Annotated in this window: 50 protein-coding genes and 4 tRNA genes (1 of these 54 running past the window's edge); 32 read left to right on the top strand and 22 right to left on the bottom strand. The window is 51.1% G+C overall.

The window, feature by feature from the left end:
* From htpG to ATY27_RS01095, 5 genes are all read left to right on the top strand, one after another.
* Window positions 1-1,656, top strand: partial view of a molecular chaperone HtpG gene (gene htpG, locus ATY27_RS01115; protein WP_208932302.1) — the 3' portion only. It extends 267 nt beyond the left edge of the window; 1,656 of the gene's 1,923 nt are visible here — the last part of the coding sequence; its start codon lies beyond the left edge, outside the window; it ends in the stop codon at window positions 1,654-1,656.
* 259 nt (window positions 1,657-1,915) lie between these two features.
* On the top strand, window positions 1,916-2,560 hold the full coding sequence (adk, locus tag ATY27_RS01110; RefSeq protein ID WP_208932301.1) for an adenylate kinase: 645 nt from the start codon (window positions 1,916-1,918) through the stop codon (window positions 2,558-2,560).
* A 199-nt stretch (window positions 2,561-2,759) separates the two neighbouring features.
* Complete coding sequence (gene hemH / locus ATY27_RS01105; protein WP_208932300.1) at window positions 2,760-3,752, top strand: ferrochelatase; 993 nt, start codon at window positions 2,760-2,762, stop codon at window positions 3,750-3,752.
* The gene (locus tag ATY27_RS01100) at window positions 3,752-4,129 is read left to right on the top strand and encodes an MAPEG family protein (protein WP_208932299.1); all 378 of its coding nucleotides are present in this window, start codon (window positions 3,752-3,754) and stop codon (window positions 4,127-4,129) included. The genes hemH and ATY27_RS01100 overlap by 1 nt, the downstream gene beginning before the upstream one ends.
* On the top strand, window positions 4,123-4,890 hold the full coding sequence (locus ATY27_RS01095) for an alpha/beta hydrolase (RefSeq protein ID WP_208932298.1): 768 nt from the start codon (window positions 4,123-4,125) through the stop codon (window positions 4,888-4,890). Before ATY27_RS01100 ends, ATY27_RS01095 begins: the two co-directional genes overlap by 7 nt.
* Before the next feature lie 56 nt (window positions 4,891-4,946).
* On the opposite strand, the gene ATY27_RS01090 is transcribed toward ATY27_RS01095, so the two are convergent.
* Window positions 4,947-5,453: an Hsp20 family protein gene (locus ATY27_RS01090; protein WP_208932297.1), complete on the bottom strand. Its 507-nt coding sequence runs from the start codon at window positions 5,451-5,453 to the stop codon at window positions 4,947-4,949.
* Window positions 5,454-5,599: 146 nt separating this feature from the next.
* On the bottom strand, window positions 5,600-6,202 hold the full coding sequence (tpx, locus tag ATY27_RS01085; protein WP_208932296.1) for a thiol peroxidase: 603 nt from the start codon (window positions 6,200-6,202) through the stop codon (window positions 5,600-5,602).
* A gap of 136 nt (window positions 6,203-6,338) precedes the next feature.
* Between tpx and ATY27_RS01080 the strand changes: the two genes are divergently transcribed.
* On the top strand, window positions 6,339-7,373 hold the full coding sequence (locus ATY27_RS01080) for a response regulator (protein ID WP_208932295.1): 1,035 nt from the start codon (window positions 6,339-6,341) through the stop codon (window positions 7,371-7,373).
* A gap of 2 nt (window positions 7,374-7,375) precedes the next feature.
* Window positions 7,376-8,335, top strand: coding sequence for a diguanylate cyclase (locus tag ATY27_RS01075; protein ID WP_208932294.1), 960 nt, complete (start codon window positions 7,376-7,378; stop codon window positions 8,333-8,335).
* A 58-nt stretch (window positions 8,336-8,393) separates the two neighbouring features.
* Here ATY27_RS01075 and ATY27_RS01070 read toward each other — a convergent pair whose 3' ends face one another.
* From ATY27_RS01070 to ATY27_RS01055, 4 genes are all read right to left on the bottom strand, one after another.
* Entirely contained in the window at window positions 8,394-9,899 is a 1,506-nt protein-coding gene (locus tag ATY27_RS01070) for a SpoVR family protein (RefSeq protein ID WP_208932293.1), read from the bottom strand.
* A gap of 16 nt (window positions 9,900-9,915) precedes the next feature.
* Window positions 9,916-11,184, bottom strand: a complete 1,269-nt coding sequence (locus ATY27_RS01065; RefSeq protein WP_208932292.1) for a YeaH/YhbH family protein — start codon at window positions 11,182-11,184, stop codon at window positions 9,916-9,918.
* 24 nt (window positions 11,185-11,208) lie between these two features.
* Entirely contained in the window at window positions 11,209-13,131 is a 1,923-nt protein-coding gene (locus ATY27_RS01060; protein WP_208932291.1) for a PrkA family serine protein kinase, read from the bottom strand.
* 232 nt (window positions 13,132-13,363) lie between these two features.
* Window positions 13,364-13,948 (bottom strand): Fe-Mn family superoxide dismutase, encoded by a 585-nt coding sequence (locus tag ATY27_RS01055; protein ID WP_208932290.1) that lies wholly within the window; start codon window positions 13,946-13,948, stop codon window positions 13,364-13,366.
* A 238-nt stretch (window positions 13,949-14,186) separates the two neighbouring features.
* Between ATY27_RS01055 and ATY27_RS01050 the strand changes: the two genes are divergently transcribed.
* Window positions 14,187-14,528 (top strand): Grx4 family monothiol glutaredoxin, encoded by a 342-nt coding sequence (locus ATY27_RS01050; protein WP_208932289.1) that lies wholly within the window; start codon window positions 14,187-14,189, stop codon window positions 14,526-14,528.
* Between the two features lie 47 nt (window positions 14,529-14,575).
* On the opposite strand, the gene rnt is transcribed toward ATY27_RS01050, so the two are convergent.
* Complete coding sequence (gene rnt, locus ATY27_RS01045; protein WP_208932288.1) at window positions 14,576-15,250, bottom strand: ribonuclease T; 675 nt, start codon at window positions 15,248-15,250, stop codon at window positions 14,576-14,578.
* Window positions 15,251-15,458: 208 nt separating this feature from the next.
* On the opposite strand from rnt, the gene ATY27_RS01040 reads away from it, so the two are divergent.
* Window positions 15,459-16,364, top strand: a complete 906-nt coding sequence (locus ATY27_RS01040) for an OmpA family protein (RefSeq protein ID WP_244151381.1) — start codon at window positions 15,459-15,461, stop codon at window positions 16,362-16,364.
* Between the two features lie 51 nt (window positions 16,365-16,415).
* On the opposite strand, the gene mnmC is transcribed toward ATY27_RS01040, so the two are convergent.
* Entirely contained in the window at window positions 16,416-18,299 is a 1,884-nt protein-coding gene (gene mnmC, locus ATY27_RS01035; RefSeq protein WP_208932287.1) for a bifunctional tRNA (5-methylaminomethyl-2-thiouridine)(34)-methyltransferase MnmD/FAD-dependent 5-carboxymethylaminomethyl-2-thiouridine(34) oxidoreductase MnmC, read from the bottom strand.
* 175 nt (window positions 18,300-18,474) lie between these two features.
* Between mnmC and fabB the strand changes: the two genes are divergently transcribed.
* The 10 genes from fabB to purF all read left to right on the top strand — a co-directional run bounded on the left by fabB (window position 18,475) and on the right by purF (window position 31,603).
* Window positions 18,475-19,689, top strand: a complete 1,215-nt coding sequence (gene fabB, locus ATY27_RS01030; RefSeq protein WP_208932286.1) for a beta-ketoacyl-ACP synthase I — start codon at window positions 18,475-18,477, stop codon at window positions 19,687-19,689.
* 147 nt (window positions 19,690-19,836) lie between these two features.
* Window positions 19,837-20,946: a 4-phosphoerythronate dehydrogenase gene (locus ATY27_RS01025; RefSeq protein ID WP_208932285.1), complete on the top strand. Its 1,110-nt coding sequence runs from the start codon at window positions 19,837-19,839 to the stop codon at window positions 20,944-20,946.
* Between the two features lie 15 nt (window positions 20,947-20,961).
* A complete protein-coding gene (locus ATY27_RS01020; RefSeq protein ID WP_208932284.1) occupies window positions 20,962-21,981 on the top strand; it encodes an aspartate-semialdehyde dehydrogenase in 1,020 nt (339 codons plus the stop codon).
* Window positions 21,982-22,296: 315 nt separating this feature from the next.
* Window positions 22,297-25,362: a FimV/HubP family polar landmark protein gene (locus ATY27_RS01015; RefSeq protein WP_208932283.1), complete on the top strand. Its 3,066-nt coding sequence runs from the start codon at window positions 22,297-22,299 to the stop codon at window positions 25,360-25,362.
* A 260-nt stretch (window positions 25,363-25,622) separates the two neighbouring features.
* Entirely contained in the window at window positions 25,623-26,396 is a 774-nt protein-coding gene (gene truA, locus ATY27_RS01010; RefSeq protein WP_208933377.1) for a tRNA pseudouridine(38-40) synthase TruA, read from the top strand.
* A gap of 200 nt (window positions 26,397-26,596) precedes the next feature.
* Window positions 26,597-27,469: an acetyl-CoA carboxylase, carboxyltransferase subunit beta gene (accD, locus tag ATY27_RS01005; protein WP_208932282.1), complete on the top strand. Its 873-nt coding sequence runs from the start codon at window positions 26,597-26,599 to the stop codon at window positions 27,467-27,469.
* 6 nt (window positions 27,470-27,475) lie between these two features.
* Window positions 27,476-28,753, top strand: coding sequence for a bifunctional tetrahydrofolate synthase/dihydrofolate synthase (folC, locus tag ATY27_RS01000; RefSeq protein WP_208932281.1), 1,278 nt, complete (start codon window positions 27,476-27,478; stop codon window positions 28,751-28,753).
* Window positions 28,750-29,520, top strand: a complete 771-nt coding sequence (locus ATY27_RS00995; RefSeq protein ID WP_208932280.1) for an SPOR domain-containing protein — start codon at window positions 28,750-28,752, stop codon at window positions 29,518-29,520. The genes folC and ATY27_RS00995 overlap by 4 nt, the downstream gene beginning before the upstream one ends.
* Window positions 29,521-29,581: 61 nt before the next feature.
* Window positions 29,582-30,085 (top strand): CvpA family protein, encoded by a 504-nt coding sequence (locus ATY27_RS00990; RefSeq protein WP_208932279.1) that lies wholly within the window; start codon window positions 29,582-29,584, stop codon window positions 30,083-30,085.
* A gap of 6 nt (window positions 30,086-30,091) precedes the next feature.
* Complete coding sequence (gene purF / locus ATY27_RS00985; RefSeq protein ID WP_208932278.1) at window positions 30,092-31,603, top strand: amidophosphoribosyltransferase; 1,512 nt, start codon at window positions 30,092-30,094, stop codon at window positions 31,601-31,603.
* 56 nt (window positions 31,604-31,659) lie between these two features.
* Here the strand turns inward: purF and ATY27_RS00980 are convergent, their stop codons facing one another.
* The 4 genes from ATY27_RS00980 to ATY27_RS00965 all read right to left on the bottom strand — a co-directional run bounded on the left by ATY27_RS00980 (window position 31,660) and on the right by ATY27_RS00965 (window position 34,420).
* Window positions 31,660-32,259 (bottom strand): Yip1 family protein, encoded by a 600-nt coding sequence (locus ATY27_RS00980; protein ID WP_208932277.1) that lies wholly within the window; start codon window positions 32,257-32,259, stop codon window positions 31,660-31,662.
* Between the two features lie 132 nt (window positions 32,260-32,391).
* Window positions 32,392-33,150, bottom strand: a complete 759-nt coding sequence (gene miaE / locus ATY27_RS00975; protein ID WP_208932276.1) for a tRNA isopentenyl-2-thiomethyl-A-37 hydroxylase MiaE — start codon at window positions 33,148-33,150, stop codon at window positions 32,392-32,394.
* Between the two features lie 27 nt (window positions 33,151-33,177).
* Window positions 33,178-33,933: a UDP-2,3-diacylglucosamine diphosphatase gene (locus ATY27_RS00970; RefSeq protein ID WP_208932275.1), complete on the bottom strand. Its 756-nt coding sequence runs from the start codon at window positions 33,931-33,933 to the stop codon at window positions 33,178-33,180.
* Entirely contained in the window at window positions 33,926-34,420 is a 495-nt protein-coding gene (locus tag ATY27_RS00965) for a peptidylprolyl isomerase (RefSeq protein ID WP_208932274.1), read from the bottom strand. Before ATY27_RS00965 ends, ATY27_RS00970 begins: the two co-directional genes overlap by 8 nt.
* 149 nt (window positions 34,421-34,569) lie before the next feature.
* Between ATY27_RS00965 and cysS the strand changes: the two genes are divergently transcribed.
* Window positions 34,570-35,949, top strand: a complete 1,380-nt coding sequence (cysS, locus tag ATY27_RS00960; protein ID WP_208932273.1) for a cysteine--tRNA ligase — start codon at window positions 34,570-34,572, stop codon at window positions 35,947-35,949.
* 117 nt (window positions 35,950-36,066) lie between these two features.
* Window positions 36,067-37,416: an IS1182 family transposase gene (locus ATY27_RS00955; protein ID WP_208932133.1), complete on the top strand. Its 1,350-nt coding sequence runs from the start codon at window positions 36,067-36,069 to the stop codon at window positions 37,414-37,416.
* A gap of 259 nt (window positions 37,417-37,675) precedes the next feature.
* Here the strand turns inward: ATY27_RS00955 and folD are convergent, their stop codons facing one another.
* Entirely contained in the window at window positions 37,676-38,533 is an 858-nt protein-coding gene (folD, locus tag ATY27_RS00950) for a bifunctional methylenetetrahydrofolate dehydrogenase/methenyltetrahydrofolate cyclohydrolase FolD (RefSeq protein WP_208932272.1), read from the bottom strand.
* 244 nt (window positions 38,534-38,777) lie between these two features.
* Here folD and ATY27_RS00945 point away from each other — a divergent pair.
* The 4 genes from ATY27_RS00945 (at window position 38,778) to ATY27_RS00930 (ending at window position 39,184) form a co-directional block, all read left to right on the top strand.
* Window positions 38,778-38,854, top strand: a tRNA-Pro gene (locus ATY27_RS00945).
* Between the two features lie 35 nt (window positions 38,855-38,889).
* Window positions 38,890-38,966, top strand: a tRNA-Arg gene (locus tag ATY27_RS00940).
* Window positions 38,967-38,995: 29 nt separating this feature from the next.
* Window positions 38,996-39,071 (top strand) — tRNA-His (locus ATY27_RS00935).
* 36 nt (window positions 39,072-39,107) lie between these two features.
* Window positions 39,108-39,184, top strand: a tRNA-Pro gene (locus tag ATY27_RS00930).
* Between the two features lie 242 nt (window positions 39,185-39,426).
* On the opposite strand, the gene fadE is transcribed toward ATY27_RS00930, so the two are convergent.
* Complete coding sequence (gene fadE, locus ATY27_RS00925; protein ID WP_208932271.1) at window positions 39,427-41,889, bottom strand: acyl-CoA dehydrogenase FadE; 2,463 nt, start codon at window positions 41,887-41,889, stop codon at window positions 39,427-39,429.
* Window positions 41,890-42,114: 225 nt separating this feature from the next.
* Here fadE and ATY27_RS00920 point away from each other — a divergent pair, with 225 nt between their 5' ends.
* The gene (locus tag ATY27_RS00920; RefSeq protein WP_208932270.1) at window positions 42,115-42,888 is read left to right on the top strand and encodes a class II glutamine amidotransferase; all 774 of its coding nucleotides are present in this window, start codon (window positions 42,115-42,117) and stop codon (window positions 42,886-42,888) included.
* 21 nt (window positions 42,889-42,909) lie between these two features.
* Here ATY27_RS00920 and ATY27_RS00915 read toward each other — a convergent pair whose 3' ends face one another.
* The 8 genes from ATY27_RS00915 to ATY27_RS00880 all read right to left on the bottom strand — a co-directional run bounded on the left by ATY27_RS00915 (window position 42,910) and on the right by ATY27_RS00880 (window position 49,504).
* Window positions 42,910-43,680, bottom strand: coding sequence for a DUF3108 domain-containing protein (locus ATY27_RS00915; protein WP_244151380.1), 771 nt, complete (start codon window positions 43,678-43,680; stop codon window positions 42,910-42,912).
* Window positions 43,667-44,311, bottom strand: a complete 645-nt coding sequence (gene purN / locus ATY27_RS00910) for a phosphoribosylglycinamide formyltransferase (protein ID WP_208932269.1) — start codon at window positions 44,309-44,311, stop codon at window positions 43,667-43,669. The genes ATY27_RS00915 and purN overlap by 14 nt, the downstream gene beginning before the upstream one ends.
* Window positions 44,312-44,313: 2 nt before the next feature.
* A complete protein-coding gene (gene purM / locus ATY27_RS00905) occupies window positions 44,314-45,366 on the bottom strand; it encodes a phosphoribosylformylglycinamidine cyclo-ligase (RefSeq protein ID WP_208932268.1) in 1,053 nt (350 codons plus the stop codon).
* Between the two features lie 127 nt (window positions 45,367-45,493).
* Window positions 45,494-45,901, bottom strand: coding sequence for a hypothetical protein (locus ATY27_RS00900; RefSeq protein WP_208932267.1), 408 nt, complete (start codon window positions 45,899-45,901; stop codon window positions 45,494-45,496).
* Between the two features lie 2 nt (window positions 45,902-45,903).
* A complete protein-coding gene (locus ATY27_RS00895) occupies window positions 45,904-46,806 on the bottom strand; it encodes a LysR family transcriptional regulator (protein WP_208932266.1) in 903 nt (300 codons plus the stop codon).
* Between the two features lie 17 nt (window positions 46,807-46,823).
* Window positions 46,824-47,789, bottom strand: coding sequence for a tRNA 5-methoxyuridine(34)/uridine 5-oxyacetic acid(34) synthase CmoB (cmoB, locus tag ATY27_RS00890; protein WP_208932265.1), 966 nt, complete (start codon window positions 47,787-47,789; stop codon window positions 46,824-46,826).
* On the bottom strand, window positions 47,776-48,564 hold the full coding sequence (gene cmoA, locus ATY27_RS00885; protein WP_244151379.1) for a carboxy-S-adenosyl-L-methionine synthase CmoA: 789 nt from the start codon (window positions 48,562-48,564) through the stop codon (window positions 47,776-47,778). The genes cmoB and cmoA overlap by 14 nt, the downstream gene beginning before the upstream one ends.
* A gap of 79 nt (window positions 48,565-48,643) precedes the next feature.
* Complete coding sequence (locus tag ATY27_RS00880) at window positions 48,644-49,504, bottom strand: DUF72 domain-containing protein (protein WP_208932264.1); 861 nt, start codon at window positions 49,502-49,504, stop codon at window positions 48,644-48,646.
* 77 nt (window positions 49,505-49,581) lie between these two features.
* On the opposite strand from ATY27_RS00880, the gene ATY27_RS00875 reads away from it, so the two are divergent.
* From ATY27_RS00875 to ruvB, 6 genes are all read left to right on the top strand, one after another.
* The gene (locus ATY27_RS00875) at window positions 49,582-52,371 is read left to right on the top strand and encodes a transporter substrate-binding domain-containing protein (protein ID WP_208932263.1); all 2,790 of its coding nucleotides are present in this window, start codon (window positions 49,582-49,584) and stop codon (window positions 52,369-52,371) included.
* A gap of 133 nt (window positions 52,372-52,504) precedes the next feature.
* Window positions 52,505-54,286, top strand: a complete 1,782-nt coding sequence (gene aspS, locus ATY27_RS00870; protein ID WP_208932262.1) for an aspartate--tRNA ligase — start codon at window positions 52,505-52,507, stop codon at window positions 54,284-54,286.
* Between the two features lie 114 nt (window positions 54,287-54,400).
* Entirely contained in the window at window positions 54,401-55,144 is a 744-nt protein-coding gene (locus tag ATY27_RS00865) for a YebC/PmpR family DNA-binding transcriptional regulator (RefSeq protein ID WP_208933374.1), read from the top strand.
* Window positions 55,144-55,665, top strand: coding sequence for a crossover junction endodeoxyribonuclease RuvC (gene ruvC / locus ATY27_RS00860; RefSeq protein WP_208932261.1), 522 nt, complete (start codon window positions 55,144-55,146; stop codon window positions 55,663-55,665). Before ATY27_RS00865 ends, ruvC begins: the two co-directional genes overlap by 1 nt.
* A gap of 47 nt (window positions 55,666-55,712) precedes the next feature.
* On the top strand, window positions 55,713-56,336 hold the full coding sequence (gene ruvA / locus ATY27_RS00855; RefSeq protein WP_208932260.1) for a Holliday junction branch migration protein RuvA: 624 nt from the start codon (window positions 55,713-55,715) through the stop codon (window positions 56,334-56,336).
* 15 nt (window positions 56,337-56,351) lie between these two features.
* A complete protein-coding gene (gene ruvB, locus ATY27_RS00850; protein WP_208933373.1) occupies window positions 56,352-57,365 on the top strand; it encodes a Holliday junction branch migration DNA helicase RuvB in 1,014 nt (337 codons plus the stop codon).
* Window positions 57,366-57,671: the final 306 nt, after the last annotated feature.

Raw genomic sequence — 57,671 nt, 5'->3', positions numbered from 1 at the left:
CGTGACGAGGTGATTAGTCACTTAGGCACTATCGCAAAATCTGGTACTAAAGAATTTTTCTCGCAATTGAGCGGCGACCAAAGCAAAGATTCCAAGTTAATTGGTCAGTTTGGTGTTGGTTTTTACTCTGCATTTATCGTGGCCGACAAAGTTACAGTACGTACGTTAAAAGCTGGTGCGGCGCCAGATAGCGCTGTCGAGTGGGAATCAGCCGGTGAAGGTGATTACACGCTGGCAAGTGCTGATAAGACCAGCCGCGGTACTGAGATTGTGCTGCACCTGCGTGACGGCGAAGGCGAATTCCTCAGCAAGTGGAAAGTCGAAAGCATTATCACCAAGTACTCAGATCACATCTCTATCCCGGTAGAAATGTGGGAAGAGGGCACCGCAGAGCGTGAAGAAGACGGTGAGAAAATCCCGGCTACCGAAGGTCACTGGAAAGCCGTTAACAAAGCGACTGCATTGTGGATGCGTGATAAATCTGAAATCAGTGATGACGAGTATCAGGAATTCTACAAACACATTTCACACGACTGGACTGAGCCGCTGAGCTGGAGCCACAACAAAGTTGAAGGCAATACCAACTACACCAGTCTGTTGTATGTGCCGAAAAAAGCGCCGTTTGATTTGTGGAACCGCGACGCCCGCCACGGCCTGAAGCTGTATGTGCAACGCGTCTTTATCATGGATGACGCTGAGCAGTTTATGCCAAGTTACCTGCGCTTTATCAAAGGCGTTTTGGATTCCAGCGACTTGCCACTGAACGTGTCGCGCGAAATCCTGCAGGACACCAAAGTGACGCAAAGTCTGCGTAAAGGCTGTACCTCACGTGTACTGAAAATGCTGGAAAAGATGGCGAAGGCCGAAGATCAGGCCGAATATCAGTCGTTCTGGGATGAATTTGGTCAGGTTTTAAAAGAAGGCCCGGCTGAAGATCACGCCAACAAAGAAAGCATCGCCAAACTGTTGCGGTTCAGCTCAACGCATGTTGATACTGCGGTGCAAAGTGTTGGTTTAGAAGCCTATGTCAGCCGGATGAAAGAAGGTCAGGACGAGATTTATTTCCTGGTGGGCGATAGTTTTGAAGCCGCTAAACACAGCCCGCATCTGGAAGTCTTCCGCAAAAAAGGCCTGGAAGTGCTGCTGTTATCCGATCGCATCGACGAATGGCTGATGCAGCATCTGACTGAATTTGATGGTAAAAAATTGCGTTCAGTGGCTAAAGGTGGTTTGGACCTGTCGAAACTTGACGATGAAGACACCAAAAAAGCGCAGGAAGAGTCGGAAAAACAATTTGCTGGCGTGGCAGAACGCTTTAAAACGGCGCTCGGCGATCAGGTTAAAGATGTCAAAGTCAGTCATCGCCTGACCGACAGCCCTGCTTGTGTAGTGACTGACGAGTTCGATATGAGCACGCAGATGATCAAACTGATGGAATCGGTCGGCCAGAAAGTGCCGGAAGTGAAGCCAATTTTCGAGTTGAACCCGGAGCATCAGCTGGTGCGCCATATTGCTGACGTGCAGGACGAAGCCCAATTTAAACAATGGGCCGAAGTGTTGTTTGAACAGGCGTTATTGGCAGAACGCGGCAGCCTGAAAAATCCGGCGACATTTGTCAGCCGCTTAAACAGTCTGTTGATGTCTCTGGCGAAATAATCTACAGCATTGATCAGACAAAACCCGGCTTTAGCCGGGTTTTGTTTTTATGCAGTGCAACTATCGTCGAATAGTGTTTTGCCACATTCTTTGGGCATACTGCGGCTTGACCGGATCTACCGGGCCATTAGTACTAAAGTCGGCTTGTCAGTGGCTGCTCTGAGCAGCCGACAAATACCTTGTCTGCTGACTGACATTATGTAAAGATCCAGCGCTTATGACATTTGGAACCGTTTCTGAAAAAACCGAGGTTTTTGGTATGCGAATTATTCTGTTGGGTGCACCGGGTGCCGGTAAAGGAACACAGGCACAGTTTTTGATGAACAAGTACGGTATTCCGCAAATCTCCACCGGAGATATGCTCCGTGCAGCCATCAAAGAGGGCACTGCAATGGGCCTGGCTGCCAAGCAGGTGATGGATGCCGGTCAGCTGGTGTCTGATGAAATCATCATTGGTCTGGTGAAAGAACGTATTGCCAAACCAGATTGCGCCAAAGGCTTTTTGTTAGACGGTTTCCCACGCACTATTCCACAAGCGGATGCGATGAAGGATAACGGTGTACTGGTTGACCACGTCATCGAGTTCGACGTGCCGGACGATGTCATTGTTGAGCGCATGAGCGGTCGTCGTGTGCATCCGGCGTCAGGCCGTGTGTACCATGTCACGTACAATCCGCCAAAAGTGGCCGGTAAAGACGATCAAAGCGGTGAAGATCTGGTGATCCGTGATGACGATAAAGAAGAGACAGTGCGTAAACGTTTAGGCGTTTATCATGAACAGACTGAACCACTGGTCGGTTATTACCGTAACCAGGCAGAACAGGGCCTGACGCATTATCACCACTTAGATGGTACTCAGCCGGTCGAAGCCGTCAGTACTTTCCTGAGTAACTTGCTGGGCTAAGCCTTGGCGGTGATGAAAACCAAAGCCCACTGCTGTGGGCTTTGTTGTTTTTGCGCGCAAGACCCGGCTACCAGCTTGCCGGGCTTTCAGTGAAATGGCTGCCAGGCGGCTGCAAAAACAAACACCAAACATCAACAGCCCCTTATGCCGAGATGGTAGACTTCAGGCCAGATCCGCATAATTTCCAAGAGTTTATGCCATGTTAGAACGTGCAGTTTCAGAATACGCTGTGGTACTGGTTAATCTGGGCACGCCGGATGCGCCCACAGTTCCGGCGATCCAGCGTTACCTGAAGCAATTTTTATCCGACCAGCGCGTCGTCGATTATCCGGCGATTTTATGGCAATGCATCCTGCGTGGCATCATTCTGCCGTTTCGCGGGCGGCGGGTAGCTAAGTTGTATCAATCGATTTGGTGGGAAGACGGCTCGCCGCTGCGGGTCATCACAATGCGGCAAACCGAAGCGCTGGCTAAACGACTTGAGTTGAGTGAGACTCCGGTACAGGTGCGATACGCCATGACTTACGGCTCACCATCGATAGCCGCCGTACTGGATGAACTGAGCGCCCAAGGCGTCAGCCGTTTTGTGGTGTTGCCGTTGTATCCGCAATATTCCGCCACGACCACCGCCGCCATTTCCGACCAGTTAGCGTTGTATCAGCAACAACGCCGGGATATTGCCGAGATCCGGCTGGTGAAACACTATCACCATACCGCGATTTACCGCAAAGCACTGGCCGGCTCAGTGCAAATGTACTGGCAACAACATGGTCAGGCCGACAAACTGCTGTTGTCCTTCCACGGTATTCCGGAGCGTTTTGTCCGTCTGGGCGACCCATATGAGCGGCATTGCCGCGAAACTGCGGCCAATCTGGCACAGGATTTGGGTTTAACACCGGAACAGGTGCTGGTCAGCTTCCAATCCAGGGTCGGCAAAGAAAAATGGCTGCAACCTTATACCGACCAATTATTGGAGCAACTACCGGGGCAGGGCGTGAAACGGCTGCAGGTGTTATGTCCGGCATTTGCAGCGGATTGTCTGGAAACGCTGGAAGAAATTGCCGTGGAGAACAAAGAAATATTTCTGCACGCCGGCGGCAGCGATTATCAATATATTCCGGCGCTTAATGCCGCGCCATGTCATATCCGGGTGTTTCAACAGCTGGTACAACAACAATTATCGGGGTGGTAATGATCACAGCAATTTATGCTGCTATTTTGGCGGTGATGTATGTCGTGCTGGCTTTAGCCGTGGTGCGGCAGCGTTTTAAATTACGTGTGGGTTTAGGCGATGGACAACAACCAGAGCTGATTAAAGCGATCCGCATTCATGGCAATTTTGCTGAATATGTACCGCTGTTGCTGGTGATCATGTTGGTCGCTGAACAACAGCAAGTGCCGGCCTGGCAGTTACATTTGTTGGGGGCTCTGACGCTGGGCGGCCGGCTGCTGCATTTAACCGGATTAAGCCGGTCCAGCGGCACCTCAATCCCACGGTTTTTAGGCATGATTTCGACTTTCACTGCGCTGCTGTGTGGTGCGGCATTTCTGCTGCTCAAAGCATGGTAAAACAACTTGGTAGTGGCAGGCCGGCCTTATTGCTGCATAGTTCCATGTCCAGCCACCGCCAGTGGCTGGCATTAACGTCTACGTTATCTGCAACACACAGCTGTTTTCTGCCCGATCTTTCCGGTTACGGTGCTGAGCCGTTACCAGCAAAGCAGCCTTGGTCGTTGGCGGCCGAAGCGGATCTGCTGCTGGCGGCTCTGCCGGACACACTGAAAACGCAGCCGCTTGATTTGATTGGTCATTCTTATGGTGGTGCACTGGCATTGCATTTGGCCCGTACGCAAAAACTGCAAGTCCGGAAACTGGTATTATTTGAACCGGTGGCTTTTCATCTGTTGCCCCAGCTACCGGACGCCAGCGCGCTGTGGCAGGAGGTTCGAGCCCTGGCTGATGCTTTGCCGATGCTTAATGCTACAGAAGCCGCAGCCCGTTTTATTGATTATTGGCAACACCAGGGCTTTTTTGCCGGCTTGCCGGTGCGGATGCAACAGCAGCTGGCGCTGCAGGTCGCAAAGGTCACGCTGGATTTTCAGGCGTTAAGCCAGGAACCGGCCAGTCTGGCTGATTATGCGGACGCAGTGCACAGCCCGGTGTTATTGCTCAGCGGCAGCCATAGTCGCCAATCCGCCCAGCGGATCAGCGCCGCGCTGCGAGGCGTGTTGCCGGATGTCCGCTTACAACGGCTGGAGTGCGGTCATATGGGCCCGGTGACGCATCCCGACCTGGTGAATAAACCTATCGCAGAGTTTCTCTGCAACTGAAAACAACAAAGCCGCATCATGCGGCTTTGCTTTGTAGCGGCTGCGTTTACAGCGGCTTATACGGTACCGGTTGGCAATGGCGTGGCGTCTTGTACCAGCTCGGTATTGGCTGCGGCTTGCTGTGTCAGCACTGCTGTGGGCTGACCACTGTGAATGGCGATTTTACGCGGCTTCAGTGCGTCCGGAATTTCACGCAATAGTTCAATGTGCAATAAGCCATGATGCACAGTTGCGCCGGTCACACGGACATAATCTGATAACTGGAATTTGCGCTCAAAATTGCGCTCGGCAATGCCCTGGTGCAGGAAACGACGGTCTTCCGTTTTATCGGCTTTCTGGCCACGGACAAATAAGGTATTGCGCTCGGTGTCGATACTCAGTTCATGCGGTTCAAACCCGGCCACGGCCATCGTGATGCGGTACTGATCTTCACCGGTTACTTCAATATTGTACGGCGGATATGCCGGCTGTTTTTCATTACGGGCTGCGGCGTCCATTAAAGTCGCCAGATGATCAAAACCGATAAATGAACGATAAAAAGGGCTGAAATCAAAAGCGTGCATAGTCAAACCTCACTAATTTCTTTGTTAAGCAAATCAGATATTTAATGGCCTCTCCCCAGGGAGCAGACCGGAATACAGGAACCCGGCTATGCGGCGTTCCCATATCCCATAGATAAGGCCTGGCAGCTTTTTTTCAAGCGACGGAATTAGGATTTTTTTTGTGCGAACTGTTTCAGTGTGGTTAAAGCCGCGGTGTAATCTGGTTCCTGCGATAACAACGGCACTAGCTGCTGATACACCAGTTTACCGTTACGATCGACGATCAGCACAGCCCGGGTTAGCAAGCCCATGTCTTTAATCCGCAAGCCATAGCTGGAGCCAAAGTCGCCCCAGACTGCATCCGACAATACCAGCAACTTATCGACCTGTTCTTTCTGACAAAAGCGTTTTTGCGCAAATGGCAAATCATTGGAGATAGTCAGGATCACCACATCAGCCGGCAGGCTGCTGACTTCTTCATTGAATTTTTTCGTCTGGATTGAACAGACGCCGGTGTCGAGGCTGGGCACTGTACTGATCAGTACGGTTTTCCCGGCAAAGTCACTGAGTTTGACTGGTTTAAAACCAGCGTCAGCCACTTTAAAATCTGGTGCCAGTGTTTGCAGGCTGACCGGTGTCCCCTGCAATTCCAGCGGCCGCTCACCAGCTTTCACTTCGGATAAGCGCACGGGCAAACTTGCCGTTAAATCAGCTGCCTGCAGCCATGGTGTAGCGAGTAAGAATATCGTGGCGAGCATGGGCTTAAACATAGAGTTTTCCTTTTAAAAAAGTATGGAATACAGAGACTAACAGCGAAAAAATCATCCGGCAAAAGTGTTGTCCGGTTCGCATATTACGGACGCAGACGCTACACTGGTTCATATCCCTCTGTGTTGTGAGTCGTGAATGGTAGCAGCTGTCTTAATCTGTGATGATTCGAATTTAGCACGAAAGCAAATGGCGCGTAGTCTGCCGGCAGATTGGCAGGACAAAGTCAGTTTTGCCGGCCATGGTCAGGAAGCGATGGAAGTGCTGAAACGTCAGCCCATCGATTTATTATTCCTTGACCTGAACATGCCGATCCTCGACGGTTATGGTGTGTTGCAGGCGATCCAGGCCCAACAAATCCCCGTCAAAGTAGTAGTGGTATCCGGCGATATTCAACCTGAAGCCCGGGAACGGGTATTGTCTTTTGGTGCACTCGATTTTATCAAAAAACCTGTTTCCGCTGAAAAACTGCAGGAAGTATTGCAACAGTTTACGTCAGTCCACACAGCACAAGATAGCCAGAAAGTGCTGGATCGTGCTTTTGCTGCTAACCATCACAGCAGTATGAACTTCGCATTGGATCCGGTGTTACGCGATGTGTTTCAGGAGCTGACGAATGTCGCGATGGGGCAGGCTGGTGATTTACTGGCGCGCTTACTAAAAGTCTTTGTCAAACTACCCATCCCCAACGTCAATGTGATTGAAGTCAGCGAGTTGCATATGGCGATTGCATCGGTCGAACAAAAGCAGACCACATCGGCCGTATGTCAGGGCTTTATTGGCGGTGGTGTGTCTGGCGAAGCTTTGCTGATTTTAAATGACTCAAGCTTTGCGGACATTGCCAAGCTTTTGAATTATGAAGGCAAATTAACCGCAAAAACTGAACTCGAGTTGCTGATGGACATCGGTAACATCCTGATAGGTGCTGTACTGAAAGGTCTGGCTGAACAAATTGATATGTCATTCAGTCAGGGGCATCCGGTGGTGCTGGGTCAACATGCGCCGGTCAGCGAGATGATTAAAGCCAATGCCCGGCGCTGGAAACGAATGCTGGCGATCGAAATCAGTTATGGCATTGAGAATTACAATATCAATTGTGATTTGCTGCTGCTGTTTACTGAAGACAGCATTAAAACACTGAATTACAAAGTCGAATTTTTGTTAGAAGAGTAACTATGCAAAATATCAGTCCCGAAGTTTCCGAAGTGCATTGGCTGCTCGACATGTTTCAGACGGTTGATGTGGGCCTGGTGGTTTTGACTGCCGATTATAAAATTCAGGTCTGGAACGGCTTTATGGAAAACCATAGTGGCCTGACACCTCGTCAGGTCCGCGATCGGTATCTATTTGATTTATTCTCAGAAATCGATGAAGACTGGCTGCGGCGGAAGTGCGATCCAGTGATCTTGCTGAAGAACCGCGCTTTTACCATCTGGGAACAACGTCCGTTTATTTTTAAATTCCGCAATTATCGGCCTATTACCGGTGTCGCGGATTATATGTATCAGAACAGCACTATTTTCCCCATCACGGACCTGCGTGGCGTGGTGACACACCTGTGTATGATTATTTATGACGTCACCGACGTAGCGACCAGCCGGCTGGAGCTGGAGTCAATGAACGGCCAGTTACGCCAGCTGTCGAAAACCGATTTCCTGACTGAGCTGAATAATCGCGGTACCTGGGAAGATGCGCTGCAAACTGAGTTTAAGCGACTCAAACGCAGTGGCCATCAGGGCACTTTGCTGATGTGTGACATCGACCACTTTAAACGGATTAACGACGGATACGGCCATGCCGCCGGTGACGTGGTGATCCGTCAGGTGGCGCAGGCCGTGAAAAAGAACCTGCGTGAAACCGATGTAGCGGGTCGTTATGGCGGCGAAGAGTTTGCGGTATTACTGGTGGATACGACGGCGGATCAGGCGTTGTATTTTGCTGAGCGTCTGCGTAAAACAGTGGAGGCGCTATCGATGGAATTTAATCAGCAGTTGCTTAAAGCCACGGTCAGCGTTGGGATAGCGGAATATACGCCGGATATGCTTGAACACCGGCAATGGATCGAGGTTGCCGATAAAGCGCTGTATACATCCAAAGCGGATGGCCGGAATAAAGTCACAGTGGCCGGCAAGTAATGCGATTTTAGTTCTGCCCCAAGTCTGAGAAAATGATGCCGGCATTTGCCGGCATCTGCTATTCCGGTGGCATCATGCCTAACAATTTTACGTTGTTATCTTCGTTGAGTTGTTCCAGTTTCACCGTGAAACCCCAGAGTCGGTGCAGGTGCTTCAATACCAAGGCAAAGTTATCTGCCAACGGTACCCGTTGGTTTGGCACAAACCGTAAAGTCAGCGAGCGGTCACCGGTAACATCGACATTAAACACCTGAATATTGGGTTCGATGTTACTCAGATTGTATTGTGCCGACAGCATCTGCCGCACTTTCTGATAACCCGGGCCGTTATGAATAGCGGCCACTTCCAGCTGTTGTTCTTTATCATCATCAACAATGCCAAATAAATGAAAATCCCGGATGATTTTCGGCGATAGATACTGGCTGATAAAACTCTCATCTTTAAAATTCTGCATGGCAAAATGTAGGGTTTCGACCCAATCAGAGCCGGCAATATCGGGAAACCATTCTTTGTCTTCGGCGGTCGGTGTTTCACAGATGCGGCGCAGATCGGTAAACATGGCAAAGCCGAGCGCGTAAGGGTTAATACCGGAGTAATACTTCGAGTTGTAGGCCGGTTGGTATACCACATTGGTGTGGTTATGCAGCACTTCCAGCATAAACTTATCTGTCACCAGCCCTTCTTCATACAAATGCTGCAAGATGGTGTAGTGCCAGAACGTTGCCCAACCTTCATTCATCACTTGGGTCTGCTTTTGCGGATAAAAATACTGTGAGATCTTGCGTACGATCCGCACAATTTCGCGTTGCCAGGGTTTGAGCAACGGGGCATTTTTTTCGATAAAATACAGGATGTTTTCCTGTGGTTCTTTTGGATAATGTTGCTCTACCGGTTTGTTAAACTGCTCTTTGTTCGGAATAGTGCGCCAAAGCTGATTGACCTGAGACTGCAAATATTTTTCCCGGTCCTGCTGACGACGTTGCTCTTCATCCATCGAGATTTTCTGTGGTCTTTTGTAGCGGTCTACCCCGTAGTTCATCAGGGCATGGCAGGAATCCAGAATATCCTCGACCTCGCTCAGGCCATATTTTTCCTCGCAGTCACTGATGTATTTTTTTGCAAACACCAGATAATCGATAATGGAAGACGCATCCGTCCAGGTTTTAAATAAATAGTTGTTTTTAAAGAATGAATTGTGGCCATAACAGGCGTGCGCCATCACCAGAGCCTGCATCGTAATGGTGTTTTCTTCCATCAGATATGCAATGCAGGGGTTTGAGTTAATAACAATTTCGTAGGCCAGCCCCATGTTGCCGCGTTTGTAGTTTTGCTCCGTCTGAATGAATTTTTTGCCGTAAGACCAATGGTTATAGCCAATCGGCATCCCAACGCTGGAATAAGCATCCATCATCTGTTCAGCGGTGATGATTTCAATCTGATTTGGGTAGTAATCCAGTTTGTAAAATCGGGCGACACGCTCGATTTCGGCCTGATATTGCGTTAGCAGCTCAAAGCTCCAATCGGGCCCGTCGGATAAAGGCTGTACTTTCTTTTTTGCCGACATAAAAGACTCCTTGTTTTCAGGCCGCCTGTTTTTTAAACAGCTCGCGAAATACCGGATAAATATCGCTGACCTGACGGATCGGTTGAATGGCAAAATTATCAAACTGGCTCAGCAGTTTTTCGTATTCGACCCACAAACTCTGGTGTGGGCGTTGAGTGATTTCGATGTAGGCGTAGTAGCGCACCCACGGCAATAATTTCTCACTGAGTAACTGGGAACATTGTGGGCTGTCGTCGGCCCAGTTATCACCATCTGAGGCTTGGGCGGCATAGATGTTCCATTCTGCCGGGTCATAACGTTCTTTCACCACGTCGGCCATCAGTTTTAGAGCACTGGACACAATAGTGCCGCCAGTTTCCTGCGAGTAAAAAAACTCTTGTTCATCGACTTCTTTGGCTTGGGTATGGTGGCGGATATAGACCACGTCAACATTTTTATAGCTACGGCTTAAAAACATGTACAGCAGGATATAAAAGCGTTTCGCCATGTCTTTGGTGGCCTGATCCATCGAGCCGGATACATCCATCAGACAAAACATCACCGCTTTGCTGGTCGGTTCCGGCCGCTTGGCAAAGTTACGAAAACGCAGATCAAAGCTGTCAATAAAAGGTACGGCATCGATGCGGCGGCGCAATTCTTCGGCCTGCGCTTTTAATGCCAATAGCTGGTGCATATCCGGGATAGGTGCAGTTTCCAGTAGCGCGATTTGCGTTTCAATGTCCTGCAATTGTTTCTTTTTACCTGCGGTCATTGCGACCCGGCGCGCCAGCGAGCCCTGCAGGGACCGGACTATATCAATATTGCTCGGCACACCTTCTGAGCGATAACCGGCGCGGACATTTTTATACTGCACCAGTTTATCGAGCTGATTTTTCCGTAAATTCGGCAGCTCTAAATCTTCGAACAATAAATCAAGGTATTCGTCTTTGGAGATCGAAAAGACAAATTCGTCTTCGCCTTCACCGTCCGCACTGGCGTCGCCCTGACCGGAACCGCCGCCCTGACCACCTAAAGGTCGTTTGATGCGGTCGCCTTCGCTGAACTGATCATTGCCCGGATGTACGCGTTCACGATGACCGCCGCTGCCCTGATGAAAAAATGGCTCGCTGATATCCCGTCCCGGAATGGAAACGCTTTCGCCTTTGTCGATATCGGTGACGCTGCGTTTGCTGATCGCATCGGACACCGCTTGTTTGATTTGTTGTTTATAGCGGCGGATGAACCGTTGCCGGTTCACCGCACTTTTATTTTTGCCGTTCAGGCGTCGATCGATAAAATGCGCCATAGTACCTCCGGCTTAACAGCAGCCTCATTGCGACTTCCGGACCCGCAGGTACCATTCAGACAGCAAACGGACCTGTTTGCGCGTGTAGCCTTTTTCCATCATCCGATCGACAAAATCGTCGTGTTTTTTCTGATCATCGGTGGAGGTTTTGGCGTTAAACGAAATGACCGGCAGCAACTCTTCAGTACTGGAGAACATTTTCTTCTCAATCACAGTGCGCAGTTTTTCATAGCTGGTCCAGGTCGGATTTTTGCCGTTGTTTTTCGCTTTGGCGCGCAGCACAAAGTTGACGATTTCATTGCGAAAATCTTTTGGATTGCTGATGCCGGCCGGTTTTTCAATTTTCTCCAGTTCGGCATTGAGGGCGGCCCGGTCAAATAGCTGGCCGGTTTCCGGGTCGCGGTATTCCTGATCCTGGATCCAGAAATCAGCATAGATCACATAACGATCAAAGATATTCTGCCCGTATTCTGAATAACTCTCTAAGTAAGCAGTCTGGATTTCTTTACCGATAAATTCGACATATTTCGGGATCAGATAGCCTTTTAAATGTTCCAGATAGCGTTCCGCCACATCAGCCGGGAACTGCTCACGTTCAATCTGCTGTTCGAGCACATAAAACAGATGCACCGGATTGGCGGCAACTTCTGTGCTATCGAAGTTAAACACCCGCGATAAAATCTTAAAGGCAAAGCGCGTTGACAAGCCCGTCATGCCTTCATCGACGCCGGCATAATCGCGGTACTCCTGATAGGACTTGGCTTTGGGATCTGTGTCTTTCAGACTCTCGCCGTCATAGACCCGCATCTTCGAGTACATGCTGGAGTTTTCTGGATTTTTCAGCCGTGATAACACCGCAAACTGCGCCAGCGAAGTCAGGGTGCCAGGTGCGCAGGGCGCTGTTTTCAGTTCGCTGTGTTCGAGTAGTTTTTCATAAATCTTCACTTCCTCGGACATGCGCAGACAATACGGCACTTTGACGATATAGACCCTATCGAGAAAAGCTTCGTTGTTTTTGTTGTTGCGGAAGGTCTGCCATTCCGATTCATTGCTGTGCGCCAGAATGATGCCTTCAAACGGCAGTGCAGCCAGCCCTTCAGTGCCGTTGTAATTGCCTTCCTGTGTCGCGGTCAGCAGGGGATGCAGCACTTTAATCGGCGCTTTGAACATCTCGACAAATTCCATCAGCCCCTGATTGGCGCGGCACAATGCACCGGAGTAGCTGTAGGCGTCCGGGTCGTTTTGGGCGAAATGTTCCAGCATGCGGATATCCACTTTCCCCACCAGTGACGCAATATCCTGATTGTTTTCATCACCGGGTTCGGTTTTAGCGATGGCGACCTGATCCAATATGGACGGATACTTTTTCACCACGCGGAACTGGCTGATATCGCCATTAAATTCGTGTAGTCGTTTACTGGCCCACGGCGACATAATGGTTTTCAGATAACGCTTTGGAATACCGTATTCCTGCAGCAGGATATTGCCGTCCTCGCCGAGGTCAAACAGACATAGCGGATGGTCATATACTGGCGAACCTTTCAGGTAATAAATCGGCACCTGTTGCATCAGCGATTTCAGTTTTTCTGCCAAAGATGATTTACCACCGCCGACCGGGCCGAGTAAATATAGAATTTGTTTGCGCTCTTCCAGACCTTGTGCCGAATGCTTCAGGTAGGACACGATTTGTTCAATCGCATCTTCCATGCCGTAAAACTCGGAAAAAGCCGGATAACGCGCGATGACCCGGTTGGAAAACAACCGGCTCATTTTGGGGTCCTGCGCCGTATCGGTAAATTCCGGCTGGCCGATAGCCATCAGCAGGCGCTCGGAGGCGCTGGCGTAACAACTTTTGTCGTTTTTACACAGCGTCAGATACTCCGAAATACTGTACTCTTCTTCGCGTGCTGCTTCGTAACGAGACTTGTAGTGCTCAAAAATGCCCATAATGCACCTCCACAAACAAAACTCTGAAAAACAGATAGCATTTAAAGGTTAGACAGGAAAAATTGAACTCGCCGCTCTAATTACTAGAAATATCTGCAATTTTCGACGAGCTGCTGCTGACCCAAAGCGTTGCTGCGCTAAGCGTAGTTCAGGGATACGGGAAGACGTGGCCGTGGATCGGAAAAGAAAAAACCCGGCATAGGCCGGGTTTTTTGTAACTGGCAAGGATTCGTTACTTGGCGAAGTTCGCGCTGGCGAATTCCCAGTTTACCAGAGCCCAGAAAGCGTTCAGGTAAGTTGGGCGGGCATTACGGAAGTCGATGTAATAAGCGTGTTCCCACAGGTCAACAGTCAGCAGGGCAGTGACGCTGCTGTCGGTCAGTGGTGTCCCGGCGTTAGATGTGTTGACCAGATCAACTGTACCGTCCGCTTTTTTCACCAGCCAGGTCCAGCTTGAACCGAAGTTGTTCACTGCTTTGTCATTAAATGCTGTCTGGAATGCTGCGAACGAACCCCATTTGGCATTGATTGCATCAGCCAATGCGCCTGTTGGTTCACCGCCACCTTGTGGTGACAGGCAGTGCCAGTAAAAAGTGTGGTTCCAGATTTGCGCGGCATTGTTAAATACCGGACCTTCTGAAGTTTTGATGATGTCTTCCAGTGATTGACCGGCGAATGCAGTGCCTTCAATCAGAGAATTCAGTTTAACCACGTAAGCGTTGTGGTGCTTGCCATGGTGGAATTCCAGAGTTTCAGCGGAAATGTGTGGTGCTAAAGCGTCTTTAGCATATGGTAATGCTGGTAATTCAAAAGCCATTCTATTTCTCCATCGGCGTTGTTTAGTGGTTCTGCATCGCGTAGACTACAAAACCCGAGTAAATTACTCAAGTTTTACCAGCTGATTGTCTTCACAATCATTCGATTGCCAGCCTCGCGTTGACGTTCTGTTCTGCAGCCTTAGTTTTTGGGGCAAATCAGCAGATCTCAAGTGGCGACAGACAATTCCTTTGGTAAAATGCCGTAAAATTTTTCATATCGTCGCTGCAGAGGTCCTGATGGAAACTATCGACAAAATCAAACAACAACTGGCGGATAACCCAATCATTCTGTACATGAAAGGTTCGCCAAAACTGCCAAGCTGTGGTTTTTCGGCGCAGGCCTCACAAGCACTGATCGCTTGTGGTGAACCGTTCGCCTTTGTAGATATTCTGCAAAACCCGGATATTCGTGCGGAATTACCTGCTTATGCCAACTGGCCAACATTCCCGCAATTGTGGGTTGAAGGCGAGCTGATCGGTGGTTGTGACATTATGCTGGAAATGTTTCAGCGCGGTGAATTACAACCGTTGGTCAAAGAAACGGCAGCGAAATACAAAACAGAAGACAGCGCAGAATAAGCCTGTCCTCGAGATAAAACAAAACCGCCGCGGCGGTTTTGTTGTTTTCAGGCTTGTTCGGTTTCAGCATCATCAGCTTCGGCGTCGGAACCGAAAAACGGTGGCGGCCAGCCCCCCAGTGCCTGCCAGCGATTAACGATATGGCAAAACAACTCAGCCGTGCGCTCCGTATCATATAAAGCACTATGCGCTTCGTTGCCGTCAAAAGGGATGCCGGCGGCCTGACAGGCTTTGGCCAGCACGGTTTGGCCTAAAGCCAGTGCTGCCAGTGTCGTGGTATCAAATGACACAAAGGCATGAAATGGCGAACGCTTAATGTTATTACGCTCAACGGCCGCATTTAAGAAACCCTGATCAAAGGCCGCATTATGCGCCACCAGCACGGCGCGTTGGCAACCGGCATCTTTTTGACCTTTGCGGATCACTTTAAACATTTCCGTCAGCGCTTCGCGTTCATGTACAGCGCCACGCAGTGGATTAAAAGGATCGATACCGTTGAACGCCAGCGAGCTTGGGTTTAACACTGAGCCTTCAAAAGGTTCGACATGAAAATGCACGGTCTGGTCTATGCTCAAAAAGCCTTGGTCGTCCATTTTCAGTGTGCTGGCGGCGATTTCCAGCAGCGCGTCGGTTTGGGCGTTAAAACCAGCGGTTTCGACGTCAATCACCACCGGGTAATAGCCGCGGAAGCGTTGGGCAAAAAGTGTCGTGGTCTGGCTCATCGGCAGGATCCAGTCAAAAAAAGAGCCGCAGTATGCCAAAAAAATCGCGCTTCGTCTTGTTGTCGGCACAGGCTTTGCTAATTGTTTTGACAGCAACGGTGACGTGGGCGCCGGTTCAGGCTGAAACAGGGCGAAACAAACCACTGTAGTATTCGCAGGAATGCCGGCGAAGTGTCTGGATCTTCACCAGTTTATTGGTAACTGACTTATGAATGCAGCAAAAAAACTTTGTGGTGTGCTATGTGCGCTGACGATGGTCAGCGGCACTGAAGCGGCAATCAACCGGCAAAATGTGCGGCAATATGCTGCCACATTGGATAACTCCGCCTGGTCGGTGAAAACTGCGACGGCGCTGCGCTGTGAACTGGTGCATGCCATTCCGCAATTTGGTGAGGCGCGTTTTGTCAGTACTGCTAATAAAGAATCAAACCTGTTATTTCAGTTAAAAATGCAGCGTCAGCCGGATGGCTACAGTCTGGCGGAAGTTTTATCGGTACCGCCGAGTTGGCGTGCCGGCGAGCAGGCAAAAGCGCTGGCTGATCTGAAACTGTTAAAGCAGTTTGATGGCGATTTACCCAAACAGCAGGCCTGGACCATGCTGACTGAGCTAGAGCAAGGCTTCAGCCCGACTTTTTATTTTGATGACTGGCATAGTCCGTTTGATAAAATTGCCGCCCAGCTCAATCCGATCCATTTTGGCATGCCATATCAGCAATTCAGCACTTGTATGGCAGGGCTGTTGCGCTTTAATTTTGATGATATTGCGCTGACCGTGCTGAATTATCAGAGCAACAGTGATGCGCTGACCCGTGAATCTGAAGCGCGGCTTTATCAGATAGCTGAATATCTGAAACATGACAAAGCCATTGCGTCTGTCGATATTGACACATACACCGATAGCTATGGTGGCCGCTGGATTAACGACGAATTATCCCGCAAAAGAGCCAAGGCGTTAAAAGCATTTTTGGTAACTGCCGGTATTGATGAAAAAGTGATCCGTACCGAAGGATTTGGTGAAAAACGGCATGTCGCGCCGAATGACACGTCCCGTGGCCGGGCTACCAACCGCCGTGCCGTGGTGCAACTGATGCGTTCTGAAGCACCCAGATTGTAATGGCCTAAGCCTGAATAGATAAAAAAGCCCTGAAGTCACAGGGCTTTTTGTTTATGGTGCTAGCCGCAGCTTATCAAAACGCGCGGCACTGACCAGCTGATGCAGCTCGTCCGGCAGTGGTAACGGCTGCTGACACAAACCGGCTGCTAAGTGTTCGGCCAAAAGCGGTGCAAACAACAGTCCACGCGCGCCAAGTCCGCCCAGCACATACAAGCCTTTGTCCACTTCACCGGCGATCGGCAAATGATCCGGTACCGTCGCGCGAAGCCCGGTTTTTGCCGACTTTACAGTGGCATCGGCGAACCAGGTCGGTTGTTGCAGGACCGTATTCACCAGCGCCAGGTTGGACTCATCGTCGGTTGCGGTGGTGACGGTATCTCGGCTTGTCCGGTCAAAAGTCGCGCCGACACAGTGCTCGCCGGCAAAATCCGCGGTATCTGCCGGTGTGATATAGCCCTGATGACAAATCACAGTGCGCAGCGTGGCCATCTGTGGTGCACCGACATGCGATACCTGACCACGCACCTGATTTACCGGCAAATGGCGGGTAGAGGCGAATTGCGTCAGGTCGACGCCATTACAAAGCACCAGCTGACGGCTGTTGATTTGACCTGTGCTTGTCGACAGCATCCAGCCTTCGGCACCTTGTTGCAGCGTCTTTACTTCGGTATTCGCGTAAAAACTAAACTGTGGTTGCTGCATCAGCCAGGCAAGTGCGGCCTGACAAAAGCGTTGTGGTGCGATCCAGCCGCCATCGGGGTAAAACAATCCCCCATAAGGCAGACTGAGCCCGGCGATATCGCTACAGGCTTGTGCGTCTAACGCTTGAAAAAAACCAACCGGCCAGGCGCTTTCCCGCTGAATTTTAGTCTGGCGCTGCGCCAGGGCTTCAGTACAGGCCAGCGTCAGGACGCCACAAAATTGTTGCGGAAAATCAAAGCTACGCAATAACTCCCGATAGCGCCGGCAACCAAAGCTATAAGCACTGGCGTGGAAACGCGAAACCGGGCTAAAGCTGGTTTGTAACTGCGGGTACAAGGCACCTTGCCGGTTATGAGAAGCGCCTTGGGCAACAGTACCGTCTTTACAAAGCAAACGCACCGGACGGCCGCGCTGGACCAAAGCTAATGCCGTTAAAATGGCTGAGATCCCGCCACCAACCAGCGTGATGACGTCTTCGCCGTCGGGATGTGTTGTTTGTGGTGCCCCTGCTGCGATAACACCGACGGCCATCTCGCGTTTGCGGCCAAATCCTTTGACTTTTTTCACCTGAAAACCGGCACTTTGCAGGCCACGCCGCACAATCCCCGCACTGGTGAAGGTCGCTACTGTCGTACCTGGGCCGCTTAACCGTGCCATGCCGCTGAACAGGCTGTCCTGCCACATATCCGGGTTTTTGCTTGGGGCAAAACCATCCAGAAACCAGGCGTCTGCGCGGTTCGCCAGCGGCAGCGCCGGCAGGTTGTCTTTGATATCGCCGAGCCATAAGTCCAGCGTCACCGCGCCTTGATCAAACTGCAGCCGATGACAGCCGGCAAAAGGCCGTGGATATTGTGCTAGCAGTTCAGCTACTAATTCCCGCAAAGTCGGCCAGGCAGTCAATGCCTGCGTCAGGTCATCGAGAGTTAGCGGGAATTTCTCAAAGGTCGAAAAATGCAGTTGCTGGCAGCGTGCCTCGGGATGCGCAGCGCGAAACTGCCGGAAAGCCTGCCAGCAAACCAGAAAATTCAAACCGGTACCAAAACCGGTTTCGATCACATGAAAACAGCGTTTAGGCAGTTGCTGCCAGCGCTCTGGCAACTGATTATTGTGCAAAAACACAAACTGGGTCTCGTCGAGCCCGCTTTCATTGGAGAAGTAAACGTCGTCAAACACGTTGGAAACCGGCGTGCCTTGTTCGTTGTAACGTAACGTGGCGGATTGGATCTGACTCATCAACAAGTCCGTATCAGAAAAAAATTGCACAAAGTGGCGCATTTTAACTTGTTTGTCATGCTGGCGGCTAATAGTGTGATCAGGTGAGTGTACAACTGTGCGCTGAAATTGGACCAGTTGGCGGAAAAAAGCCCGTACAATGGCCGAGAAAACTATTTTTTACGCTGGAGTCAGAATGAAAAGAGCGGTAATCACCGGATTGGGCATAGTTTCAAGTATCGGTAACAACAAAGCAGAAGTATTGGCCTCATTACAGGAAGGCCGTTCCGGCATCAGCTTTGCGCAGGAATTTGCCGATTTTGGGCTGCGTTCTCAGGTCTGGGGTCAAATCAATATTGACACTGCTGCTCTGATTGACCGCAAAGCATTGCGCTTTATGGGCGATGCTGCTGCATATGCATATATCTCGATGGCACAGGCCATTGCAGATTCAGGTTTAACGCCAGAGCAAGTCTCCAATCCACGTACCGGCTTGGTCGTGGGCTCTGGCGGTGCTTCGTCTAAAACGCAAATTGAAGCGGCAGATACTCTGCGCGAAAAAGGCGTGAAGCGGGTTGGTCCTTATGCTGTGCCAAAAACGATGTCGTCAACTTGTTCTGCCTGTCTGGCTACACCATTTGAAATCAAAGGCGTGAACTATTCGATTAGCTCTGCCTGTGCCACCAGCGCGCACTGTATTGGTCATGCGGTTGAACTGATCCAGCTTGGCAAGCAAGACGTTATTTTCGCCGGCGGCGGTGAAGAAGTGCACTGGACGCTTGCGATGGAATTTGATGCCATGGGCGCCTTGTCGAGCAAATATAACGAAACACCAACCCAAGCGTCGCGTACTTATGATGCGAACCGCGATGGTTTTGTCATCTCTGGTGGTGGCGGTATTCTGGTGATTGAAGAGCTGGAACACGCCTTAGCCCGTGGCGCCAAAATCTATGCTGAAGTGGTTGGTTATGGTGCAACCTCAGATGGTTATGACATGGTGGCACCAAGCGGCGAAGGCGCTGTGCGTTGTATGCAAATGGCGCTGGCTGATGTCAAAGCGCCAATTGATTACCTGAACACGCACGGTACCAGTACGCCGGTCGGCGATGTGAAAGAACTGGGTGCTATCCAGCAGGTATTCGGCGGCAAGAGTCCGGCCATCAGCGCGACCAAAGCGATGACGGGGCATGCACTCGGTGCTGCTGGTGTGCATGAAGCGATTTATTCCTTACTGATGATGGAACATAGCTTTATCGCTCCTTCGATCAACATCGGTGAGCTGGACGCTGCGGCAGAGGGCCTGAACATCATCACGAAACCAACAGCAGCGACGTTAAATACCGTGATGTCGAACAGCTTTGGTTTTGGCGGCACCAACGCCACACTGGTGATGCAGAAATTTAACGGCTAAGCCGCGATAAGTTGTTGCAATAAAGCCACCTGCGGGTGGCTTTGTCTTTTCTGGCCGGATGAAATCTGCTGACTGCATGGCGTAGTAGTTGTGTTCTGACATAGAATGCGGCCCAGTTCGCTGTCCCTGACATTTGTGGAGTTGCCGATGAAGATTTATGCCGATGACAATATGCCTTTGGCCCGGGAGTTTTTCGCAGATTTGGGGGATGTCACCTTGTTCTCGGGCCGCAATGTCCAAGCGTCTGAGCTTGCAGATGCGGATATTCTGCTGGTGCGCTCAGTCACAAAAGTGAATGCCGCATTGCTCGATGTCAATCCAAACATTCGTTTTGTTGGCACCGCCACTATAGGCACTGATCATCTGGATGTGGCTTATCTGCAAGCGCGCAGTATTGTCCATACCAATGCACCGGGTTGTAATGCTCAGTCCGTGGTGGAATATGTATTGAGTTGCCTGTTTATGTTGGCGGAACAACAGGATAAACCGATGACTGACTTCACCGTCGGTGTGGTTGGCGTTGGCCAAATCGGTAAACGTCTGGTTGTAGCGCTGCAAGCGCTAGGTCTCACAGTGCTGCAAAATGACCCGCTGCGCGCCACTGAGCCAGACTTCCCTCATCTTGACCTCGATACCTTGTTAGCCCGCGCCGATGTGGTCAGTCTGCATGTGCCACTGGTGCGTGGCGGCGCCCATCCGACTTTTCATTTATTAGATGCGAACAGGCTGGCGGCATTGCCGGCGACAACAGCGCTGATTAATGCTTGCCGCGGTGAGGTGGTAGATAATCAGGCGTTGTTGGCGCAAGCGCGTGCTGGTGTACGCCGGCCATTGTTTCTTGATGTGTGGGAAAACGAGCCAGCGATTGAACAGGCGCTGCTGCCATATTGCGATATTGCCACCGCGCATATCGCCGGACACAGTGTCGAAGGCAAAGCCCGCGGTACCGAAATGTTGTATCAGGCGGTTTGCCAATTGCTGGGCGTGACGCCGAACAGAACTTTGGCCCGGTTTTTACCCGCCGGAGCGATAGAAAAGCTGCAAATTTCGCCAAATTTTAGACTTTTAGATGTCCAAAATCTGTGCCGTATGTTATATGATGTCCGGCGTGACGATGCGCTGTTTCGGCGGCATCTGGTCACGCACGGGTTTGACTGGCTCAGAAAGACCTACCCGCCACGGCGGGAATTCAGCTCAGTGTGCCTGCAGGGGCAGGTACCCGATTATTTAATTCGTTTAGGTTTTAGCCAGAAATAAAGGGGAACAAACCACATGGCTCAGCAATTTGACGTCGCAGTATTAGGCGCTACAGGTTTGGTCGGTCAGCATTTGATCGAAATTCTGCAGCAGCGCGATTTTCCGGTACGCAATCTTTACCCATTGGCCAGTAAACGCTCTGCCGGTGGCACAGTGAATTTTCATGGTAAACAGGTAGAAGTACTGGATGCTGAGACGTTTGACTGGACCAAGGTACAAATTGGTTTGTTCTCAGCCGGCGGCAGTGTGTCGGCGGTCTATGCACCAAAAGCGGCCGATGCTGGTTGTATTGTCATCGACAATACCTCGCATTACCGTTATGACGCCGATATTCCGTTAGTGGTGCCTGAAGTGAACGCCCATGCGATTGCCGATTACCGTAACCGCAATATAATCGCCAACCCGAACTGTTCCACTATCCAGATGCTGGTGGCGTTAAAGCCAATCCATGATGCTGTGGGTATAACCCGGATTAACGTGGCAACTTATCAGTCAGTGAGTGGTGCAGGACAGCAGGGCATTGAAGCCTTAGCCTCTGAAACTGCGCAGTTGCTGAATGGCCGGCCGATTGAAGCGACCGGCAAATTTTCGCGCCAGATCGCCTTTAACGTCATTCCGCAAATCGACGTCTTTATGGACAATGGTTACACCAAAGAAGAAATGAAAATGCATTGGGAAACCCAGAAGATCATGGGGGATGACAGCATTTCTGTGAATGCGACAGCGGTGCGCGTGCCGGCGTTTTATGGCCATGCGGAAGCTGTGCATATCGAAACCCGGTCGCCAATCAGCGTTGAAGAAGTCAAAGCGCTGCTGGCGCAGGCGCCTGGTGTCGTGCTGCTGGAAGACAACGCTGAATTCCCGACTCAGGTCAGCCATGCCCAAGGTCAGGACGATGTGTTTGTTGGCCGGATCCGTAAAGATCTGTCACACGATCACGGGTTAAACCTGTGGGTCGTCGCAGATAACGTCCGTAAAGGCGCGGCGACCAACAGTATTCAAATTGCTGAACACCTGATCCGCGATTATCTGTAAGTTCGGTTCATTGCGAAAAGGCCCTGCGGGGCCTTTTTTATTGGTGTCCGTTTGTCCTTTTTGTTGACTCACTCTGTTAGCAAAATGACTGATGGCCGATAGGGTTTTGTTGGCTGGATGGGGCCTGTGGCAGCAGGAACCCGGCACTTTGCCTGCATCTTTTTGCCAATCTGGTTTAGAATCTGTCTGTAAACACTTAAAATGTGGAACACTGTTTGCACAGTGGCTATATCCAATGGCGGATACAGCACTCAGGCGTTCAGTCCGGATGCAGTGGGCATTTGGCTGGATCCAATGGTTGTTAGGGAATATTGCATGCTTCTGATGCGAATTTTGCTCATTCTGTTCACCGTCAATTTTATGACGGCGGCCTGGGCTGAATCGACGGCGCGCTTACGCGGTCCAAAAGAATTTGATACACCGGCGGTGACCCGGCTTGGACCTTTGTCTGCGCAGGATACTTTGTGGCGGCTGGCGGAACAGGCGCGGCCGGACAAACGCGTCAACATGTATCAGATGATGTTTGCGCTGTATCAGAACAACCCGGACGCTTTCCTCGACGACAACTTTAATCATCTAAAACCAGGCGCTTTCCTTGAAGTGCCCGGCATCCGAGCCATTCTGGCGATTGACCCGGCCATGGCGCAGCGTAAATCTGAAAACGATGACCGCATTTGGGCGGAAAAGATCCGCAAAGCTGCACAACTTAAACCAGAAGATCATTCCGCCAAACAAGTCGATATTGCCAAAGCCCAACAAGAAATCACCGATGAACTGAACCGGGTGGAAGCGCAACAGACCGAACAGATGTCCGATTTACGTGATCGGCTTGGTTCGTCGATGGCCAATGTGGAAACCATAGTGCAGGAAAATACAGCACTGAAGAAACAGCTTGATACCGTCGTCACTCAGCTATCCGGTGTGAAGCAACAGCTGGATAAAGACAGCGAGATCCAAACACAATTACAACAGTTGCTGGCGCAACAAAGTGAAATGCTCGAACAGCAACGTGAGCAAATCCGCAAACAGCAGGAAGGGTTTAACTTTGCCGAAACATGGCAAAATCTTGCCAACAGTCCGGCTGGATGGATCCTTGCTGCAGCGCTCCCTGCCGCTTTAATTCTGCTTGGCGTAGTGTTTTTGATCCGACGTAAGAGCCAGAAAGCCGCCGCAGTGGTGTCAGCTGCCACGGCAACGCCAGCGTTGGACCCGAACTATCGATCACCATTGCCGCCACTGGATGACAGTCTGGACTTTGACGAAAGTAGTCTGATTAATCTGGATGATTCGTTGTTAAACGATAATCTGAGCAGCGGGATCCGGCTGGATGATGATTTCGACCGGCCAGTGCGCAAACCAGCAGTCAGCAGCTTTGATGCTGACGACTTACTGGATGACCACCTCGATCTTGGCAACGATACCGGGAAAACTGCCGGCGCATTTGATCTGGACGATTTACTCGATGATCCGTTGGATATCAGTAGTCCTGCACCGGCGAAAGCCGAACCATTTGACCCGGACAATATACTGGCTGGCGATGCGCTGAGTAATCTGCTGGATGCTGACGAACCAGAATTCGAAGCGAAGCAAAGCTTTGATCCGAATAATATATTGTCGGGCAATGAGCTGAGTTCATTGTTTGATAATCTGGTGGATGATGACGAAGATCCGGATGCCATATTTAATCAGGCGATGGCAGCGCAACAAGCAGCACCAACTGCTACCGAAGAGCCGGACGATATTTTGCCAGATCCTGCCGTATCCGCTGCAGCATTGGCCTACGCTGCTGCTGAAGCGGCTGAATCCGACGAGCTGCTCGAAGAGATTGAGCTGGATTTACCAGGCGATGAACCTTCGCCGGTCAGCGCATTGGCACTTGATAGCGATGACTTTGATATTGATGCGCTGGTTGCTCAGACTCAGGCCGCAGCTCCGGCGCCCGTTGCTGCTCCGGCGCCGCAGCCCGTCAGCAATGACGATGATTTTGATATCGACTCTTTGCTGGCCATGACTCAGGCCGAGGCTGCCCCCCGCGCCGCGGAGCCATCGGCCGAACCGGAATTGTTACCGGATACTCAGCCAGATCCAGCGGTTGAAGGCGCGCAATATGACAGTTCGGAGTTAGAAGCCTTTGCCGAGTCATTAGCCGATGAACAACTAGCTGAACATGATTTTGCAGACAGTGCACTGGTGGCTGTGACGAGTCATCACGAAACGTCTGATGAAGAGCAAGCTGGTGGACTCACCGATGAGTTTGACGCTGACGATTTGATGACAGCTGATGACGAAGCCGGTCTGATTGATGAGCTTGATGAGATTCTGAACGAAGTCGCAGAGATCCGGGCGCAGTCGCAGCAAACGAAAGCACAACTGGCCGAACTGGAGCTGCCCGATGAGGCGATGGCGCTGGCGAGTGCAGATTTTGCCGAAGCAGAGATCAGTGTGGCTGATGTCAGCGCGATGTTGAATGACGAAGATGCAGATCCGGCAGGATCGGCAGAAATAAGTGCCGTTGCGCCGGCAGATTTGCCTGTAGCTGATGTCTTTACGGCAGATGATGCCGATAGCCAAGATTTTATTGATATCGAAGAGCTGTTGCTCGACGACAGTCCATCCAGCGTGCAAGAAGCTGAACTGGCGGCTGAATCTGCCGCTGAAACTGAATACTTGTCTGAGTTTGCTGATTTGGAAGATGATCAAACCGGCATGCCGGATTTACAACAAACTGATGATAATTCGGTTGCGCGGGTGTTTGAAGGGATCTCCTCGGTAGAACGGCCGAGTAAAGTGCTGGACGAGTATCCAGATCTGCAGCTGGATGACAACGATCTGCAACAAATATTTGCCGAAGATTCAGATGACGCGTTGGAACTGATGCAGTCAGAGCCCAGCGCGGAACAAGAGTCACTGACCGATCTGGAAGACGTCAATTTTGATGAGTTATTGTCCGGATTAGACGATTATGCCGCGCCGGTAACGGATCCACAGACCGATCAGCATAAAGCTGCTGAAGTGCTGGCGGAACTGGAAGCATTACAGCAGAGCCAAAGCCGTTATAGTGTGGATGACGATGCCGTCGGGCTGCCTGATTTCGTCAATATCGACAAACTGCTGGCGGCTACTGAAGATCAGGCAGAACCTGATGCCGAGCCACGTACACTGAATATTGACGTTGGATTGGCTGATTTTGAGGATTTGATTGCGGCAGATGAGGCCGGTGATGTAGATCACGCCGATGCCGGATTTGCCGGTCAGCTCGACCTGGTCCGTGCATACATCGAAATTGGTGATGCTGACAGCGCCAATCACTTAATTAAAGAAATCATGGCCTCTGATGCGCCGGCCCATGTGAAACAAGAGGCATCAGGGCTGGTGTCCTAACCAGCAGAGTCAACTGCAAAAAAAACGCTTTTGAAGTGACCCCCACTAGTTGGACATTCCAATTACTGGGGGTCTTTTTATGTCTAGGGCTGGTTGGTTCAGTGAATCAGAGTAACGCCATGAGCTGCACGAATGGCCTGGGCAAACGCAGGAGCAGTTAGTGGTGACTGTGCGGGCTTATTTTGCTGCAGTTCAATGGCTTTGTTATACTCGCCGCCGCTGAATTATTGGGTGGCCTTGGAGTCAGAATGCGCATTGCGATGGGGATTGAATATGACGGGACTGGCTATTTTGGCTGGCAACGTCAGCGGGAAGTGAACAGCATTCAGGGTGAGCTGGAAAAAGCGCTGAGCCAGGTTGCCAATGCACCGATCGAAATCTTTTGTGCCGGCCGCACCGACGCAGGTGTGCATGGCACCGGGCAAGTCATCCATTTTGACACTGACGCCAGTCGCGATATGCGCGGCTGGATCATGGGTGCCAATTCAAATTTGCCGCAGGGGATCGCAGTGCGTTGGGCAAAACCAGTATCAGATGACTTTCATGCGCGTTTTTCCGCAACTGCACGCCGTTATCGTTATGTCATTTACAATCACAAATTCCGGCCAGCCATTTTGGGTGCCGGCCTCAGTCATTATCATCAGGATATTGATGTGTCCTTGATGCAGGCAGCTGCGCCGGCACTGTTAGGTGAACAGGATTTCTCGTCGTTTCGCGCCATTCAGTGTCAGTCCAATACACCGTTTCGCAATGTGATGCATTTGCAGATTAGCCGGTTTAGCAATTTCATTGTGCTGGACATCAAAGCCAATGCCTTTTTACATCATATGGTCCGCAACATTACCGGCAGCCTGCTGGAAGTGGGCATGGGCCGTCGTTCGCCGGAATGGATCGCAGAGTTACTGGCGGCAAAAGATCGGACGCTGGCTGCCGCAACAGCCAAAGCGGAAGGACTCTATCTGGTGGATGTCGATTATCCGGCGCATTTTGATATACCAAAAACTGCATTAGGCCCGTTGTTTTTGCCGGATTGATTCACTGAACTTCAGCGAATTGTTCCGGTCCTAACAACCGGTTCATACCGGCTGTATCTCAACTACTAAGACCAGTTTTTGGTATTCTGCGTATGGGCTTTGTGTTTTAATAACCGCCGTTTGCCTCAATTTCGCTGAATTTCTGTTAAATTCAGCACAACTGCACAGAATTATAAGCGCAGTCAGATATAGGAATTCTTATGAGTTGGTTAGAAAAAATCCTGCCCCGCACGTCGTCGTCTGCCCGTCGCAACATTCCGGAAGGGGTCTGGACTAAATGCACCGCTTGTGACGCAGTCTTATATAAAGCGGATTTGGATCGCCAGTTAGGTGTCTGTCCTAAATGTGATCACCATATGCGGATCAGCGCCCGTACCCGTCTTACTCAGTTTTTTGATTTGAATACCACAGTGGAACTGGCTGCAGAGCTGGAGCCGCAGGACATTCTGAAATTTAAAGACAGCAAGCGCTACAAAGACCGTATTGTTGCCGCGCAAAAAGATACCAACGAAAAAGATGCGATGGTGGTGATGCGGGGTTCACTCAGAGGTATGCCTGTAGTCGCTGCCAGCTTTGAGTTTGAATTTATGGGCGGTTCGATGGCATCTGTGGTTGGTGCTAAGTTTGTTAAAGGCGTTGAGTTTGCGCTGGAACACAAAATCCCGTTTATCTGTTTTTCTGCTTCGGGTGGCGCGCGGATGCAGGAAGCCCTGTTCTCGCTGATGCAAATGGCCAAAACCAGTGCAGCGCTGGCCAAACTGAGTGAAGCAGGTCTGCCATACATTTCGGTGTTAACGGACCCGACTATGGGTGGCGTCTCGGCGTCACTGGCGATGCTGGGTGATGTCAATATTGGCGAGCCGAAGGCGCTGATTGGTTTTGCTGGCCCGCGTGTCATTGAACAGACCGTCCGTGAAAAGCTGCCGGAAGGCTTCCAGCGCAGTGAGTTCCTGCTGGAGCACGGCGCTATCGACATGATTGTTGACCGTCGGCAAATGCGCGATACAATTGCGCGATTAGTAGCAAAATTCATGCGGTTGCCGGCTCCGGACCAGGAGCATCGCGTCGCTTAAGGCGTTATGACTTCACCATCTGTACTGCAAAGCCAATCGTGCCACAGCCTGGCCGATTGGCTTTGTTATATCGAACAATCCCATCCGATTGAAAAAATTGAACTTGGTCTTGGTCGGGTGTTACAAGTCGCCAGTCGTGGCGCTTTGCAGCAGTTGCCGGACCGGGTGATCCTGATCGCTGGCACCAATGGCAAAGGCACCACAGCCCGCACGCTGGAACAGCTATTGCTGGCGCAGGGATACAGTGTTGGTGTTTACAGCTCACCACATTTATTAAAGTTCAATGAGCGTTTACGGCTGAATGGCACCGATGTCAGTGATGAGCTGTGGGTGGAAGGACTGCGTCAGGTGGAAGCACTGCGCCAGGACGTCGCACTGACTTATTTTGAATTCACCACGCTGGCAGCTTTTGCCATCTTGAAACAGCAGGAACCGGATTTTTGCTTGATTGAGGTTGGGCTTGGCGGTCGGTTGGACGCAACCAACATTGTTGAGCCAGAACTCAGTATTGTCACCACCGTCGATTTAGATCATCAAGACTGGCTCGGCAACGATCGTGAAACAATAGGCCGGGAAAAAGCTGGTGTATTTCGGCCTGGCCGTCATGCCGTAGTCGGCGACCTGCAGATGCCGCAATCAGTAGCAGAGGTTGCTGCAGATCTGGGGGCCCGGCTGACCTGTGCGGGCCACGACTATCATGTTGAATCAGATGGTCAGCAGTTTGACTGGCACTTCGGCGCCAGCCAGTTGCTGGCATTGCCTGCACCGGCAGTGCCGGTACAGAATGTCGCGACAGCGTTGACAACTTTAGCATTGCTGGACGTTTTGCCGGCTGAAGCGGTGATTCGGACGGTATTGCAGGAACTCACGCTGGCCGGGCGCATGCAGTGGTTGAGCCGTCAGCCGGCCATTCTGCTGGATGTGGCGCACAATCCACAATCGGCACGTTATCTGGCGTCAGCGCTTGCGCAACTGGCCGGGCAATATACTCAGATCCATCTGGTTGTGGGTATGTTAAAAGACAAGGATATTCGCGAGGCTTTGGTGGCATTTTGTGGCAATTCCTGGCGCTGGCATCTGGTGTCTCTGCCGGGTGTCCGTGGCGCTGGTAGTGATCTACTGCAGCAGGCCTTGCCAGCGACCGAACAAAGCTGTCAATATCGGCAGTTGTCCGATGTGTATAGCTGCATCGAAGCGGCATCGGCCGATGAGTTATTTGTAGTCTTTGGATCTTTTGTCACAGTCAGCGCCATGCTGAGTCTGTGGCCACAGGAAAATGTATGACAGCAGTTTTTACCAACCGGCTGATTGGCAGTGCCATTCTGGTTGTCGCCGCCGTAGTGTTTTTGCCAGATTTGTTAGATGGTCAGAAGCAGGTTAATAAAGACGATTTTAAAGCGATCCCGGAGCGCCCTGAATTTGCCGAAGTGGCACAACCTGCTGTGTTCAGTCAGGATCAGCATCAGGCCGCAAAAAATACTGCGATGGCGCCCGTCACTGATGATAGTCAGCCACTGGATCTGCCAGCCGCAGTTACCACAGAGCCAGTTGGATCTGCGACAGAATCGGCGCCGGGTCTGAACAATACGACAGCCGTATCCACACCATCGACAGATCCGGAGCCGGCGCCGACAACAGCAGGCGCTGCCAGCGATCTGACTGCAGCTGCGGCACCCGTAGTCACTACCACTGGTCAAAACGTGCAAACCTCGACATTGCCTGCGGACTCTTTGCCAGCAGAGCAGGTCGCAAAAGAAAAACCGGCTGAGCCCAAAGCCGAAAAGCCGCTCACACAGGCGGCGTTTGTGGTGAAGGTCGGATCCTTTGGTAAAGAGCAGAATGCCAATGCGCTGGTCAATAAACTGAAGGCTGCCGGCCACAGTGCTTTTACCCGTAAAATCGTCAACAGTCAGGGTGTGACCATGGTCAGTGTGTTGGTGGGCCCGGATCTGAAAAGAGAGCAACTCGAAGCGAAGTTGACGCAGCTGCAGCAATTGGCGCAAGTACCGAAGCTGAAAGTCAGCAGCTACCAGCCAGTTGAAAATAACTAGGCAGTCCGGCGCGCCATTTGGTAGAATGCGCGCCGTCCTCAAGCGTCCTTTTTGGTAGCAAATGGTTTGGGTTGATTACGCCATTCTGGCAATCATCGGATTATCGACACTGATCAGTCTAATCCGCGGCTTTGTGAAAGAAGCCATTTCGTTGATCATCTGGGTACTGGCCTTCTTCGTTGCCAGTCATTATTATCCCTATCTCGCACCGTTTTTTTCTAATATAGACAATGCTTTAATCCGCAATGCTGTTGCGGTGGGGATCTTGTTTATCTCTTGTCTGCTGATTGGCGGACTGCTGAATTTCCTGATTGGCAAGCTGGTACAATCCACCGGCTTAAGTGGCACAGATCGGCTGTTAGGCCTGGTGTTCGGTGCGCTGCGTGGCGTGCTGGTGGTCAGTGCGCTGCTGTTTTTCCTGGATGCTTTTACGCCGTCGGCCAGTTCTGAGTGGTGGAAAGCGTCGATCCTGATCCCCGAATTTGATTTTATCATTGAGTGGTTTTTCACCTATCTGAAAGACAACTCGAGTTTTATGCAACAGACATCTGTTCTGACGAGGTAAGGTTCCATGTGTGGTATTGTTGGTATCGTAGGTAAATATCCGGTCAATCAGGCGTTGTATGACGGCCTCACCGTCTTGCAACATCGCGGTCAGGATGCTGCCGGCATAGTCACTGTGGACCAGAATCGTCTGCGTTTACGCAAGGCGAATGGTCTGGTCAAAGATGTATTTGAAGCGCGGCACATGCAGCGTCTGGCCGGTAATATCGGTATCGGCCATGTGCGGTATCCGACAGCAGGTTCTGCCAGTACTGCCGAGGCGCAGCCGTTTTATGTCAATAGTCCGTTTGGTATTGCCCTGGCACACAACGGCAATCTGACCAACGCCGATGAAGTCAAAGATCAGTTGTTTAATGACGCCCGCCGTCATGTCAACACCAGCTCTGATTCCGAAGTACTGCTGAATGCTTTTGCACATGAATTGCAATGTGACAATGCACTGCATTTGATGCCGGATGCGATTTTCCGCGCTGTCGCCAGTGTGCATCGCAAAGTCCGTGGTGGGTATGCGGTAGTGGCATTGATCATCGGCCACGGTCTGGTGGCGTTTCGTGATCCAAACGGCATTCGCCCGTTGGTGATGGGCAAACGCGAAACTGAACTTGGCACTGAATATATGGTTGCCTCCGAAAGTGTGGCGCTTGATGCCGATGGTTTCACTGTGCTGCGAGATGTGATGCCCGGTGAGGCGGTCTACATCACGGAAGACGGCCAGCTGTATAGCCAGCAGTGTGCAGAAAACCCAACTTATACCCCCTGTATTTTTGAATATGTCTATTTTGCCCGGCCGGATTCAACCATCGATAACGTGTCGGTGTATGCATCCCGCGTGAACATGGGTAAAAAGCTCGGACAGAAAATCAAAAAAGAATGGTCGCATCTGGATATTGATGTGGTCATTCCTATTCCTGAAACCAGTAATGATGCAGCCTTACATATCGCACATGAACTGGGTTTGCAGTATCGCCAGGGTTATGTAAAAAACCGTTACATCGGCCGCACTTTTATTATGCCGGGCCAGGGCGAACGGAAGAAATCAGTCAAGCGTAAACTCAACGCAATCAAGCAAGAGTTTAAAGGCAAAAATGTGTTATTAGTCGATGACTCGATTGTACGTGGTACAACCTCAGGTCAAATCATCGAGATGGCGCGTGAAGCTGGCGCTAGTAAAGTGTATTTCGCTTCAGCGGCACCGGAAATTCGTTTCCCGAACGTCTATGGCATTGATATGCCTTCAGCCAATGAGTTGATCGCTCATGGTCATGATGTGGAAAGTATCTGCAAAATCATTGGCGCCGACGGGTTGATTTTCCAGTCACTGGAAGATTTAATCGCGGCAGTTCGGGATGAAAATCCGGCGATTAAAAAGTTCGAAACGTCAGTTTTTGATGGCGTTTATGTCACTAATGACATCACGCAGGATTATCTGAATCGTCTGGATGCGGCCCGAAATGAAGATTCAATGGCATTAAAAGCCGCAAATATGGCGGCAGATCTGGAATTGTACAACGAAAGTTAATCTGCTCGGAACGACAAACAAGGGAGCAATAGCTCCCTTGTTTTTTTGTGGACTCGTCAATGTGTAAAGACGGGCGCGAAGCCAGAACTCCACATGATTGCTGTCGCGGTTAATACACAGACTAATAAAATCAATCCGCAGGTGACGACTGAGCTCGCATAGATAAATCCGCGTTCTTCGGGGATATGCATCAGAATAGGCACGCCGACGTATAGCAGATAAACCGAATACGACAGCCCGGCCAATCCAACCAGCATGACGAACCAAAGCTCCGGATACAAAGAAGCCAGGCCGACCATAAAAAGTGGGGTGGAGGTGTATGAAGCCAGCTCCAGAGTCTGGGTGTAGGTCGGTTCAGAACCAAAAGTATGCGCCATCCAGTGCGCCAGATAGGCCAGTGCAAACACACCGACAATCAGCGCAACGTACATGGCGACGGCCAGCATAGCCGCACTGTCTGAGGTCAGACGGATAGGTTCACCAACACCGATACTCCAGCCGATATTGACGGCAGAAAAATAGGCACAGATGGAAGGGATCAGCGCGACCAGTAAAATGTGGGTCAGGCTGTATTTCAGACTTTCGTGGCGGTTATCAATGGTATGCCACTCTTCTTTCGGATGAGCGTATAAGCCCCATAAGTGGTTTAAAATCATTTTGGTTATCCTTGTCTACTGCAACAGGTGGGTCTCAGAGTGACAACGGAACACTCGTAAATAAGGTATGGCTAACAGAGTTGCAGCCGTCAAGTCAGGTCAAAAAGAATAGAGCCCGATAGTCGCTATAAATCAGGTCGGGCAGCCACTGTGGAATTTAAAATCGGTGTCTGGGCTTTGAATCAGCTCTGCTTCGATATGCAAAAAATGCTGCAGGCGAGGTACGATATCAGATTTTGAAATTTGCTGCGCCAGCGTCAGATAGTCTTCAAAATGGCGGGCTTCTGAGCGCAACAATGACATATAAAATTGACTGAGTTCAGTATCGACAACTTCTGATAAAGCCGCAAAACGCTCACAGGAGCGGGCTTCAATCAGGGCTCCACAGATTAATTTGTCGACCAGAATTTGTGGCTCATGTGTTTTGCAGGCGCTGATTAGGCCTCTAGCATAACGGCCGGCGCTGATATTGCTGTATGGAATATTGCGAGCCTGCATGATCTCCAGTACCTGATAAAAATGATGCAGTTCTTCGCGGATCAATAACACCATTTTTCCGATAATGTCGTCACTGTATGACACATCAGGACGGCCGGTTAAGTCACGGCTCAATTTGACACTGTTGCGAAGTGAGACCGCATCGCCAATAAAACGGTAAGCAAAATCTTCAAACGGCTTCAGCCATTCCAGCAGCGCCATTGATCCGGTTTTATCCACTGCATATTTACGCAGCAATAACATAGCCGTTTGCGCCGCTTTGAGTTCGCACAGCAGATGGTCCTGCAGCAATACAGGTAATTGCTCGGGTTGGCGCGCTTTTTCAATCCAGGCCGGTGGCGTCGGACATAACAAAAACTGGCGGATAGGCGCTAACAATTCTGCGTAATTCATCAATGCCTCAAAAAACTGATCGCGGGCTTAGTCTAAAGTCGTTGCTGACGGCAACGCGGTAAAATGGAGCTGCCAACCTGTCGGCCGCACTTCGAGATAGGCGCTTTGGCTGTACCAGTCACCAAGCACATAGCGCCAGGCTGATTGACCATCAGGCAGTTTCAGCTCATGGACCGCCGGACGATGGGTGTGACCATGGATCAGATGCCGCACCTGATACAGATCCATTATTTTAGGGACTTCATCAGGCGTCACATCCATTATCATCGACGATTTTGCCATTTTATCACTGGCACTGACCCGACGGGCTTTGCGGCCCAGATGTTGGCGATACCACAACGGCGTATGCAGAATCAGCCATTGCCACCAGGGTTGATCCCACCAGCGGCGGAACTTCTGATAACCCAGATCCAGCGTGCACAGACTATCGCCATGCATCAACAGGGTAGGGGTGTTGTAAAAATCGACCACAGTATGCGGTGCTAACAACTGCATGCCGGCACGGCGGGCGTAGCTTTGTTTCAACAGGAAATCACGGTTGCCATGGCAAAAATACACCGGCACGCCCTGATCGCTCAGTTGCCGGATGGCCGTGGCGACCTGCTGCAATAAAGGCTCCGGATTGTCATCGCCAATCCAGACTTCAAACAAATCACCGAGGATATACAGTGCATCTGCCTCACGCGCGCGACCAGCCAGAAAATGCAGAAAGGCCTGAGTAATATCAGGCCTGTCCGGACTTAAATGCAGATCAGCGATCAGCAGGGTCGAGCGTTCAGCCATGTAGTTCGGCTTTCTCGAGGATCACGTTTTCAACCGGCACATCGGCATGACCGAATTTGCGGCCAGTCGCGACGGTGCGGATCTTGTCAATCACGTCCATACCTTCGACGACTTCACCGAACACACAGTAGCCCCAACCGCTGGCGTTTTTGCCACTGAAGTTCAGGAAACTATTGTCTGCAACGTTGATAAAGAACTGGCAGGTTGCTGAATGCGGGTCGTTGGTACGCGCCATGGCAATAGTGCCTTTTTTATTGGCAACACCGTTGTCCGCTTCATTCTGGATTTGACCTTTGGTTTCTTTTTGCTCCATGTCTTGAGTAAAACCGCCACCCTGGATCATGAAACCGTCGATCACCCGGTGGAAGATGGTGCCGTCATAAAAACCTTCTGCCACATAAGATTTAAAGTTTTCGACGGTTTTTGGCGCTTTGTCAGCGAATAACTGCAGTTTGATAACGCCAAAATTGGTATGAAAAGTAACCATTATTCATCCTCTTAAAAAAATTTGCGCTAGTGTACCTGATGCGCTCTAGAACACAAAGCAAGGATAGCTCAGGCCGGTATGCGGTGTTACACTATCTCCTTTATTGCGGCCTGTTGCCGCCATGTTTTTTGTTATCTACTGAGGACTTTATGCTACAGATTTACAACACGCTGACCCGCCAGAAAGAACAGTTTAAACCTTTGGTCCCCGGCAAAGTCGGCATGTATGTCTGTGGTATTACCATTTACGATTTTTGTCACGTTGGCCACGCCCGTACTTATGTCGCTTTTGACGTGATGAACCGTTACCTGCGGTTTTCCGGTTATGACGTCACTTATGTCCGCAATATCACTGATGTTGACGACAAAATCATCCGCCGTGCCAATGAAAACGGTGAAAGCTGTGATGCGCTGACGGCACGTTATACCGAAGCGATGCACGCCGACTTCAATGCATTAAACCTGTTACCCGCTGATATCGAACCGCGTGTCACCACCCACATGCATGAAATCGTGGCGCTGATTGAAACATTGCTGGCGAAAAAACATGCTTACATCGCGGCTGATGGTGATGTGCTGTTTGATGTCAGTACTTTTGCCGAATATGGCCAACTCAGTCAGCAGAATCTCGATATGCTGCAAGCGGGTGCCCGGGTTGAAATTGATCAGGCCAAAGACGATCCATTGGATTTTGTGTTGTGGAAAATGGCGAAGCCAGGCGAGCCAAGCTGGGAATCACCATGGGGCGCGGGTCGTCCGGGTTGGCATATCGAATGTTCGGCGATGAGTGCCAAGCACTTAGGGACGCATTTTGATATCCACGGCGGCGGTTCAGATCTGCAATTCCCGCATCATGAAAACGAAATTGCGCAAAGTTGCTGCGCGCACGGCACGCAGTACGTCAACACCTGGATCCATACTGGTATGGTGCAAGTGGATAAAGAAAAAATGTCCAAGTCATTGGGCAATTTCTTTACCGTCAAAGACGTACTGGCCGAATATAACCGCGAATCGGTGCGTTATTTCCTGATATCCAGCCATTATCGCAGCCAGCTGAACTATTCGACGGAAAACTTATTGCAGGCACACGCGGCTTTGGGTCGTCTGTATACCGCGCTACGGGGCGTGACGCCATCAGCAACCGTGGATCTGGATAATGACTATGTCCGGCAGTTTAATGCGGCGATGGACGATGATTTTAACACCGCGTTGGCATTGCCGGTGCTGTTTGATCTGGCCCGAGAAATCAATAAGGCCAAAACGGATGATGCCGTGAAAGCAGGTGAACTTGCTGCGTTGCTGATAAAACTTGGCGAGATCCTGGGTGTGTTGCAGGGCGATGCCGAGTCATTCCTGCAAGCCGGTGGTTCGGATGGGGATGTTGCTGAGATTGAAGCGTTGATTGCCAGCCGCAATGCTGCCCGCGCCGCGAAAGACTGGGCTGCAGCCGATGCTGCCCGTGCTGCGCTGACTGCGAAAAACATCATTGTCGAAGATAAAAACGGCGTCACCAGCTGGCGGCGTGGCTAAGTCCGGTTATCTTGGATGAAAAAACGCGGCATCAGCCGCGTCAGACTGCTGACAAAGGCCTGGACGTAGATCCAGGCCTTTGATCTAATAGAGGGAGTCCAAACAGGAGCTGCCCTCATGCTCAGAGATATCTCCCCGCAACAACATCAGCTTGAAATGGTGACACTGGAACAGCTGGTGCCACAAAACCATCTGGTTCGTAAAATCGATACCACCATAGATTTTGAATTTATCCGTGCTGAAGTCGCTGATTTGTATTGTAAAGACAATGGCCGCCCAGCGATTGACCCGGTGATGCTGTTCAAAATCATGCTGCTTGGTTATTTGTTTGGCGTGCCCAGTGAGCGCCGGCTGATGCAGGAGATTGAGGTCAATGTGGCCTATCGCTGGTTTTTGCGTTTGTCGCTGACCGATAAAGTACCGGACGCTTCAACGCTCAGTCAGAACCGTATTCGCCGTTTCAACGGGACTGATGTGTTCCAACGGGTCTTCGACCGGATTGTTGAGCAGGCCATTGCCAAAAGGTTGATTGGCGGCCGCGTGCTTTACACCGACAGCACGCACTTAAAAGCCAGTGCCAATAAGAATAAATCCATCAATAAGTTAGTGGCAGCCAGTACCTCGGCCTATGTCGACCAGCTCAACGCGGCGATTGAGGAGGAGCGCAAAGCCGCCGGAAAAAAGCCACTGGCTCCCAAGGATGACAGCGTCTGTGAACTGAGCGAGATAAAAGCCAGTACCACAGACCCTGACAGTGGTTTTATGACGCGCGAAGGCAAACCGCAGGGCTTTTTTTACCTCGACCACCGCACCGTCGATGGCCGGCACGGCCTTATTACTGACACGCACGTCACGCCTGGCAATCAGCACGACAGTCAGCCTTATATTGCGAGGCTTGACCGGCAACTGCAGCGTTTCCAGCTTGAGCCGGTCGCGGTTGGGCTGGATGCGGGCTACAACACTGCGATGCTGTGCCACCTGATTAAAGCGCGGCAAATTGAGCCGGTGATGGGCTACCGCCGGCCCAACAAAGGCAAAGACTTATTGCGCAAAAGCGCGTTTGACTACGATAAAGACAGCGATTGTTACCGCTGCCCGCAAGGCGAACTGCTGCAGTACAGCACCACCAATCGTGCCGGGTATCGTGAGTACAAATCCGACCGCAACAAATGCAAAGATTGTCCTATCCGCAGCCGCTGCACGAAAAGTGAGAATCACACCAAAGTATTGACCCGACACGTATTTGAAACGGCCAAAGAGGCAGCCAATGAAACCCGGTTAAGCGCATGGGGCAAGAAGATTTACAAAAGGCGCAAAGAAACAGTAGAGCGTAGCTTCGCGGACGCCAAACAACACCACGGCCACCGCTATGCCCGCTTCAGAGGGCTGGAAAAAGTCCAGATGCAATGTCTGCTGGCGGGTGCTGCGCAAAACATCAAGAAAATGGCGTTACTGCTGGCCGCCTGAGCCAGTCTCAAGCCTAAATCCCTATCAACCAAGCCAAATGCCGGCTCATTCAACACCAGCCCAATCAAATTCAACAACCCACAACTCATTATTAAGCCATGACCACTGACGGAGAATGCACCACTCCTGAAAAGCACAAACCCCAGAAAACTGGGGTTTGTCATTAATCTGACGCGGCATCAGCCGCGTTTTTTATAACCAGCGATGGTTGGTACGCCGCAAACTCAGGAGCAGTTTTTGGCGATTCCAAACCTTTAGCTTACATGTCATGAAACTGTTCGCAGGCTTCCAGTGTGTTTTCTATCAGACAAGCCACAGTCATCGGACCTACACCACCTGGCACCGGGGTAATAAACCGGGCATGTTGCACAGCTTTGTCGAATTCAACATCACCAACCAACTTGCCGGAATCTAAACGGTTAATCCCGACGTCGATCACCAGGGCGCCAGGTTTGACCCAGTCACCTGGGATAAACTCTGGTTTACCGACCGCCACCACCAACAAGTCAGCGCGGCGCACTTGCTGTTCCAGGTTTTTGGTGAACTTATGGCAGACAGTCGTGGTGCAACCCGCTAATAACAGCTCCAGCGCCATCGGACGGCCGACAATGTTCGAGGCCCCAACCACCACAGCATCCATACCGCGAATTTGCACACCGGTCGATTGCAGCAGCTTAATGATGCCCTTCGGCGTACATGGGCGCAGCGCAGGCATACGCTGGGCTAAACGGCCAATGTTATAAGGATGGAAACCGTCGACATCTTTGAGTGGGTTAATCCGCTCGAGAATAGTGGATGCGTCTAAACCGGCTGGTAACGGCAGTTGCACCAAAATACCGTCGACACTGCTGTCGGCATTCAACTGGTCAATCAAATCAAACAACTGCTGTTGCGTGGTGTCCGCAGGCAAATCATGTGAAAACTGCACAAAACCAACTTCTTCACAGGCTTTGCGTTTACTGCCGACATAAACCTGCGATGCCGGATCGGCGCCGACCAACACGACGGCAAGGCCCGGAGCCCGTTTGCCGGCAGCCAGTCGTTGCTGGACGCGCAACGCGACCTGATTGCGGGTTGCCTGCGCGATTGCTTTACCATCGATAATTTGAGCTGCCATTTGTTCTGCCTGTGATCTGAAAAATATGCTGTGGCGTATTTTCTCACAGGCGATAGGGCAGCGCCAAGCCAAATGCCAGAAGCGTTTCATTTTGTTGATAATTCCAGCGGATCGCCGGCGATTTATCCGGAAAATTCGCAGAAGGTTCAAATAATAAGCAAACGATTCGAAACGGCAAAAAATCGTTTGACGCTGCCTGAGGTGGGTTGTAATATTGCGCCCCGTTGCAGTAGTGTAACGAAGTCGGTGATTAGCGCAGCTTGGTAGCGCACTTGGTTTGGGTCCAAGGGGTCGCAAGTTCGAATCTTGCATCACCGACCATCTTTAAGTAGAGCGCTTCTGTGGCCGCGTGTTATGCGTCCGTAGCTCAGCTGGATAGAGCAACGGCCTTCTAAGCCGTGGGTCATAGGTTCGAGTCCTATCGGGCGCGCCATTTACTTAAAGAGAACGTTGAAGTCAGCGGTGGCTGTAGCTCAGTTGGTAGAGCCCCGGATTGTGATTCCGGTTGTCGTGGGTTCGAGCCCCATCAGCCACCCCAATTCAGCGTGTTAGTTGGTAAAGAAGAAAAAAATGTCGGTGATTAGCGCAGCTTGGTAGCGCACTTGGTTTGGGTCCAAGGGGTCGCAAGTTCGAATCTTGCATCACCGACCATCTTCTCAGAGCCCGCAATAGCGGGTTTTTGTTTTTCTGTAATTCAGTTAACTCTCACAACATTTTCCCCAGTAGTGCACTAAGGTCGACGCAAGCCGTCACTCGTTAGCTCAGCTCACACAGCTATCTATATTTGCCTCCATGTTATTTCAGTGCCGTGCCTATGGTCTGGCGTTATGCCTATATCGCAGACAAAAAAAGCCGGCTGAGTAGCCGGCTTTGATATGCTGAGAGTGTCGGGATTAAGCGGCTTGTTCTGCCACTTTTTTATCTGACTCTAACAGCGATTTATCCGCCATCATGTCAATCGGGTCAAAGTCATCGACATTGATGGTTTTTAACCGGCCTACTTCGGCCACACGCAGCTTTTCAGCTTCTGCCTGACTCAGAACACCAAGGCTCAGCCCCAGCTCGGCGACTTCGTTCAGGCGATAGAATGGCAGCTTTTTATTCGCCGCGTGCATCACTTTATCAAACAGCGGTTCCGCTGCCAGAATATCCGTCAGTGCTTTTTCCAGCTGACCCAGCAGGTTGTTCGGCTCATCGGTCAGATACAGATGGCTGCCCAGCCGTGAGCGTGCTTCACACGGTGTTTGCATAATACGGGCGACCTGATGTTCCACCTGATCGCTCGGACGACGTAATGAACGGCCAAACGGGAATACCACACGTTTAAACAGGATACCCACAGCACGATTCGGGAAGTTATCAAACAACTCATCGAGCGCCAGTTGGGCGCGGTACAGATTGTCTTCACAACCCCATTGTACCAGCGGCAGATCCTGCACCTGACGGCCTTCATCGTTGTAACGCTTCAGGATAGATGAGGTAATGTACAACATACTCAGAATGTCACCGAGGCGCGCCGAGATGCGTTCACGGCGTTTTAAATCACCGCCGAGCGTTGCCATCGCGATATCAGACATCAGCGCTAAGGCAGAGCTGAAACGGTTCATTTGTTTATAGTATTTTGCCGTTTCATCCTGCACCGGCGCATGGCTGAAGGCGCTGTTGGTCAGCGACAGCCAGAACGTACGGAAGAAATTGCTGATACTAAAACCGATATGCCCAAACAAAGCACGGTCAAATGCGGTGACGGCAGCACGTTCATCATCCAGCTGTGCGGCCTGCAGTTCAGCCAGAACATAAGGATGGCAACGGATAGCGCCCTGACCATAAATGATCATGTTGCGGGTCAGAATGTTGGCACCTTCGACCGTGATAGCCACTGGCGCGCCCTGATAGCCGCGGGCCAAGTAGTTGTTTGGACCCATACAGATGCCTTTGCCGCCGTGCACATCCATCGCATCGATGATGGCCTGACGCATGCGCTCGGTCATATGGTACTTAGTGATAGCAGAGATCACCGATGGTTTTTCGCCAAGGTCGATAGAGCCAACAGACATGGTCGTGGAAGCATCAGACATATAGGCATACCCACCAATCCGCGCCATCACTTCTTCCACGCCTTCCATTTTACCGATCGGTAATTTGAACTGACGACGGATGCGGGCATATGCGCCGGTTGCCAGAGCGACTGATTTGATACCGCCGGTGCTGTTTGACGGCAGGGTGATAGCCCGGCCCACAGACAGACATTCAACCAGCATACGCCAGCCCTGACCGGCCATGGCAGGACCACCAATGATGTAGTCCAGCGGTACAAATACATCTTGTCCCTGGGTTGGACCATTCTGGAATGGCACGTTCAGTGGGAAGTGGCGGCGGCCGATTTTCACGCCTGCCGTGCTGACTGGGATCAGGGCACAAGTGATACCCAAATCTTCTTTTTCACCGAGCAGATTGTCTGGATCCTGTAGTTTAAACGCGAGCCCCAGTACTGTCGCGATCGGTGCCAGCGTGATATAGCGTTTGTTCCAGGTCAGGCGCATACCAACAATTTCTTTGCCTTCCCATTCGCCTTTACACACCACGCCGAAATCCGGAATTGCACCGGCGTCAGAGCCGGCTTCCGGTGAAGTCAGCGCGAAACAAGGGACTTCCAGACCTTTGGCCAGACGCGGCAGGTAGTAGTCCTGCTGCTCTTTAGTACCATAGTGCTGCAGCAATTCGCCAGGGCCTAATGAATTTGGCACACCCACAGTGCTCGACAGCACCATGCTTTTACTGGTCAGTTTCTGTAACACGCAAGATTGCGCGTATGCAGAGAACTCAAGGCCACCGTATTGTTTTTTGATGATCATGGCGAAGAAGCCCTGATCTTTTAAGTAGGCGTAGACTTCCGGCGACAAGTCAGTACGTTCATGCGTGACATGCCAGTCGTCCACCATCCGCAGCACGGTTTCAACCGGGCCATCAAGGAAGGCTTGCTCTTCCGCGCTTAAGCGTGGTTTTGGGAAATTGTGTAATTTGTGCCAGTCCGGATTGCCACGAAACAGGTCGCCTTCCCACCAGGTCGTCCCGGCGTCGATGGCTTCTTTTTCAGTGGTGGACATTTCCGGCATGATTTTACGGTACAGTTTCAGCAGCGGCTTGGTGATGTGCTGCTGACGAATAGTGGCGATGTTCAGCGGTAAAGCAACTGCGGCAAACAGGATCCAGCCAAACAGGCCTACAGTGCCAAAGAAGCTGCCGAGAACCAACAAACCACCGATCGCGGCGGTAAACAGCGTCAGACTGGCTCTGTGGTAGGCGAGAATGCCAACCAGCACCAGCAATAAAGCAATAAATACGAGTAATTCCATCTTGTTCTCCTGATAAGAGGTCTGACCACTAACCGCGATAGGGTATAAGTCTTAAAGCCAAGTTGCAAGTAGTTCCTGAGCAAGCAGATGCAGTTCACGCCAAGTGTAGTTGAACAACTGTACAGTTTTGTGGATAACACTTTGGTTATACCGCAGAACTATCTCGTGCTGGTCAGATGCAGGTTGCACTGATAGGCTCGCTGGATATGGATTTGGAAGGTTCTTATGTGTGAATTGTTAGGGATGTCGGCCAATGTACCGACTGATATTTGTTTTAGTTTTAAAGGTCTGCGGGAGCGGGGTGGCAATACCGGCCCGCATAAAGACGGCTGGGGCATTGCTTTTTATCAGGGCAAAGGTGTCTCGACATTTAAAGACGCGGCGGCCAGTCATCATTCCCGCGTGGCGGAGCTCATTACCGACTACCCGATTAAAAGTAATGTGGTAGTCGCCCATGTGCGGCAGGCCAATCGTGGGCGGGTGGCGCTGGAGAACACCCATCCTTTTACCCGTGAGCTGTGGGGACGTTATTGGACATACGCACATAACGGTCAGCTCAACGACTATAAACAGTTACCATGTGGTCAGTTTCAGCCGGTCGGGACCACTGACAGCGAGCGCGCTTTCTGCTTTATTTTATCGGCGCTGGCAGAGAAATATCCACAGGGGCCTAAAAGCCGGCCACAGTTGTTTGGGTATGTAAAAAAACTCTGCGATGAGCTGCGTCAACAAGGTGTGTTTAATTTATTGCTGTCTGATGGCGATTACCTGTTTTGTTATTGCAGCACTAAATTGCATCACATCACAAGGCGGGCACCTTTTGGTCTGGCCCGTTTGTCGGATGTTGACGTGGATATCGATTTTACGCAGGAAACCACAGAGCGCGATGTCGTTACTATAGTCGCGACCATGCCGCTGACCTGCAACGAAGCCTGGCAGGCGATGTCTGCCGGTGACGCCATTTTATGGAAAGCCGGGGAGATGGTGCGCCGGTTTTAACCGGCGACCTGATGCTTCAGACTATTGATTGAACTGGTAGCTTTGCAGCTGAACGTCAAATTGTTCAACTTTATCTTCCGCCTGCCAAAGCTTGACGAGCAGGTAATCCAGCTCAGGTGCAACCCAGGCGACGACCTGTTTATCCAGATCTTTGCCGACCCGTTCCACCCGGATGGTGTTGATTTTACCGGCCGGTAACGACAACATTTCTTCACCTGTCACTTTGTACTGATAGCTGCGCGAGTCGCCGTGCCGGGTCAGCACATCGAAACTAAATTCAGTTTTTCCGGCCGCCAGTTCCAGCACCAGCTGACTGTGATAACTGAGCTGATCCAACCATTGTTCATTCCATTCCACCGTTTTAGGTGCTTTTTCTTTCCCGGTCAGTAATTCGTGCTTCGTCCAATCCAGATTCAGCTCGTAATGCCGGCCTGGGCCTGTACCCCAGCGTTTCAGCTGATAAAAAAATGGCTGCAGCCGGCCGTCTTTGAGTACAAAGCGCGAACGTTCATGGCGTCCGTCTTTGAAAATCATCCAACTGATATTACTTTTATACCCCAGTTCGAAACCCTGCCCCCAGGGTTTGAGGTAGCGCTCAGCATCGCCATGCACTTTGCCGGAGCGCAGTACCTGGTATTTGGCTGTAAAAGGTTTGAGGCCGGCCGGTATAGTCAAAGCTGCTGCGGGCTGCGCGGCAGGCACTGCTGCCGGCGTTTGTTGAGCCATGGCTGGTGTCAGCAGGCTCAGGTAAAAAAATGACGCCAGAAGGCGCCATTGTTTATTCATCATCATCAGCATATCCATGCGGTGAAAGGATCTGGCCGTCCAACAATGCCTTATCGGCTTGTTGTTGTAAACGGTCCTGGCAAAACCAACGCACGACCAATGGGTAAATCCGGTGTTCCTGTTCATGCACACGTGCTGCAACAACAGCAGCATCATCTTCAGGAAATACCGGCACTTTGGCCTGTAACACGACCGGACCACCATCGAGTTCAGCGGTGACAAAATGCACGCTACAGCCGTGCACAGTGTCGCCGGCATCGATGGCACGTTGATGGGTATTCAGCCCCTGGTATTTGGGTAATAACGACGGATGAATATTTAGCAAGCGGCCGCTGTAATGCGCGACAAATTCCGGCGTCAGAATGCGCATAAAACCGGCCAGCACCACCAAATCCGGTTGATACTGGTCGATGCTCTGACACAGTGCCGCATCATAACTGGCGCGGTCTGCAAATTGTTTGTGATCCAGCAGCAGTGCCGGCACGCCGGCATCAGTTGCCCGTGTCAGGCCAAACACTTCTGCTTTATTGCTGATCACTGCACTGACACGACCGGCAATAAAGCCGGCCTTGCAGGCATCGAGAATCGCTTGCAGATTAGAACCACTGCCCGAAATGAGCACGACAATGGATTTCATCGTTATGCATTCACACCAGGGATCACGACTTGCGCATCACCACTGACGGCAGACTGGATTTCACCGATATGCCAGGCTTTTTCACCGGCCTGTTGCAGCAATTCCAGCGCTTTGTCCAGGTTGTCCGGGCTCACCACCACGATCATACCGACACCACAGTTAAAAGTGCGGTACATCTCATAACGGGTGACGTTGCCTTGTTGTTGTAACCAGTCGAAAATGGCTGGCCACTGATAGCTTTGCTCGTTGACCACGGCTTTAGTGTGCTCTGGCAATACACGCGGGATGTTTTCCCAGAAACCACCACCAGTGATGTGACACAGCGCGTGCACCGGCAGTTGTTTGATCAGATTCAGCAGGTTTTTTACATAGATGCGGGTTGGCGCTAACAGGTGGTCTGCCAGAGACTTTTCGCCCAATAAGGTTTCAGGCGACTGACCGCTGACTTCGAGAATCTTACGCACCAGAGAAAAACCGTTGGAATGTGGGCCAGACGAGGCCAGTGCAATCAGCTGGTCACCCGGTTTGACCAGGCTACCGTCGATGATCTCGGCTTTTTCCACCACACCAACACAGAAACCGGCAATATCATAGTCGTCGCCATGATACATGCCTGGCATTTCAGCGGTCTCGCCGCCAACCAGCGCACAACCAGACAACTCACAACCGCGGGCGATGCCTTCAACTACAGTCGCTGCGGTATCGACATTCAGCTTGCCGGTCGCATAGTAGTCGAGGAAAAACAGTGGTTCTGCACCCTGTACCACGATGTCGTTGACACACATGGCAACTAAGTCGATGCCGACGCTGTCATGGCGACCTAAGTCCATCGCCAGACGCAGTTTAGTGCCGACACCATCGGTGCCTGAGACTAAAACCGGTTCTTTATAACCGGCTGGGATTTGACACATAGCGCCAAAACCACCGAGGCCGCCAATCACTTCTTTGCGGGTAGTGCGCTTCACCGCACCTTTGATACGATCGACCAGTGCTTCACCGGCATCAATATCGACCCCTGCGTCTTTGTAACTTAATGAAGTTTTTTGCTCGCTCACGGTTATCCTCGATGGCTTCAGTTAAAAGGGCATAAAAAAACGCGCGCATTTTACCTTGTTTGCCGGCAAGACAAAAGGTTTAATCGGCGCGCGCCGGCACAGGACTGAGGAGTAGCACTCAGCGCTGTCATTGCATGGCGTTGCTAATCGCCTGACGGACGTAGTCGTTGACACTTAAATCCGGGTTTTTTGTGACTTTGTGATAGACCAGTGACGCCAGCGGAAATTCTTTGTTGTTATAGTTCAGGCTGACATAAGGAGCGGTTTCATCGCCAGTCTGATGGACCCATTGGCCACCCACTACCGATAAAAAGACCTGACCCAGATAGGCGCCAAAAATATTACACAACGCGAACATATGTGCATCTGACATGCGCTGCTTTTGTTGCTGGTGGGCGATGCTGCTGAGCAAAACATCGACCAGTGGCAAGGATTCAAGGCTGAGATCGAGCGTGACCTGATGATCTTCCTGTGCATAAGACACAGCATCTTTTGCACTTTGTAACATCAGTTCAGAGAGTTCAGTAGGTTTCATGTTCAGTGTCCTGTTTTGCCATGAGCCGCCAGAATGATCTGGCGTAATTGCCGGCCACCCGGGCCTAATTTGTCTTCTTTGGGGATCACCAGCGACAGGGGGATTTGCCGCTCAGTGCTTTGTTTTAGTTGCAGCCTGACTAACACGCCGTCCTGCAAGGCTTGTTGTACGATGAAGTCCGGCAGCCAGCAAAAACCTAAGCCGCGTTGCAGGATCACCATCGCTTCATAAAAATTGCCGACGGTCCAGCGTTGCTCTGCTTTTAGCCAACCAGCGTTTTCAGCCGGTTTTTGCCCGGTATCGCGGATCACAATTTGTAAATGTTGCGACAGCTCGTCAGCGTCCAGTGCATCGATCTGCGTCAGCGGGTGTTCCGGTGCACACACCAGCACCATATGGGTGATACATAACGGCTCACTGAGATAACCGCGTGGCACCATCGGCGTTGCGGTGATCACCAGGTCAGCTTTGGCTTCGAGGATCATTTCCGCGCTGCCGGTGATCACCGTATCAATGATTTGGATCCGGCTGCCGCGACTGAGCGGATAAAACTCGGACAGCGCCTGATACAGCTTGTCGCGCGGGTAGATAATCTCAACAGCCAGCCGCAGTTCTGGCTCCCAGCCCATGTCAATATTGGCGGCGAGCAATTCCAGATCTTCAATTTGTTGCGTCAGCAAACGGGAGCGGCGCAGCATCACTTCACCGGCAGCTGTCAGAAAGGCTTTGCGGCCGACCACGTGTAACAGTTCAACACCAAGCTGGTTCTGCAGTTTTGCCACCGCATGATTCAGGCTGGACTGGCTTTTATTAAGTAACTCAGCGGCTTGTGCGTAACCGCCTGCATCAACCACTGCCTGCAGGATCCGCCATTGTTCTAATGTCGATTTGGGGCGGTACGGCATAAAATTCCTCTGACAGATCAGGCGGTTGCTACAAATACTGCCCGCAGCGGCGCTGGGTAACCTTCAATGGTCTTACTATGATCAGTCGGGTCAAGAAAATCAACCAGACTTTCATTTTGCATCCAGTCGGTGGCGCGCTGTTCTTCAACACTGGTCTGATTTAAATCGACGACACGAATGTCGCGAAAACCGACGCGGGCCAGCCAGAGTTCCAGCGCTGCGGTGCTTGGAATAAACCAGACATTGCGCATTTTCGCGTAGCGGTCGGTGGGTACCAGCACCGTTTGCGCATCACCGGGAACTACTAAGGTTTCCAGCACCAGCTGGCCACCTGCACGCAGCTGATTTTTCAGTTGTTGCAGAAAATCCAGCGGAGAGCGGCGGTGGTACAACACTCCCATTGAAAACACAGTATCAAAGGTTTTTAACTCCGGCATGTCATCGATGCCGATGGGCAGCAAGTGCACCGCCGGATCCGGATGGAAATGCTTAATCGCCTGAAACTGGCAAAAGAATAACTGGCTCGGATCTATGCCAACCACCAGTTCAGCGCCGGCACCGCGCATCCGCCATAAGTGATAGCCGCTGCCGCAGCCTACATCCAGCACTGTGCGATGCTGTAGCGGTGCCAGATGCGGCAATACCCGGTCCCATTTCCAGTCACTGCGCCATTCGGTATCAATGTGCAGGCCATGGATCTCAAAAGGGCCTTTGCGCCACGGCATCAGCTGTTTGAGCAATACTTCCAGTCGTTGGCGCGCGCCATCAGACAGCTCCTCCGCCGCGCCAATCTGCACGGCCGATTGCAGATTCACTTGTTCGGTTTGTGTTTTTGGCAGGTGATCCAGTACTTTTTGCCACTGCTTAAAGTCACCATGTAAGGCTTCTTTATGCCAATGACTCAGTTGCGCCGGTAGTACATTTAGCCACGGGGCCAGTTTAGTTTTGGCGATCAGCGCGTAAAAATCGTTAAACCACTGCATCTGACGCTCCTTGTTGAACAGCGATCCCTTGCTTGATGGCGCTCCCTTGCTTAACAGCGATCATGGAGCAGAAATTAAAACACTGAAACCAGACGCTGAAACTGTCGAATCCAGCGGCGCTAAAGCGTTGCTGATGTTGCACCAGCGTGTCTGGACGCATGACATTTTCCAGTGCGGTGCGTTTCTGACTGATCTCCAGTTCAGAATAACCATTGGCACGTTTAAAATCGTGGTGCAGGTCAATCAACAAGTCGTGCGTTACAGCGTCGTCAAACACTACTTTTTCCGACAGGATGAAGATACCACCAGGTTTCAGTCCCTGATAAATGCGCGCAACCAGAGCATCCCGGTCGGCCTTTGGTAAAAATTGCAGCGTAAAATTACTGACCACTATGGCGGCATTGTCGATTGCTAATTCGCGGATATCACCCAGCTGAACTTCTAATGGCACGTCGCTGCGAAAAGCATGCAAATGCATCCGACAACGCTCAACCATTGCCGGACTGTTATCGACTGCAATGATTTTACTGCTGCTGTCGCTGAGTTGCCGGCGCATTGCTAAGCTTGCAGCGCCCAGTGAGCAGCCTAAGTCGTAATAATTGCTGTTAGCTTGCTGGTAGCGTTGCGTCAGTTTACCGATGGTCTGGATAATGGTCTGGTACCCAGGTACAGAACGCTGGATCATGTCCGGAAATACTTCGACGACATCGGCGTCGAAACAGAAGTCCTGCACCTGAGCCAATGGCTCAGCGTATATTGCATCTTTTTGTATCATGTTTTGCATCACAACGCGGGATAAAAGCTGGCGAAATCAGCCGCCATAGTAGCAAAAAGCCGGCTGCTTGGGCACAACTTCAGAACAGGCTATTTTGGTTTGGAGCCAGATCAGCGGGCCACGGCCGCAGCACCGGATGGTCTGCGCCACAGAGTTCAAACAATTCCCGGGCAAACTGCTGGGCCAATAATGGTGCGCTGATATTGTCTTCGGTATGAAAAAATGCATAAGGCGTGCGGCCTTCCTCGAGCCATTGCGCTATTTTATGCAACCAGGGCTGATAAAAAGACCGGTTAGCTGTCAGGTTTGATACACCGATAAAACGAAACATTGGTGTCGGCCCCAGTGCACAAACGTGCACCGGGAGCCGCGGTTTTTTCTGCTGTGCATCCTGCAGCGCGGCGCTCAGTGGTGCCTGCGCGAATAACGCCCGGCTGTCGAGAATGACCCGTTCACATTCCGTTTGCCGTAACAGCTGATGAAGTTGTTGTTCCGCGTCCCCTTTGGTAAAGAGTGCCGGATGCCTGACTTCCACAGCGACCAGGCTGAACTGACGTAGCTGCTGCAATAATAGAGGAAAATCATTATCTGCAGTCACCAGATATTGTGCTGAGAGCTGTAAATGACACAAGCCGATTTGAGCACGCAGTGGTTGCAATAATTCCAACCATTGGGCCAGCGCAGCAGCACGTTCTGAGCCTCGCAGGCGGTGACTGATTTGTTGCGGGACTTTTAATGTGAAGCGAAAACCTGCATCAGCATTTGCCTGCCAGCGTAAAACAGTGGCGGCAGAGGGGTCTGCATAGAATGTGGTATTGCCTTCTACTGCATTGAAATATCGGCTGTATTGGGCTAAAAAGTCTGAAGCGGGGCAACTGGCATCAAACAGGCTGCCACGCCATTGTTCATTTGCCCACATCGGGCAGCCAAGATAATACATAATAACAAGTCCGGCCTGGCACTCAGCGCCTGATGTTCAGAGAGTACAATTTGAAGCATATCATAACGGTCATTTGTATGTTGTGCAGCCTGTGGGCTACAGCTGCACCGCTGAAAGCTGCAGATCCGGTGCTGGCATCCGGGCGGCTGGTTGTTGGCACCAACGATGATATTTACCCTTATGTCTACTCTGATAATCAACAAAAACCGGTCGGGTTGGTGATCGATTTGTGGAATCAACTGGCAAAAACTGCCGGTTTAAATCTCGAGATCAGGGTATTGCCCCGGACCCAGCTCGCTACGGCATTGGCCAATGGTGATATTGATGTGGTGGCAGGCCTTAGCCGCAATCCCGAACGTGAACAACAATATTTGCTCGGGCCGACGCTGGTCAACGTCTACAGCAACGTGTTTGTCCATCGTGACCTGAATAATGTTAACCAGTTACAGCAGCTTAAACCTTATCTGATCGGCGCCTTGCAGCAATCAGCCAATAGTGTCTCGTTGCAGCAGGCCGTGCCGGGCGTGATAGTCCGCGAGTATGCGTTACAGGACGACTTATACAACGCCGCACTCAATGGAGAGCTCCGTGCTTTCACCGCGCAGGACCGCTTAAGCCCGCGATTTGACCGGATCAAGGAATTACAGGAACAATTTCCGTTGTTTCGCAAACTGCCTTTGCAAAAAATCGAACTGACTTATGCAATTTTGCGCAATCGCCCTGAGCTGTCCGCTCATTTGGGACAAGCTTATACGGCTTTGCCTGAAGGTTTTGTCGAAAAACTGGAGCGGCGCTGGCTCAGTGGTATCAGTGACGAAAATACCGTGTTAGTGGCGATGGCGGAAGGTAATCCGCCGCTAATGAATGTAACACCCAATGGCTTGCCGCAAGGCCTGTTGGTTGACCTGTGGCAGCTTTGGTCGGATCAAACGGGGATCCCGATTGCGATGGTCCCTGAGACCACGACGGAAGGCTTAAAAACACTGCGTCAAGGCCGGGTCGATGCGCATATGGGCTATCCGGTGGCCGGTAAAACTCCCGAAGGTGTGCGCCAGGTGTGGCCGGTCTATCGCCTGATGTCGTCGTTTTATTACAGTGCCGGCCAGAAGTTTAGCGAGATCAGTCAGGTCAGTCTGCCAATTGGAGTGTTTGCTGCCGCGTCCTATGTTGAGAAATTACGGCAGGATTATCCGGTGCTGCAAATCCGCAGTTTCGAAAAGCTCGAGGACATGGTGCGTGCATTTGAACGTAATGAAATCGCGGGATTTTTTATTGCCGATTTGGTCATGCAGCACCGGGTTCTGCAAACTAATGCGAATGCCTACAAAAAGCTTGAGCAACCCCGCTATCAGACTGAACTGCAAATTCTGGTGTCTGCTGACGATAATAAACTGGCAGATAAACTCAGGCAGGGATTTCAGGCTATCACGCAGGACCAATTAGAAGCCATTGAGAAACGCTGGCTGGCACGGCCAGAGACCGGATTTTATAATAGTTTTCGGCAACAAGTGCCATTGTCACCGCAGGCACAGGAGTGGCTGAAAAACCACCACAGTATCCGGGTTGGCGTCATGGCGAACTGGCCGCCGATGGAGTTTGTCGATCAGGATGGCGTATTTAAAGGTGTGACGCAGGACATTCTGACGAAGTTGAATCAGCGGCTGGGTACTGAACTGGTGGCCGTGCCTTATTTCGACTGGCAGCAACTGGTACAGGATTTCCTCGATGGCAAACTCGATATGATTGCCAATATGGCCGATACGCCGGAGCGCAAAAAACAAGCGAATTTCAGTCTGAATTTCTGGCCCTCACAATGGGCCTTGCTTAGCCTCGGACATACATCATCGGTCGCGTCAATGCGTGAATTAAACGGCAGCTCAGTTGCAATCGAAAAAGACTACGACATCAATCTGTTACTGCAACAGCAATTCCCTGAGATTAAGATTGTGCCGACATCGCATTATGATGAGAGCCTCGAACTACTGCAGCAAGGACAGGTGAATTTCGCCATCGACACTTTGATGGTCACCGGCGGCACTTTGCGTAAGCCAGAATACAGTAATCTGCGCATGCATTTGCCAGCTGATATGCCGGTCACGCCATCGTTGTTTGCGGTGCGGAAAGATTACCCGATATTGCTGCAAATTATTGATCAGGGCTTGCGGACCTTGTCAGAAGCGGACCGGACAGAGATCCGTAACCGCTGGTTCCTGTTGGATTTTGATCCAGATTTAGCTCAGGACCGGGTTTACACCCTGGTGTTGCAAGTCGTCGGCGCCGGGATATTGCTGTTTGCTGTAGTATTTTTCTGGAATATGTCTTTACGCCGTGAAGTAGGGTTACGCCGTGACATGGAACAAAAAATGCGTTTTATGGCCACACACGATGATCTGACTCAGCTGGCCAACCGCGCGCTGTTGCAGGAGCGTCTGGAGCAGGCCGTATTGCAGCATGCGCGGCATCAGGAAAAGTTGGCTTTGTTATTCATTGATTTAGATGGCTTTAAAGCAGTCAACGACAGCTTTGGCCACGATGTCGGCGACGAATTGCTGACAAGAGTGGCCGGCATGCTGAAATATTGTGTGCGTAAAAGTGATACTGTGGCCCGTTTTGGCGGCGATGAATTTGTTGTGTTATTAACTGGTTTATTAGACCGGGATGATGCAGCGATCGTGGCAGAGAAAATTTTGCTGCAGTTAGCTGAGCCGGTGCAATTGTCGGTCTGTCAGGCCAAGATAGGCGCCAGTATCGGCATTGCCTTATACCCAGACGATGGCATCGACAGTAATGGTTTACTGAAATCGGCGGATAGTCTGATGTATCTGGCTAAACAAAGCGGCAAAGGCCAATACCGATTCAGCCGCTGATGTGTATTGCATATCGTTGTGGCTTTCTGTCCAGAATGGCGATTTGGGGCCGTGACATTGTCGGTCATTTCTATATAATTGGCGCTCATTTTTCCGCTGTAAGCGCAGCTCGACCGGTTTAAAGGATAAGTTCATGCGTAGCCATTATTGCGGTGCACTCACCGCGCAACACGTAGGTCAACAGGTTTCATTATGTGGTTGGGTCAATCGTCGCCGTGATTTGGGCGGGTTGATTTTCGTTGATTTACGTGACCGTGAAGGTTTGGTACAGGTGTTCTTTGATCCGGATCTGACCGAGTTGTTCGCGCAGGCTGCTGAATTACGTGCTGAATTTTGCGTAAAAATCGAAGGCAGTGTCAGAGCACGACCGGATTCTCAGGTCAACGCCGACATGGCAACAGGTGCTGTTGAAGTGTATGCATCGAGCCTGACCATATTAAATAAATCGCCGGCGTTACCGCTGGACTTTAATCAAAACAATTCTGAAGAGCAGCGGCTGAAATACCGTTATCTCGATTTGCGTCGTCCGCTGATGAGCGACCGCCTGAAGTTCCGTGCCAAGGTCACCAGTTTTGTCCGTAATTTCATGGACAGCCATGGTTTTATGGATATTGAAACGCCGATCCTGACCAAAGCAACGCCGGAAGGTGCCCGCGATTATCTGGTGCCGAGCCGCACCCATAAAGGCCAGTTCTTTGCACTGCCGCAATCACCGCAGCTGTTTAAACAACTGCTGATGATGGCTGGCATGGACCGTTATTACCAAATCGTTAAATGCTTCCGTGATGAAGATTTACGCGCAGACCGTCAGCCTGAATTCACCCAAATCGATATCGAAACCAGTTTTATGAGTGCGGTTGAAGTACGGGCTGTGACCGAAAAAATGGCGCGTCAGCTGTTTAACGAAATGCTGCAGGTTGATCTCGGCGAGTTCCCGCAAATGACCTACAACGAAGCTATGCGTTTGTATGGATCAGACAAGCCGGATCTGCGCAACCCAATGTCGTTTGTCGACATTGCTGATTTAGTGAAAGATGTTGAATTCAAAGTATTTTCAGGCCCAGCTAACGACCCGAAAGGCCGTGTGGTTGCGCTGAAAGTACCAGGTGCGGCTGAGAAAGTGTCGCGTAAAGACATTGATGGCTATACGGCTTTTGTTGGTATCTATGGCGCCAAAGGTCTGGCCTGGCTGAAAGTCAACGATATCAATGCCGGCGTGGATGGAATTCAGTCACCGGTTGCGAAGTTCCTGAGCCCGGAAATTATTGCTGAAGTGCTGACACGTACCGGTGCCCAAAACGGCGACCTGATTTTCTTTGGTGCTGACCGTTACAAAGTGGTGTGTGAAGCGATGGGGGCATTGCGCCTGAAACTGGGTGAAGAATTAGGTCTGACGGTACCGGGCTGGCGTCCGCTGTGGGTCATCGATTTCCCGATGTTTGAAGAAAACGATGATGGCAGCTTCTCTGCAGTGCATCACCCGTTTACTTCGCCACTGGATACTGATGCGTTTCTCAATACGCCAATGGCTGAGTTAGATCTGGGCAATTTATTGTCCAATGCCTACGACATGGTGCTAAACGGCACTGAATTGGGTGGTGGTTCTGTGCGGATCCACTCTTCAGACGTACAGGCCAAAGTCTTCCAGTTACTCGGCATCAGCGATGAAGAAGCAGCTGAAAAGTTTGGCTTCCTGCTGGAAGCGCTGCGCTACGGTGCGCCACCGCATGCAGGTCTGGCCTTTGGTTTGGACCGTCTGGTGATGCTGATGACTGGTGCTACCTCTATTCGTGACGTGATGGCGTTCCCGAAAACAGCTACTGCCGCATGCCCATTAACGGATGCGCCCGGTTTTGCCAATCCACAGCAGCTTGCTGAGCTGAGTGTGCAGGTTGTGATTAAAGAACAGAAATAATAAGCTGTGAATAAACAGTAAAACGGCGACTTTGGTCGCCGTTTTTATCTGTATCGCCGCAACACGTTGATTGTAGTGCCGGAACTTTGTTTTCGGCGGATGAAGGAGACCATGATGGCCGGACATAGTAAATGGGCCAATATGAAGCACCGCAAGGCGCGTCAGGATGCCAAAAAAGTCAAAATATTCACTAAGTTGATCCGCGAGCTGACCGTAGCGGCCAAGCAAGGGCCTGATCCGGATGGTAATCCCCGTTTACGCACCGCTATTGCTAAGGCTTTAGTGAATAACCTGTCCCGTGATGTGATAGACCGCGCGGTAAAACGTGGCGCTGGAGACAGTGACGGTGAAAACTTTGAAGAGCTGGTGTACGAAGGCTATGGTCCGAATGGCGTTGCCATCATCGTCGAAACGTTAACCGACAATCATAAAAGAACCGTACAGGATGTGCGCAGCGCCTTCACTAAATATGGTGGCAACTTAGGCACCAACGGTTCGGTCTCTTATTTATTCAGTCGTCAGGGCATGCTGAGCTTTGCCCCCGGCGTCAGCGAAGATCAACTGATGGAACTTGCACTGGATGCCGGCGCTGATGATGTGGTGATGCATGACGATGGTTCTGCTGAAGTGGTCACCACACCAGAAGCTTTTGTCGATGTGAAAGAACGCCTGGAACGGGCCGGTTTATTGGCTGAGCACGCTGAAGTCAGTCTGGTGCCGTCGACCAAAGCTGAAATCGATGCCGATACTGTGGTGAAGTTCTTTAAATTGATTGATATGCTTGAAGATTTTGATGATGTACAAAACGTATATCACAACGCCGACATCGCCGATGACGTCTTGGCGCTGGTAGAATAGTGAATATTATTCTGGGGATTGACCCGGGAAGCCGGTTGACCGGTTACGGCGTGATCCGTCAACACGGCAGTAAATTTGAATACATCGCCAGCGGCTGTATCCGCATGACGCTGACTGAGATGCCGGATCGGCTGAAACAAATCTTTGACGGCGTCAGCCAGATTATTTTGCAAACCCAGCCGACCGTGTTTGCGATCGAACAGGTTTTTATGGCACGCAATCCGGATTCAGCACTGAAACTGGGACAGGCTCGCGGTGCAGCGATTGTTGCGGCAAAATTTGCCGATCTTGAGGTTTACGAATATTCCGCGCGCCAGGTGAAGCAGTCCGTGGTCGGCACTGGTGCTGCCGCCAAGGAACAAGTGCAGCATATGGTCAGGTCCTTGCTGAAGCTACCGGCAAACCCGCAGGCGGATGCCGCTGACGCCCTGGCTGTCGCATTGTGTCATGGCCATACGCAGCAAAGTCTGATCCATCTGGCCGGTCAGGCCAGCAAGACGGTGCGTGGCCGCTTGCGTTGATGTAACTTAATACAAATCCTTCTTACGAAGTTTTCAGGCAGGTTTTCATGATTGGGCGGTTACGCGGAGTGGTGCTGGAAAAGCAGGCGCCGGAAATTTTATTGGAAGTGGGTGGTGTCGGTTATGAAGTACAGTTGCCACTGACCAGTTTTTACAGTTTGCCTGCGACCGGTCAGGAAGCGGTTATTTATACCCATTTTGTTGTGCGCGAAGATGCACAGCTGCTGTACGGCTTTAGTTCGGTCGCCGAACGCAGTCTGTTTCGTCAGCTGATAAAAGCCAATGGTATTGGCCCGAAAATGGCGCTGACTATTTTGTCCGGCCTGACCGCCAGTCAGTTTGTCCGTTGTGTGCAGGCCAATGACATCAGCACGCTGGTGAAACTGCCAGGCGTCGGCAAAAAGACGGCCGAACGGCTGTTAGTGGAAATGCGCGACCGGTTAAAAGACTGGGGGTTGAATATCGACACTCCTGTCACCGAACACCTGGTACTGGGCGATGATGAAGTCCAACAGTTTGCCTTGCAGGATAGTCCGGAGCAGGATGCAGTCGGCGCCTTGTTGAGTCTTGGTTATAGTCAATCGCAGGCGGCTGCGGCGGTTAAAAAAGTATTCAAACCAGAGCTCAGCAGTGAACAGCTTATCAAAGCTGCACTCAAATCAATGATTTAAGAAAAGGCCAGAATGATGATCGAAGCGGATCGCTTGGTAGCACCGACAGCGCGAATTGAAGAAGAAGTCATTGATCGGGCGATCCGGCCCAAATCGCTGGCCGATTACACCGGTCAGGATCACGTACGGGCACAAATGGCGATTTTTATCGAAGCGGCACGGGGCAGGGCAGAGCCACTGGATCATTTACTTATTTTCGGCCCACCTGGGTTGGGTAAAACCACACTGGCGATGATTGTCGCCAATGAAATGGGTGTGAATATCAAACAAACCTCGGGGCCTGTATTGGAAAAAGCCGGCGATTTGGCGGCACTGTTAACCAATCTCGAACCGAATGATGTGCTGTTTATTGATGAGATCCATCGGTTAAGCCCAGTGGTCGAGGAGATCCTTTACCCGGCGATGGAAGACTATCAGCTGGATATCATGATTGGCGAAGGACCGGCCGCGCGCTCGATTAAACTGGATTTGCCACCTTTTACTCTGGTTGGTGCCACCACACGTGCTGGCGCTTTGACTTCACCGCTGCGGGATCGTTTCGGCATCGTGCAGCGGCTGGAGTTTTATAAGACGGAAGAGCTTGCCACTATTGTGCAGCGTTCTGCTGATTTTTTAAATTTACCGCTGGATCTGGCTGCAGCAACAGAGATCGCCCGACGTTCCCGTGGCACGCCGCGTATTGCCAACCGTTTGTTGCGCCGGGTGCGCGACTACGCGCAGGTGAAATCGCAAGGCAAAGTCGATGTGGATATTGCCAATCAGGCGCTGTTGATGGTGGATGTTGACGCCCATGGCTTTGACTATATGGACCGCAAGTTGATGCTGGCGGTCATTGAAAAGTTTATGGGCGGACCGGTGGGTCTCGATAACCTTGCTGCGGCTATCGGTGAAGAAAAGGAAACCATTGAAGATGTCATCGAGCCGTATCTGATCCAGCAAGGCTTTATTCAGCGCACGCCGCGCGGCCGAATTGTATCGGCGCATGCCTATCGTCATTTTGGGTTTGACCTGCCGAAACAGGAAAGCTGAACTAAGGCATACCACTGCGTCTTTGCAGTGGCATGACGCACGCCTGCATTTGCTGAATTACAGACAAAAAAAACCCGCTCAGGGAGCGGGCAATGCAACAAGTTGAAGTAAGACTTCAAAAAATCCAGGGAACATGTTGAGCAACCCGGCAGATGGAACATCTACCCAATCGCTCTGTGAACTTCACTACAATCCAAAACCCTCGGTCTGGACCGTTGCGCTAGTGGAGAACACGCTGCGCATTCTAGAGATTTAGAATATTTACTTCAAACTAGAAAAATTGCCGAATGACATTATAAATACTAA

The organism is Rheinheimera sp. F8 (assembly GCF_001518915.1).
Note: the sequence above shows the minus strand (reverse complement) of the source record. Positions and strands in the feature narration are given on the sequence as shown.

Coding starts and splice junctions, on each gene's coding strand:
- adk (WP_208932301.1), top strand. CDS start 1,916: ATGCGAATTATTCTGTTGGGTGCACCGGGTGCCGGTAAAGGAACACAG.
- hemH (WP_208932300.1), top strand. CDS start 2,760: ATGTTAGAACGTGCAGTTTCAGAATACGCTGTGGTACTGGTTAATCTG.
- ATY27_RS01100 (WP_208932299.1), top strand. CDS start 3,752: ATGATCACAGCAATTTATGCTGCTATTTTGGCGGTGATGTATGTCGTG.
- ATY27_RS01095 (WP_208932298.1), top strand. CDS start 4,123: ATGGTAAAACAACTTGGTAGTGGCAGGCCGGCCTTATTGCTGCATAGT.
- ATY27_RS01090 (WP_208932297.1), bottom strand. CDS start 5,453: ATGCACGCTTTTGATTTCAGCCCTTTTTATCGTTCATTTATCGGTTTT.
- tpx (WP_208932296.1), bottom strand. CDS start 6,202: ATGTTTAAGCCCATGCTCGCCACGATATTCTTACTCGCTACACCATGG.
- ATY27_RS01080 (WP_208932295.1), top strand. CDS start 6,339: ATGGTAGCAGCTGTCTTAATCTGTGATGATTCGAATTTAGCACGAAAG.
- ATY27_RS01075 (WP_208932294.1), top strand. CDS start 7,376: ATGCAAAATATCAGTCCCGAAGTTTCCGAAGTGCATTGGCTGCTCGAC.
- ATY27_RS01070 (WP_208932293.1), bottom strand. CDS start 9,899: ATGTCGGCAAAAAAGAAAGTACAGCCTTTATCCGACGGGCCCGATTGG.
- ATY27_RS01065 (WP_208932292.1), bottom strand. CDS start 11,184: ATGGCGCATTTTATCGATCGACGCCTGAACGGCAAAAATAAAAGTGCG.
- ATY27_RS01060 (WP_208932291.1), bottom strand. CDS start 13,131: ATGGGCATTTTTGAGCACTACAAGTCTCGTTACGAAGCAGCACGCGAA.
- ATY27_RS01055 (WP_208932290.1), bottom strand. CDS start 13,948: ATGGCTTTTGAATTACCAGCATTACCATATGCTAAAGACGCTTTAGCA.
- ATY27_RS01050 (WP_208932289.1), top strand. CDS start 14,187: ATGGAAACTATCGACAAAATCAAACAACAACTGGCGGATAACCCAATC.
- rnt (WP_208932288.1), bottom strand. CDS start 15,250: ATGAGCCAGACCACGACACTTTTTGCCCAACGCTTCCGCGGCTATTAC.
- ATY27_RS01040 (WP_244151381.1), top strand. CDS start 15,459: ATGAATGCAGCAAAAAAACTTTGTGGTGTGCTATGTGCGCTGACGATG.
- mnmC (WP_208932287.1), bottom strand. CDS start 18,299: ATGAGTCAGATCCAATCCGCCACGTTACGTTACAACGAACAAGGCACG.
- fabB (WP_208932286.1), top strand. CDS start 18,475: ATGAAAAGAGCGGTAATCACCGGATTGGGCATAGTTTCAAGTATCGGT.
- ATY27_RS01025 (WP_208932285.1), top strand. CDS start 19,837: ATGAAGATTTATGCCGATGACAATATGCCTTTGGCCCGGGAGTTTTTC.
- ATY27_RS01020 (WP_208932284.1), top strand. CDS start 20,962: ATGGCTCAGCAATTTGACGTCGCAGTATTAGGCGCTACAGGTTTGGTC.
- ATY27_RS01015 (WP_208932283.1), top strand. CDS start 22,297: ATGCTTCTGATGCGAATTTTGCTCATTCTGTTCACCGTCAATTTTATG.
- truA (WP_208933377.1), top strand. CDS start 25,623: ATGGGGATTGAATATGACGGGACTGGCTATTTTGGCTGGCAACGTCAG.
- accD (WP_208932282.1), top strand. CDS start 26,597: ATGAGTTGGTTAGAAAAAATCCTGCCCCGCACGTCGTCGTCTGCCCGT.
- folC (WP_208932281.1), top strand. CDS start 27,476: ATGACTTCACCATCTGTACTGCAAAGCCAATCGTGCCACAGCCTGGCC.
- ATY27_RS00995 (WP_208932280.1), top strand. CDS start 28,750: ATGACAGCAGTTTTTACCAACCGGCTGATTGGCAGTGCCATTCTGGTT.
- ATY27_RS00990 (WP_208932279.1), top strand. CDS start 29,582: ATGGTTTGGGTTGATTACGCCATTCTGGCAATCATCGGATTATCGACA.
- purF (WP_208932278.1), top strand. CDS start 30,092: ATGTGTGGTATTGTTGGTATCGTAGGTAAATATCCGGTCAATCAGGCG.
- ATY27_RS00980 (WP_208932277.1), bottom strand. CDS start 32,259: ATGATTTTAAACCACTTATGGGGCTTATACGCTCATCCGAAAGAAGAG.
- miaE (WP_208932276.1), bottom strand. CDS start 33,150: ATGAATTACGCAGAATTGTTAGCGCCTATCCGCCAGTTTTTGTTATGT.
- ATY27_RS00970 (WP_208932275.1), bottom strand. CDS start 33,933: ATGGCTGAACGCTCGACCCTGCTGATCGCTGATCTGCATTTAAGTCCG.
- ATY27_RS00965 (WP_208932274.1), bottom strand. CDS start 34,420: ATGGTTACTTTTCATACCAATTTTGGCGTTATCAAACTGCAGTTATTC.
- cysS (WP_208932273.1), top strand. CDS start 34,570: ATGCTACAGATTTACAACACGCTGACCCGCCAGAAAGAACAGTTTAAA.
- ATY27_RS00955 (WP_208932133.1), top strand. CDS start 36,067: ATGCTCAGAGATATCTCCCCGCAACAACATCAGCTTGAAATGGTGACA.
- folD (WP_208932272.1), bottom strand. CDS start 38,533: ATGGCAGCTCAAATTATCGATGGTAAAGCAATCGCGCAGGCAACCCGC.
- fadE (WP_208932271.1), bottom strand. CDS start 41,889: ATGGAATTACTCGTATTTATTGCTTTATTGCTGGTGCTGGTTGGCATT.
- ATY27_RS00920 (WP_208932270.1), top strand. CDS start 42,115: ATGTGTGAATTGTTAGGGATGTCGGCCAATGTACCGACTGATATTTGT.
- ATY27_RS00915 (WP_244151380.1), bottom strand. CDS start 43,680: ATGATGATGAATAAACAATGGCGCCTTCTGGCGTCATTTTTTTACCTG.
- purN (WP_208932269.1), bottom strand. CDS start 44,311: ATGAAATCCATTGTCGTGCTCATTTCGGGCAGTGGTTCTAATCTGCAA.
- ATY27_RS00900 (WP_208932267.1), bottom strand. CDS start 45,901: ATGAAACCTACTGAACTCTCTGAACTGATGTTACAAAGTGCAAAAGAT.
- ATY27_RS00895 (WP_208932266.1), bottom strand. CDS start 46,806: ATGCCGTACCGCCCCAAATCGACATTAGAACAATGGCGGATCCTGCAG.
- cmoB (WP_208932265.1), bottom strand. CDS start 47,789: ATGCAGTGGTTTAACGATTTTTACGCGCTGATCGCCAAAACTAAACTG.
- cmoA (WP_244151379.1), bottom strand. CDS start 48,564: ATGATACAAAAAGATGCAATATACGCTGAGCCATTGGCTCAGGTGCAG.
- ATY27_RS00880 (WP_208932264.1), bottom strand. CDS start 49,504: ATGTATTATCTTGGCTGCCCGATGTGGGCAAATGAACAATGGCGTGGC.
- ATY27_RS00875 (WP_208932263.1), top strand. CDS start 49,582: ATGTTGTGCAGCCTGTGGGCTACAGCTGCACCGCTGAAAGCTGCAGAT.
- aspS (WP_208932262.1), top strand. CDS start 52,505: ATGCGTAGCCATTATTGCGGTGCACTCACCGCGCAACACGTAGGTCAA.
- ATY27_RS00865 (WP_208933374.1), top strand. CDS start 54,401: ATGGCCGGACATAGTAAATGGGCCAATATGAAGCACCGCAAGGCGCGT.
- ruvA (WP_208932260.1), top strand. CDS start 55,713: ATGATTGGGCGGTTACGCGGAGTGGTGCTGGAAAAGCAGGCGCCGGAA.
- ruvB (WP_208933373.1), top strand. CDS start 56,352: ATGATCGAAGCGGATCGCTTGGTAGCACCGACAGCGCGAATTGAAGAA.